This window comes from Vulgatibacter sp., from assembly GCF_041687135.1.
GTDB lineage: Bacteria > Myxococcota > Myxococcia > Myxococcales > Vulgatibacteraceae > JAWLCN01.
Map to the genome: position 1 here is coordinate 54,750 of NZ_JAWLCN010000005.1, position 55,835 is coordinate 110,584.

A 55,835-nucleotide genomic window follows, 5' to 3' on the forward strand; every position below is an offset into this window, starting at 1 on the left:
GCTGGTGCTCCTGCAGGAGGCGCGGCTGCTGCTCGAATATGCCGCCTACCGCGCGGCGCGCACCGGCGCGTTGTGGAATGGCGAGGTGGACCGGATGGCCGGGAGCGCCCGCTTCGTCCTCGGGCCCACCGTCTGTCCCAGCCGCTTTCCCGGCATCCCCTGCCCGCCTGCGGATCTGCCGGCGCTCCGTGCAGCAGCGGGTGCGGAGGCGCTGCGGCTCCTCTCGGCGGGGGGCGGCTTCCCGGGGCTCTCGGTGGAGGTGGTCGGGGCAGTTGGAGAAGGGGATTTCGACGCGGTGGGCGGCGGCGGCCTGCTCACCGTGGAGCTGCGCTACTGGCTCGAGCTGAAGATCCCCTTCGCCGACGCAGGGCTGTGGCGGGCGTGGCGCGCGGTGGGCGCGCGCAGGCTGCCGCCCGGTGTGCGCGTTGCCGTCGAGGCCGCCGCAGCAGGTGGCCGCTACTTCGTGCCGCTGGTGAGCCGGCACACGATGCGGATGCAGTCGAACTTCCACCGGCAGGAGGAGCCATGATCGGCGCGTTCCATCGCTTGCGGCGGGACGAGGACGGCCAGGCGCTGGCCCTGGGGGCGGTGCTCCTCCTCGTGCTCGCGGTGGCGCTCCTCGGCACCTCGAAGCTCGCCCTGCAGATCCACGATCGGATCGCGCTGCAGGATGGCGCCGACGCAGCGGCCTACTCCCTCGCGGTGGAGGAGGCGCGGGCGTTCAACTTCTACGCCTATACGAACCGGGCGCAGATCGCCCAATACGTCACCGTGCTCCAGCTCGTCTCGGTGGACGCGATGCTCCTCGGGATCCTCACCGGCCTGGGCAGCTTCGCCGCCATCGCAAAGACGGTGGGCGAGCTCTGCGCCGGCCCGAAATACGCCGCCTGCCAGGCGATACCGGTGATCGGCACCGCCCTCGCCCTCGTCTCGCGGGTGCTGCTTCTGGTCGAGCCGATCCTCGTCGCCGCTGGCCGGTCGATCGCCGCCTTCGATCTCTTCGTCGGCGAGGTGGCGGTGCCGCTCCTCGCCGCCTCCAACCTCTTCCTCTTCGCCCAGCAGCTCACCTTCCACGGCAGGGTGCTGGCGCGCCTCGCCGGTGACGAGGGGCTGCGGATCGCGCGGGTCGCGGCACCGGGAGCGAAGTGGGCGCTGCCGGTGCAGGCCCTCAACGTCGCCCGCTTCGAGGGGGCCCACCTCGGCGAGGCGATGGCGCTCTGGGGCAGCAGGGATCGGGAAGGCGCCGGTCTCGCCGATGGGCCTGCAGGCAGGCGCAACTGGGCGCGGCGGGGGATGAGCGAGCTCGTCCACGCCACCCGCCACGACTTCTGGGTCTACGACCGGAGTTTTCCCGAATCGCTGGGCAACCTGCTCCGGGGGAGCGAGGCCTTCGACGTGGTGGAGGAGCTGCTCCACTTCCTGCCCGCCGGCAAGCTGCGCGGCCACACCCGCCTGCTCTCGCTGGAGCGGCCCGATCCCCGCCGCAGCGAGGCGATCTACGAGGCGATGGAGCGGCCCGGCTACGGCAGCGCCCGCTACCCCACCGGGAGCGCCATCGGCGCCAATTTCTACATGGAGGCGGGCGGCTCGATCTTCGGTGGGGCGCTGGACGAGGTGGGGGCGGCGCTCGGCTTCGACGAGAAGCACCTCGGCTCGGTGACCAGCGCCAGCCCCGCCAGCGGCGGCGGCTGGGCCTGCACCTGGGACGTGAAGCGCCCCTACCAGCGACGCGGCGTGCGGCAGCTCCTCGAGGTCTTCGTGCCGCGCTTCAGCTGCGACGTCGCCAGGGGCAGCCACCCGTGGTGGGGGATCACGCCCTACATGGCCTTCGACGCAACGGATGCCGATTGCGCCACCTTCGCCGGCGAGTTCTGCCAGCCGGACGTCTGGGTGGCGCTCGAGGCGGAGGACGGCGGCGCGAAGGCGGTGGCGCGGGCTCTCGCCTACTACCACCGCCCCGGGAATTGGCAGGAGCCGCCCAATTTCTTCAACCCCTTCTGGCGGGCGAAGCTCGCGCCGGTGGAGCCGGGTCTCGGGCGCCTCGGCCCCGCGGGCAGCGCGCTCCGGGCCCTGGTCGAGGGGCGGTGATGCGTCTTCGGGACGAGGGCGGAAGCGCCGCGGTGGAGCTGGCGATCCTCACCCCCGTGATACTCGCGCTCCTCGGCTCGCTGATCTTCCTGGCCGATCTCGGCGTGGCCCGGATCCGGCAGCGCGCGGTGGTGCGGCTCGTCGTCTGGGAGGCGACGGCCCATGCCCTCTCGGACGAGCGCGAGCAGGGGCACGACGCGCGCTTCGAGGCGGCGCGGCAGGGAGCGGAGCAGGTTGCACGGGAGCGCTACCGGGGCGGCGTCTCCCGGGGCATGCTCGCCGGTGCGTCGCTGGGAAGCGTCCGGGTGGAGAAGGTGGCCCTCGACGCCCGCGAACGAATCAGGAGGCCCGCGATGCCGGCGGGTTTCGGATCGCTCCTCGAGCCGCTGGGCAGCCTGATCCAGCGGGTCGCCGGCCTGCAGCTGCCGCTGCTGCGGCGCTACGGTCTCTCGGTGGACGGCGTGGGCCTGGTGGTCGAGGCGGGAGTCGAGGTGGAGGGCAGCGGCCTCCTGCCCGGCCTCCCGGAGCGACTCTCCCTCGCGCCGGCGCGCCTCGAGCTGCAGGTCGATACCTGGGCGCTCGACGACGGCGCCGACGTTCCGCTCCCGGGCACGGGCAGTGCACTGGGCAGGCAGGTCGGAAGGATCGCCCTCTTCGGCATCGGCGAGAAGCTCACCGGTCCCGGAGCCGGCGATGCGCTCTCGTGGGTGCCCATCTCCCTCTCGGCCCCGGTGGTATCGATGAACTACGGCCCCCCGGCGCAGGATCGCAGCCCCGTCTCGTGCGGCGGAAAAGACGCGCTGGCCCGCACCGGCCGCTGGGAGAACGGTCCGCGGGTGGGCACCGGTCGCGACCGCGTCTCGCCGGTGCGCTGCTTCGACACCCTGCCCATCGACGCCAACGGCTTCGGCGTAGGTGGCGGCAGGAGTTCCGATCCGGTGTGGCGGCAGCTGGCGGCGCGGGGCCCCTTCGAGATGGGCTGCGACAGGCCCGGCGCAGCTTTTCCCGACGGCTGCGGCAACGGAGGTGCGGCATGGACCAGCGCATCGGCGCGGTGATCGCGGTGGCTGCAGCGCTGCTGGTGGTGGCGGTGGGCCCGCGCTCGACGGCGCACCCTCCAGCGCCCGCCTCGCTTCCCGATCCCGACGAGGCCGTGCCCGTCGAGCTTCGCGTCCACGGCAGGGCGGTGCGGGCCGCGACCTTCCTCACCCCCGATCCGGTGGAGACGGTGATCGCTGCCCACCGCGCCGCCTTCACCGCCGCGCCGGTCGATCTCGTCGAGCGGGAGCTGGTGGACGGGAGGCTCCTCTCGATCCTCGATGTCCCGGGTGGCAGGCATCTGGTCGTGCGGGTGCGGCGGTTCGGCGGACGCACCGAGGTGCTCCGGGGGGAGAGCGCCCTCGGGCTCGCCCCCGAGGCGCTGCCCGACTTCGAACTGCCGGAGGGCTTCGTCCTCACCGCTGCGGTGGAGGATCGAACCGGCGCAGCGGCAGCACGCACCGGTGTCGCCCTCGCGCCGATGGCAGCGGCGCCTGCGCGGGAAGCGCTGCGGCGCGGCCATCTCGGCGCCGGTTGGCGCGAGGCGACGAGCGACGACGAAGTGCTGCGCTTCGAGCGCGGGGCCGAGCGCCTCGAGGCGCGGGTGGTCGGCGGCCAGTCGACGGTGGTGGTGCAGCTCTTCCGGATCGACGGGGGTAGGTGATGCGCTGGCTCTTGCTGATCCTTCTTCTCGCAGCGCCGGGACGCGCCGGTGCAGCAGCGCCGCCTCCTTTCGCGGACGCCCTCCCCTGGGAGCGGCTCGCCGGCGCGCACCCCGGCGATTGGGCCGAGTACGTGGTCCATGTCGGCGGGCATCCGGTGGGACCGTGGCTCCGCCTGCTGGTGGTCGGGCCCGGCGCGGGCGGCACCTGGGTGGAGATCTGGATCTCCCAGCGGCCCGGCAGCGCCACCCAGGCCTACCGGCTCCTCCTCGGGGACCGGGGCGGCGTACGGCGCGTCGTGGCCCGGCTCCTCGGCGGCCAGAGCCGGGAGATGCCCCCGCCAGCGGCGGCTCCGACCAGAAAATCGAGCGCGCCGACCGAGTGGACGAGGCGGGGCGAAGAAGTGGTGCAGACCGAGGCAGGGAGCCTGCGGGCCGAGGCCACCGAGAGCTGGTCGGGGGGCGAGCGGATCGCGTGCGCCTGGTTCGCGCCGGAGGTTCCCGTTCTCGGCCTCGTCCGGCTCGACCTCGCCGGGGGCTCCGGGCTGGAGCTCCATCGTTGGGGTCGCGGCGGCAACGGGGTGGTCGAGGTGCCGGATCCCCCACCGCCCCGGGAGGCGCACGCAGACCGGCGGTGAACCGCGCGGCGCCCATGGCCCCGGCGGCCACCTGCCTGCTATCGTCCCGCCGATGGGGAAGTCGGGGGGCGTTGCCGCCCTGGTCCTGCTGGCGCTGCCGGCCTGGGCCGGCGCGGACGAGCCGGAAGAACGCGAGTCGGAATGGGAGATGCCTGCAGGCGAGGCCTGGTCGCAGGAGGGCTTCCGCGTCCAGATCCGCGTGGGCCGCGATCTGGTCAGCGGGCTGGACGGTGCGCCCAACAGCTCGGGAATCGCCATCGCGGTGGAGCCGGGGATCCGGCTGAGCGAAGACTTCTCCCTCTCCGCCACCCTGCGCTACTCGGTCCTCGCCGACACGGGCTTCGAGGGGCTGCGCTGGACGACCACCGCCGATGCCACCTGGCATCCCTGGGGCGGCTTCTTCCTCGCGGCTGGCGTCGGCTACGCGGGGCTGATCGGCAACCGCGGCGGCTTCGACGAGTCCCTGCAGCGGCGCTGCGACGGTAGCGGCGCGGTGCTCCTCGCCCGCACCGGCTGGCTCTTTGCCCTGGGCGAGCTCTTCTCGATGGGGCCGGTGGTGCAGCTCGACGAGCAGTGGACCCGCTGCCCGGCGGAGGATTGGGCCATCGCCGACGAGGTCCCCGCCGGCGAAGAGGTCCCCGGCATCGAGGAACGTGAGGGCGAAGCCTTCACCTGGCGCCACCGCACCCTCCATTTCGCGTGGTCGTTCGCATGGCGCTGAAGCACAGGGTCCATGCGCTCGCCGTGATCGGCGTCCTCCTCGCCGGCGGCGTTGCATCCGCCTCCGTGCCGCAGCGGCGCATGGTGCCGGTGGCGGGGGACGAGCCGCCCGCCTCGACGCAGCAGCAGCCGGCGGAGGCGCAGCCCACCACCGACGAGCTCGAGCTGCCGAAGCCGGTCGGTCCGATGGAGGTCCCCTACCCGGTGGACGCGCCGGCGCTCGAGGCGCCGGTGGAGGTGGAGGTCCAGCTCCTCATCGACGAGCAGGGTGCGGTGCAGCAGGTCACGCTGCTGCGGAGCGCCGGCGCCCCCTGGGACGAGGCGGTGCTCGCTGCCTGCAAGGCGTTCCGCTTCGAGCCTGCGCGCTGGAAGGGCGTTCCCGCAGCGGTGGAGATCCCCTTCGTGCAGCGCTTCGAGCCGGCGGTGCAGGAGGCGCCAGCGGACGACGAGGCCGAAGCGCTCCTCGACGCCTCCCTGGGCGGCGAGGTGATCGAGATGGGCACGCGCAACATCGTGCCCGCCGCCACGGTGATCGCCACGGTGGAGGGCGAGCGCTTCACGGTGGAGGCGGACGAGGCGGGCCGCTTCAGCCTGCCGCTCCGTGCCGGCGCCGCGGAGGTGGAGGTGCAGGTCCCGGGCTACAAGCGCTTTCTGGTGAAGGAGACGATCGCCCCGGGGCAGGCGCTGCAGGTCCGCTACCTGGTCGAACGGGTGAGCTACAACCCCTTCGAGCAGCTGGTGATCGGCAAGGCGCTGCGGCAGGAGGTGACCCGCACCACCCTGCGCGACCGCGAGATCCGCAGGGTGCCGGGGACCTTCGGCGATCCCTTCCGCGTGATCGGCACCATGCCGGGCGTCGGGCAGATGTTCTCGCTCCTCGACTACCCGATCATCCGCGGCGCCTCGCCGGGCAGCAGCGGCATCCTCCTCGACGGCGACCGGATCCCGCAGCTCTTCCACTTCCTCGCGGGCCCGGCGGTGATCCACCCGGAGTTCATCGACAGCGTCGACTTCTACCCGGGCGCCTTCCCGATCGCTTACGGCGGCTACACCGGCGGCATCGTCGACGGCATCACCCGCTCCGGCCTCCCCGACGAGCGGCGGATCGAGCTCAGCGCCGATCTGCTCAACACCTCGGCCTTCGTCCGGCAGCCGATCCTCGGCGCCACCGGCACCATCGCCGGCCGCTACGGCTATCCCGCGATGCTGCTCAGCGCCTTCAGCGAGGATACCTACGCCGGCTATTGGGACTACCAGGGCCGCCTCGACGGCAGGGCCGGCGACGGCCGCTGGACCGTCTTCGCCTTCGGCTCCTTCGACGAGGTGGGCGAGGTCCGCGACGGCGAGGAGCAGATCGGGCTCCAGTCGATCTTCCACCGCCTGAGCCTGCGCTGGATCGACGGCGACGACGCCGCCTTCGATCGCTACCAGCTCACCTTCGGGCTCGATCAGGTGCGCACCGGCGACGAGGAGGAGGTCGACGAGGGCCGCGCGTCGGAGCCGCCGCAATTCGCCACCTGGATGATCCACCCGCGGGCGAGCTGGCGACGTCCTCTGGTGAAGGACCTCGCGGTCCACGGCGGCGTCGACTTCAGCTGGCGGCGCTCGGAGATCCCGGGGCTCGCCACCTCCGAGGACGACGAGATCTACATCCCGCCCACCTGGCAGGCGCAGGCCGGCGCCTTCGTCGAGACGCCGTGGTGGATCACCGAGGACTTCCTCCTCACGCCGGGCGTACGCTTCGACGTCTGGGAGAACGCCGACGTGCGCCGCGCCTCGGTCGACCCCCGCCTCAACTGGCGCTGGCGCCTGCAGCAGGAGGAGACCCACCAGCTCTGGCTCAAGGGCGGCGTGGGCATCTTCCACCAGCCGCCGCGGCCGCCGGTGCCGGTCCCGGTGCTCGGGGATCTGCTCCTCACCGCCGGCATGCCCGCAGCGCTGCAGACCACGCTCGGCACCGAGCTCGACCTAGCCTCCGGCTACTTCGTCGATCTCCAGACCTACTTCAACTACATGGATCCCATCTACCTGGACCTCGAGATCAACGGCAGCGTTCTCGAGGAGGTGGACGGCAGCGACACCAGAAACGATTACGACGTCCTCGACCCCTTCACCGGCCGCTCCTACGGCGCGGAGATCCTCCTGCGCAAGCGCGACCAGGGGAACCTCTTCGGCTGGGTCTCGTACACGCTCTCGCGGAGCGAACGGCTGGCCCGCGACGGCTGGAAGGCCTTCGACTTCGACCGCACCCACATGCTGCAGCTGGTGGCGGGCCTGAAGCTCCCGCGTGACTGGGAGATCGGCGCGCGCTTCCAGGCGATCAGCGGCAGGCCGGTGAGCCCCTACGGCGCCTCGATCGAGCGCGCCGACGCGTTCACGCGCTTCGATCTGCGCATCGACAAGCGCGCGGTCTATCGCTCGTGGATGCTCGATTTCTACGTCGAGCTGATCAACACGATGATCAGCCGGGAGCAGGTCGGCGAGAACTCGCGCGACTCGGTGCCCTACATCTTCCCGACGGTGGGCTTCCGGGCGGTGCTCTGACGCGCGGGCATCAGGGCGCTGCTGCAGGGAGCGCCTGCTGCGCCACCGGCAGCGAGACCCGGGCCACGGTGCCACCCTCCGCAGGCGCGCTGATCCCGACCTCGCCGCCGTGGGCGGTGACGATGGTGTGGACGATCGCCAACCCGAGGCCGGTGCCCTGTGGCTTGGTGGTGAAGAAGGGCTCGAAGAGCCGGGCGAGCACGTCCCGGGGGATCCCCGGCCCGTCGTCCCGGAAGGTCAGCACCGCCCTGCCGTCCTCGACGACGAGGTGGACGTCGACCTGGGTGGTCGCCGCCTCGAGGCCGTTCTTGAGCAGGTTGACGAAGACCTGGTGGAGCGCGTCCGCGTCGCCGAGGACCGCCACCCCCGGCTCGATCGAGGAGGCGAGCTTCTTGCCGCCCTGCAAGGCCGACTGCCCGTCGAATTCCACCACCCTGCCGACGAGGGCGGAGAGATCGATCGGGTAGCGGGTGTACTCGCGGGGCCGCGCGAAGGCGAGGAAGTCGCCGAGCAGGGAGTTGAGCCGGGAGAGCTCCGCCCGCACCAACTCGAGGGGCTGCTCGAGATTGCTCCGCTCGTGCTCCGGCAATTTGCCGATCCGCCGCGAGAGCAGGGAGAGCTGCAGCCCCGCGGCGTTGAGCGGGTTGCGGATCTCGTGCGCGAGGCCGGCGGCGAGGGTGCCCACCGCCGCCAGCTTCTCCGAGGTGCGCGCCTTGCGCTCGAGTTCCCGCTGTCGCGTCACGTCCAGCCCCATCCCGTAGATGAGGTCCTCGCCACCCGAGGCCTGCCTCGTCCAACGCATCTGCACGCGGCGTACCGCGCCGGTGCGGGTGACGATGTCGACCTCGAGCTCGGGGTTGAAGCCGTCGAAGGCGGCGCGCACCCGCGCACGCCGTGCGTCCCGCTGCGACTGCGGCGCAAAGACTTCGAAATAATCCCTGCCGACGAGCTCTTCGCGGGGCCAGCCCGAGAGCTCCTCCGCCTGGCGGTTGGCGAAGCGGATCTTGTAGTCGCGGCCCAGGGCCACGATCATCGCCTGCACCGCCTCGACGATGTCGCGGTGCCGTCGCTCCGACTCCTCGAGCTCGGCGCGCAGCGATTCGGAGAGGCGCCGCAGCTGCACGCGCTCCAGCGCCCGGCGGGTGGTGAGGATCAGCTCCTCCACGCCGACCGGCTTGGTGAGGTAGGCGAACGCGCCGCCCCGGAGCGCCTCGATCGCGGACTGCAGGTCGGCGTTGCCGGTGGAGACGATCACCTCGGACGAGGGGACCATCTCCTTGAGCTGCGGGAGCAAAGCCGTTCCCAGCGCGTCGGGAAGGCGCACGTCGAGGAGCGCGAGATCGAAGGGCTCCCGCGCGGCGAGCAGCGCTTCCCTGCCGTTCGCGGCGAAGGCAACCTCGTGGCCCTCGTCGACGAAGATCTCGGCGAGGTTCTCCGCCAGCTCCTCGTTGTCCTCGACGAGGAGGATCTTCACTTCGCGGGCCTCAGGGTCGCGATCAATCTCGCGATGTCGAGGGGCTTCTCGAAGAAGTGGAGGTTCCCGCAGCCCTTCATCGCCGAAGCCGGCAGCGCGCGCAGGAAGCCGGAGAAGATCACCGCCGTGCACTCGGTGCCGCGGCAGAGCTCGTCCACCAGCTCGAGGCCGTCGCCGTCCGGGAGCCTGCAGTCCACCAGCAGCACCGAGAGGTCCTGCAGGCTGCTGCCGAGGCGCCGGGCTTCGGCGCAGGAATGTGCAGCGCGCACGGAGAAGCCGCGCTCGGTGAGGATCTCCACCAGGTTCTGGGCGAGGTCGACGTCGTCCTCGATCACCAGGGCCTTCTCCCCCTCGACCACCGAGCCCAGCTTGCGGAGCAGCCGGGTCACGTCGAGGGGTTTGGGCATCACGGCGATCACGCCCTCGTCCACCGCGGCGCGGATGCGGTCGTCCTGGGCGTAGGCGGTCATCGCGATCGCCGGCAGCGCCGGATCGCGCTTCTTGAGCGCCTTGTAGAGCTCGATGCCGTCCATGCCGGGCATCTTGATGTCGAGCAGGGCCACGGCGTACGCGCCGGGTACGAGCTTCTCGAGCGCGACGAAGGGGTCCTCGAAGACGTCGACGGCGAAGCCTGCGTCTTCGAGGATCTCGGCGACGTTCTCGGCCAGATCGCGGTTGTCGTCGACGACGAGGATGCGGTGGGTCGCCATGTTCAGCCCTCCCAGCCCGGGACCAGCGGCAGGCGCACCGAGAAGGCGGCGCCGGGCAGCGGCCCGGCGGTGACGCGGATGGTGCCGCCGTTGCGATCGACGATGCGCTTGCACAGCGGCAGGCCGAGGCCGATCCCCTTGGATTTGGTGGTGACGAGCGGCTCGAAGAGCCGGGTGCGGATCGCCGGATCGATACCCGGGCCGCTGTCGCTCACGAGGAGCTCTACCTCGTCCTTCAGCAGCCTGCCGGTGACCCGGACCTCGCCACCTGTGCCCGCTGCGTCGTAGGCGTTGGCGAGCAGGTTCACGAAGACCTGCCGGAGCTGGTCGGGGTCCACCGCCACCGCCGGGAGGTCCTCGCCGATCTCCACGGAGAGCCGGATGCCGTCCCGCGGCGGAACGACCTCGCGGGCGGACTCGACGAGGGCTGCCGGTGCCACGTTCTGCCGGACCACCGGCCGATCCCGCACGATGTCGAGCATGTCGCTGATGATCCGGTTGGAGACCCGGACCTGCCCCTCGATCTTGTCGAAATGGCGGGTCACCCGCTCGTCCCCTGCGCCGACCCTGCCGCGGAGGAGGAAGAGCGACGACTCGATCACGCCGAGCGGGTTGCGGAGCTCGTGGCCGATGGAGGCGACGAGCTGGCCGAAGGTGGCGAGGCGCTCGGATTGCTGCATCCGGAGCAGGTAATCCTCGCGGTAGGTGTGGAGCATGATCGCCAGCTCCATGTCGAGGAGCTTGTCGACCGCGTGGAGCTCGATCCGCGCCTGCTGCAGGTCCGGCGCGGTGTCGAGGATCACGTCGGTGAGGTGGCCGCGGATCACGTTCACGGCGGTGAACATGTACTGCTGGGGCAGATCGATCTGGACGTGGCGCCTGCCGATGCGGGCGCGCAGGTCGTAGTACTCGTAGTCCCAGGGACCGGTGAAGAGCCCGTCCATCCAGCCGCGCAACGTGCCCTTGAGGCGCTCCACCTGCGGCATGCCGCCGGTGATCGCGCTCCGCGCGCCCGAGTGGCCGAGGATGTGATCGTAGAAATCGTCGATGATCGGCCGCACGTGCGGCAGCACCCGCTCGCGCAGGCCGCGCAGGAGCGCTTCGTCGGTCTCCGAAAAGCCTACGTACCGCTTGATCTCGTCGAACAGATGCTCACCGTGCTGCGTCAATCCCGTCTCCCGGCCGAAGGCCCCCGCAAGCAATCCGGCTCGCCCGGACGCTACCAGAGCGACCCCAGAGCTGCACGCTGGAAGACAGTTCGACGACCGCTAGGCCCGGTCCTCCTCGAGGTACCTTCGGGCTAGTTGAACGAAATCGGCCTCGGTGAGGATTCCCACCAGCCGGCGCTGATCGTCGACCACCGGGAGGCAGCCGAGCTTCCTGTCGAGGATGAGCTTGCAGGCTCCGAGCGCGGTCTCGTCCGGACCGACGGTGACCACCTCCCGCGCCATGCACTCCCGCACCGGGATCGCCCGCTTGATCGACGCCTCCTCGGAACGGGAGAGCCCCGCCAGCGAGGAGACGCTGGCCCGGAGCATGTCGCGGTGGCTCACCAGCCCCACGAGCGTTCCGCCCCGGACCACCGGCAGGTGCCGGATCCGTCCGAGGCGCATCACGTCGTCGGCGAGCAGCAGGCTCTCGTCCACATCGAGCGTGACCACGTCCCGCGTCATCAGATCCCGCACCCGCGTCACCATGGCGACCTCCCGGCTCCCCACCCCTGGAAGCCCGACCACGGCTATCGCAAGGTCCGTGCCCGGGCGCCAATGGGCCCGCCGGCGCGATCAGCCGGGGCTCGAGACGCAAATGCTGCGCGACGCGCAAGCGCCGGTGCAGGAGGTGCGCCCGCCTCTCCCTGCAAACCACCGGAGAGGCGGGAAAGCGGCAGTGGCACGACTCGCGCAGTACCTCCATCCGCGCCACCCGGCGCAGAAGCGGAGGGACCGATGATCCAGCACATTCTCGTTGCCGTGGACGGCTCCGACGGCTCGAAGCGGGCCGTCGGCCTCGCCAGGGAGCTCGCGACGGCGCTCCAGGCCCGCGTCACGCTGCTCCACGTGATCGAGCCACCGGCCAGCTTTCCCATCGAGGCCTACGGCCTGAACCGCAACCAGGTCTACGACGTGCAGCTCCAGGGCGCCCGGGCGCTCCTCGCCGCGATCGCCGCCGAGATGCCCGGCCGTGTCGATCAGGTGGTCGATTCCGGCTCGCCGGCGGAGACGATCTGCGCCCAGTCCGAGGAGCGGGACGCGGACCTCGTGCTCCTGGGATCGCGGGGCATGGGCACGATGGGCCGCTGGCTCCTCGGGTCGGTGAGCGACCGCGTCGTCCACCTGAGCAAGCGGCCCGTCACGGTGGTCCGCTAGGAGGCTGCCATGCGACGCGCGATCCTGCCGGCTCTCTCGCTCCTCCTCCTCCTCGGCGCTGCGCCGCAGGTGCCGGAGAAGCAGCAGCACGATGCGCCGCGGATGCGCCAGCCGGCGCACCTGCCTGCAGGGGCGCGGATGCTCCTGCTCGAGCGCATGGGCAACCACCGCGTCGACATGACCCGTCTCAACTTCGCGGTGCTCTTCCTCGAACACGAGACGGCGGAGCGGCTCGCCCGCCGCATCGCCGCGGAGCCCCGCCTCGCGGAGCCGGTGGGCGACGGGGGCGCCGAACTCAACAGCCTCGTGCCGCCGCGCTTCTTCGAGCTGCAGGACGAGCTGAAGGAGCGCGCGCTCCAGCTGGCGGACGCTGCAGCCCGGGGAAACGACGGCGCGATCGCCAAGGCCTACGGCTCGCTCACCGAGACCTGCGTGCGCTGCCACGCTGCCTATCTCGACGAGCGGCCCTGAACGAAACGGGGGAAAGAAGCCATGGACGCGAACCTGGTCATCGAAGAGAAGTCGCCGATCCGCGTCGCCGTGGTCGGCGGCGGCGTGGGCGGCACGCTGGTCGCCAACCTGATCGGCAGGCGCCTCGGGGAGCGCGCCGCGGTGGAGCTGGTGACCGCCTCGCCCTGGCACGTCTACGAACCGGGGCTCCTCTACGTTCCCTTCGACGATCTCCAGCAGGTCGACGTGCAGCGGCCGATCCGGGATCTGCTCCGGCCCGAGGTCTCCCTGGTGGAGGAGCCGGCGGTGGCGATCGACGTCGCCGGGAAGCGGCTGCGGATGCGCAGCGGCCTCGATCTCTCCTGGGACTACCTCGTCCTCGCCACCGGCACCGAGTTCGCGGCGGAACGGCTGCCCGGATCGGCGCAAGGCGCCCACCATTTCTTCACCGTGGAGGCGGCGGAGAAGCTGCACGACGCGCTCTTCCGCTTCACCGGCGGACGGATCGTGGTCGCGGCAGCGGAGCTTCCCCACAAACATCCGCAGGCGTTGCTCGAGTTCGCCTTCCTGCTCTCCGACTATTGCGAGCGCAACGGCCTCGCCGGCCGCACGGAGATCGTCTTCTCCTCGCCTGCGGATCGCTGCTTCTGGGAGCCCGCCCTCGCGCGCATCGCCGAGAAGCGCTTCGAGGAGCGCGGGATCCGTTTCGAGCCGCGGCTCTCCCCTGCTGCGGTGCTGCCCGACGCGAAGCTCCTCGTCGCCCGCGGCGGCAGGGAGATCCCCTACGATCTGCTGGTGATGGCGCCGCCGCAGCGCGGCGTGGAGCTGGTGCGCCGCTCGGGCCTCGGCAACACCGACGGCTGGCTGCCCACCGATCCGGAGACGCTGCGCCTCCGCGGCGTGCGGGACGTCTGGGTGCTGGGCGATTGCTCGGATCTCGCCGTCTCCCGCGCGCCCAGTGCGGCGGATCACCAGGCGCGGGTGGTGGCGGAGGCGATCGCCGCCGACTACGAAGGCAGGTCGCCCCGGCGCAGCCTCGCGGTCTACGACGGCAGCGTGCAGTTCTTCGTGGAGATGGGCGACGGGCAGGCCGCCTTCCTCGACGCCGATTACGAGCACCCCGCGTCGGTGCAGGAACCGTCGAAGGCCATTGCGGCGGGCAGGCGTGCCTTCGATCGCGCCTATTGGCAGCTGATCCCGACAGGGCTGGCGTGAGGCGGTAGCCCTCCTGCCGAGCTTTCGGACGACGAGCGCCACCAGGACGGTGGCGCTCGCATTTTCGGCAGCAGGGCGGGCCGCTCCTTGCTGAATCCTTCGAGCCGGCGGTGGCTCCCATCAATCGACGGCTTGTATCTTGCCCACTCGGCCCCGCTGACGCGGGACCGAGCGGACAAGAGGCGCGCTTCGCGCGCAAATTGCTTTGCGTTGGAGCGCCCCACTGGGCGCTCAGCCCGAAGACCTCCGAGGAGCACGAGAACGATGGCGAAGAAGATCGTGGTGGTTGGCGGTGTGGCTGCAGGAGCGAGCGCGGCGGCGAAGGCACGCCGTGACGACGAGCACGCGGAGATCGTCGTGCTGGAGAAGGGGCCCTATGTCTCCTTCGCCAACTGCGGCCTGCCCTATTTCGTCAGCGGGGAGATCGAGGGCCGCGACGAGCTCCTCCTCCAGACGCCCGAGTCGCTGCGGAGCCGGATGGCGCTGGACGTGCGCGTCCACCACGAGGCGGTGGCGGTGCACGCGGATCGCCGCGAGGTGGAGGTGGTCGACCACGCCAGCGGCACCCGGCAGACCATCGGCTACGACGAGCTCGTCCTCGCCCCCGGCGCGCGGCCGATCGTGCCGCCGCTCCCGGGCGTGAAGAGCACGAACGTCCACCTCCTCCGCACCGTGCCCGACGCCGACGCGCTCCGCGCCGCCCTCGACGCAGGCGCCCGCCGCGCGGTGGTGATCGGCGGCGGCTTCATCGGCCTCGAGGCTGCCGAGGGGCTGCGCCACCGTGGCCTCGAGGTGACGCTGGTGGAGAAGGCGCCGCAGGTGCTGCCTCCCGTGGATCCGGAGATGGCCGCGCCCGTCGCCGACGAGCTCGTCCGCCTCGGCATCGATCTGCGCCTCGGCGTCGGCGCCACCCGCTTCGTCACCGCGGGCGATCGCGCCATCGCGGCGGAACTCGAGGACGGCAGCCTGATCGAAGCGGACCTCTTCCTGCTCTCGATCGGCGTGCGCCCCAACGTGGAGCTCGCCGTCGCGGCGGGCTGCGCGCTCGGCCCCACCGGCGCGATCGCCGTGGACGAGCGGATGGCCACGAGCGTGCCAGGCATCTGGGCAGCAGGCGATGCGGTGGAGATGCGCCACCTGGTCGGCGATGCGCCGGTCTGGATCGCGCTGGCTGGCCCCGCGAACCGGCAGGGCCGCGTGGCCGGCGCCAACACGGTGGGCGGCGACTTGCGCTTCCGCGGCGCCCTCGGCACCGCGATCGTGCGGGTGGGCAGGCTCACCGCCGCGAGCACGGGCCTGAGCGAAAAGGCCTGCGCCCGCGGCGGAATCGAGTGCCGCGTCACCTGGAACCGGCACGGGCACCACGCCGGCTACTTCCCCGGTGCGCAGCCGCTCACCCTGAAGCTGGTCAGCGACAAGAAGACCGGCCGCCTCCTCGGCGCGCAGGCCGTCGGCGCCGAGGGCGTCGACAAGCGGATCGACGTGGTGGCCACCGCGCTCCACGGCGGCCTCTCGGTCGCCGACCTGGAGGATCTCGACCTCGCCTACGCCCCGCCCTTCGGCGCTGCGCGCGATCCGATCCACCAGGCGGCGATGACCCACCACAACCTGCAGAAGGGCGTGCTCTCGGGCCTCACGCCATCCGAGGCGCTCGAACGGCTCCACGCGCTCCAGGTGGTCGACGTCCGCAACCCCGGCGAGCGTGCCGGCGGCATGCTCGCCGGCGCCATCGGCATCCCGCTCACCGAGCTGCGCGAGCGGATCGGCGAGCTCGAGCCGGCGAAGGAGACGCTGGTCTACTGCGCCGGCGGCCAGCGCAGCGCGTTCGCCGCCCGCGTCCTCCGGCAGCGGGGCTTCGCGCAGGTGCACACGCTGGTCGGCGGCTGGGCGGCATACGGCATGTTCGAAGCGGCGCGGATGCACGCGGCGCCGCGAGCGCCTGCTGCAGCGGCGAGCTGATAGACACGCAGGCGCACGACGATGAGAAGGCCCCGTCGGCAGCAGCTGGCGGGGCCTTTCTCTCGCGCTCCGGCTCAGCGGCGGTCGCCCTTCCGCTCCTCGGTGCCCGACTCGCCGGCTCCGGCGGGCCTGGGCCGGACCTGCGCCTGCTCCTCCGCGTGGCGGTGCACCCGGCGTGTCGCGCGCGCTTCGTCCTTCGCCGGCATGGGCCCGCCGACGGTCGGCTCCGGCTTCCTCTCGTCACCCATCGATTCCTCCCGTTCGAAGCTCTGCCCACGAACGGTAGGCACGACAGCCGGCAGGAACGACGAAGCCGCCGAAGCGGAACCGCCGGCGGCTTCGTCGCAAGGCGGGCGCCCGCGCTACGGGTGCTCGTCGCGCGTGTCGGCGGACCGAACCCCGTACTCCTTGAGCCGGTACTGGATGGTGCGGACGCTGATCCCGAGGATCTCCGCCGCGCGGCTGGTGGAGCCGTCGACCACCTCGAGGGTGCGCAGGATCGCTTCCTTCTCGATCTCTGCCAGGGTGGCGCCGGGGATGAGCTGCCGGGCGCCGTCGCGGCGCACCTCCGCCACCGCGGGCGGCAGGTGCGAGGGGAGGAGCTCGCCGTCCGGCGAGAGGACCACCGCGCGCTCGATCGCGTTCTCGAGCTCGCGGACGTTGCCCGGCCAGTCGTAGGCGAGCACCGCCTGGAAGGCCTCGCGGCTCATCCTGGCGCCGGGCTTCTCGTAGAGCGCGCCGTACTTCCGCACGAAATGATCGACGAGGGCCGGCAGGTCGGTCTTGCGTCGGCGCAGCGGCGGCATCTCGATCTGCACCACGTTGAGCCGGTAGTAGAGATCCTCGCGGAAGCGCCCCGCCTTCACCTCAGCGAGCAGATCCTTGTTGGTCGCGGCGACCACGCGCACGTCGACCTTGATCGTCTTCGTCCCGCCCACCCGATCGAACTCGCGGTTCTGGAGGAAGCGGAGGAGCTTCACCTGCACCGGCGCGGTGATCTCGCCGATCTCGTCGAGGAAGAGCGTGCCGCCGTCTGCCAGCTCGAAGCGCCCTTCCTTCCGGGCGATGGCGCCGGTGAAGGATCCCTTCTCGTGGCCGAAGAGCTCGCTCTCGAGGAGCGTCTCCGGCAGGGCCGCGCAATTGACCCGGATGAAGGGGCCGGCGGCGCGGCCGCTTCCCTCGTGGAGCGCCTCCGCCACCAGCTCCTTGCCGGTGCCGCTCTCGCCGAGGACGAGCACGGTGGCCCGCGAAGGCGCGGCGCGCTGCACCAGCTCGAAGACCTGTCGCATCGGCTCCGAAGCGCCGATGATCTTGGAGAGGCCCGCGGTGTCGCGGACGCGCTCGCGCAGGATCTCCACGTCGCGCTGCAGCTTGCGGCGCTCGAGGGCGCGGGTGAGCGAGACCACCACCGCGTCCATGTCGAGCGGCTTCTGCAGGTAGTTCTCGGCGCCCATCTTCATCGCCGCCACCGCGTCCTTCACGGTGCCGTGGGCGGTCATCATCACGAACGACGCGTCGACGCCGTCGCCGCGGGCGCGCTGGAGCAGGGTGAGGCCGTCCATGCGCGGCATGCGCACGTCCGCCAGGACGACGTCCGGCGCGAAGCCGGGGAGCAGGCGCAGGGCCTCTTCGCCGTCGGCGGCCTCCTGTACGTCGAAGCCCTCCTCGGCGAGGAGCTCGCGCAGCGCGGAGCGGGCGTTGGGCTCGTCGTCCACGACGAGGACGCGGGCTCCCTTCTTTTCAGCGGTCACGTTTCCTCCGTCCATCCCGGGCTGCCGTAGCAAGGAGCGGGCCGGATGCCCAATGCTGGCTGCAGGGGCATCGTAGGGGAGAACGGCGGAACGGCGACGCAATATTTGCGACTGAGGCCCGGGCAGACGAAAAGCCTGCACCGGGCGCGGAGTTTGCGCGATGAGGATCTCCACCGAGCGCTGGGTGCTGGCGGCGACCATCCTCGGCTCGAGCATGGTCTTCATCGACGGGACCGTGGTGAACGTGGCCCTGCCGGCGATCCAGCAGGCCTTCGACGCCACCGTCGGCGATCTGCAGTGGGTGGTGGAGAGCTACGCCCTGCTGCTCGCGGCGCTCATCCTCGTGGGCGGCGCGCTGGGAGACAAGGTCGGCAGGCGCAGGATCTTCGTGGCGGGGCTCGTCCTCTTCGCCGGCGCCTCGCTCTGGTGCGGCCTCTCTCCCTCCGTGGAGCAGCTCATCCTCGCCCGCGCCGTGCAGGGGATCGGCGGCGCGCTCCTCGCCCCGGCGAGCCTCGCGATCATCGCCGCCGAATTCCCCGACGAGGAGGCACGCGGCAAGGCGATCGGAACCTGGTCGGGCTTTACCGCGATCACCACGGCGATCGGCCCCCTCCTCGGCGGCTGGCTCGTCGACAACGCCTCCTGGCGCTGGGCCTTCCTGATCAACCTGCCGATCGCGCTGGTGGTGGGCTGGATCACGCTGCGCCACGTGCCCGAGAGCCGCGACCGCAGGGCCGGCGCGGTGGACTGGCCCGGCGGCACCCTCGCAGCCCTGGCGCTCGGCGCCCTGGTCTACGGCCTCGTCACCGCAGGCGAGCGGGGCTTCGCGCGGCCCGAGGTGGTGGTGGCGCTGCTGGCTGCGGGGATCGCCGGCGCCGCCTTCGTGTGGCGCGAGAAGTCGGCCCACGCGCCGATGGTCCCCTTCGGCCTCTTCCGCTCCCGCAACTTCAGCGGCGCCAACGCCCTCACCCTGCTCCTCTACGGCGCGCTCTACGGGATCCTCTTCTTCTTTCCCCTCGTCTTCATCCAGGTCCACGGCTACAGCGCCACCGCCGCCGGCGCTGCCATCGTCCCCTTCGCCGCGCTGCTCTTCCTGCTCTCGCGCTGGGCAGGCGGCCTCGTCGGCAAGGTGGGACCGCGGCTGCCGCTGGTGGTGGGTCCGTCGATCACCGGCGTCGGCTTCTTCCTCTTCTCCCTGCCCGGCCTCGGCGGCAGCTACTGGACCACCTTCTTTCCGGCGGTGCTGCTCGTCGGGATCGGGATGGGCGTCACCGTGGCGCCCCTCACCACCACGGTGATGACCTCGGTGGAGGAGCGGCACGCGGGCCTCGCCTCGGGGATCAACAACGCGGTGTCCCGGGTGGCGGCGGTGCTCGCCATCGCGGTGCTCGGCGCGATCGCCGCGGCCTCCTTCGGGCCCGCGCTGCAGGAGCGGATCGCGCCGCTCGATCTGCCGCCCGCGGCGGCGGCGCAGATCCGGGCGCAGGAGAACCGCCTCGCCGAGATCGAGGTGCCGCAGACGCTGCAACCGGCGACGCAGGCGCAGGTGGAGGAGGCGATCGATCGATCCTTCGTCGGCGCGTTCCGGATCGTCTGCTGGATCTGCGCGGGGCTCGCCTTCGGCAGCGCCGCCTTCGCCGGCCTGATCCTCGAGAAGCGGCGGCGCCGTGGGCGCGAGAACCTGCTGGCCACCTGCCGCTCCGCCGAGGCGCTGGCGGTCCATCCCGCAGCGCCGAAGCGCCATCCCGCCTACGCGGGGAAGCTCTCCCGGACCGAGCATTGAGGCTGGTGGGCTTCACACCCACACCCGTTGTGAACGACCCGATTGAAGAAAGCTCGCTTGCCCGGCGTCCGAGCAGGCATGAGCAAGCGAATCGTCATCGGCATCGCAGCAATCGGCGCGCTTCTCCTCCAGGGTTGCGCCGTGGGGGCCACCGTCACGCGGCCCCGCCTTCCCACCATCGTCATCGGCGAGGCGGAGCCCCTGCCGCCGCCGGCCCCCATGCCGCCGCCGCCCCCGCCGCAGCGGCGTCCCCTGCCGCCTCCGCCGCCGCCGCAGCCCTTGAGCCGCGGCGAGGCGGTGGCCATCGGGCAGCAGTGGTGCCACGCCAACGGCCTCGGCTGCTGGCTCGACGAGGCCAAGTTCAAGCGCGGCCACGGCATCTGGCGCCTCGAGTTCGACGCCAGCACCCCGGGCCACCCGGGCCACGGCCACGGGCGCGGCAAGGGCCACCACAAGAAGAAGGGCCGCGGCCACTGGAAGCACGACCATGGGCGCGACTTCGAGGTGCGCATGGACGTCGACGCCTGGTCGGGACAGCTCCTCGCCGTGCGCACCGACGACTGAACCGGCTCGACAACGCCTGGAGGCCCCGCTGGAAACGGCGGGGCCTCTTTGCGTTAGGAGCCGATCAGTGGCAGCTCGCCCCGCTCGCCGCCTGTTCACGCGTCGTTTCGACGGTGTTTACGGCGTCCGAACGGTCGCGTAGCTTCCGGTGCCGGAGGTGCCACCAATTGGCGCTACCGAAGCAGGAGCCACCGATGAATCGACAGCCGCTCGCCCTCTGTCTGGCGCTTGTTCTTGCCTCGTGTGCTGAGTCACCGGACCGGGTATCCGGTACCGGTGGTGCAGGCGGCGCCGGAGCGACGGGCGGCTCGGGCGGCGCGGGAGGATCGGGAGGATCGGGAGGAGCGATTCGCCCCGCCGAACTCGTCTGGACGGAAACGCCTAGTCCCGGCGGCCTGCCCTCCGACCAACTCGTGGCAGGGCTCGGTGGCGACCTCCTCGTTGCCGCACCGCATGCCCTGCTCCGGTCGACCGACGGCGGGTTGTCGTTTCACCGGGTCTTCGATGGGCGGGTCGATACCAACTACGGCCCACTTCTCATTGCGGGAAGCAGCAGTCTCATCGCTGTCAGCAAGGGAAGGCCCTACGTATCCTCGACCGGCGAGAGTTGGGAGCCTGCCGCTGCACCGGACTGCTCATTCGGGAGCCTCAGCGTCGGCGGCACCGACGCCTATGCCGTTTGCGAAACGATGGAGAGGGAGCGCCTCTTCGTCAGCAGCGACGACGGCGGCGCTTCGTGGCAGGACATGGGCACGTTACAGGAGCCCATGAGGGCTCTTGCTGGCATCGGGAACCTTGTCGTCCGCGTCGACGAGCGCGGGTCGGTGTTTCGATCCACCGACCGCGGGCAGTCCTGGTCCAGGCTCGATCCTGGGACCTCACCCAGCGTGAGTTCTCTGCACGTGTCCGGCGGCAAATTCCTCGCCTTTAGCAGCATGCTCGGAGGCTCCCTCAGCTCATCGACCGATGGAATCACCTGGGTGACCGAGTCCCTGCCGAGCCTGGAGGGGCGCTGCGAGGGGTACGTCCGGTTCTCCCCGGGCACCGGGGCATGGGCCTTCGCGAATTCTGCGGGATACTTCGTTCGTCCCCACGGATCGGAGAGTTGGCAGCAGGTCGCCGGTGACGACGACTGCTACAACCAGGGACGTCTTGCCGTAACGGAGCGCGCGCTCTTCGTCGCACACGCAGAGACGTTGTGGAGCTGCGCAGACGACTGTGGCCGCTTCGCCCGGGTGGAGACAGGATCGCATCTCCAAATCGCGGCGCTCTACGCGGTCGACGACGTCTCGGTCCTGCAGACGGAGGGCGCGCGGGTCTTCCGCATGGCGACCGGAAGCGGCGAATGGACCGAGATAGCTGGCGCAAGAGGACTTGTCGGATTTGGCGGCACACAGGGGACGTGGCTGGCCTTCAACCCATACGCAGGAGCGGCAACAGCTGTCCGACGCTCTGATGACCTGGGTGATACCTGGTCCCCGTCGGCGACGGGGTTGCCAGGCGAAGTGACAGTCGGGGTGCTGGTCGCCGCGGTGGATTGGGCTGCGGCCCTGGCCGGAGGCGGGCTCTACCTATCGAGCGATCAGGGAAACACCTGGCAGCTCTCCGAACTCGAGCTGCCGGCAGGCAGTTTGGTGCAGCTGGCGAGCGGGCCCGAGGGCCAGCTCGTCGTTTCGACAGCGTCGTCCGTTCTGCTCAGTTCTGACGGCGGGACGTCCTGGTCCACGAGGGAACGCCCTGCACCCGGCAGACTACTCCCCGGCGCTAGTGGCTCCTACTACCTCGCAGGCGAGAGTGGCCTGTTCGTCTCCGCGGACAACCTGCGGACATGGGAGAAGCTCCATGCAGCGAGCTCGTCCTTCGTGACGTTGGTCGAGCTGGAACAGTCCCATCTCGTTGCCTTCGAACGCGATGACGGCATGGACACCGGGCGGATCCTCTTGAGCGATGATGGGGGTCGCACCTGGCGCGCAAGTGAGTTGCCGGCCGGTGCACTGCCAACCGCACTGACCGGCGTGGACGGCGGCGTGCGTGTGGCTACAGCCGGCGCCGGGCTCTGGACGGGCAGCCTGGCGCGGCCCTGAGCAAACCGGTTTGCGAGGCCGTCGAAGCCTGCAGGGCCTCCTCGAACCACACCGATCAGTGGCAGCTCGCCCCGTTCTGCAGCTGCACCGTGCGCCAGACGATCCCGGCGGCGGCGACCAGGGGCACGCCGCGCTGCAGGGCCACCGCCGCAAAACGCGGCATCTTGCGCCACAGGGAGGCGCCAGCCTGCGCGCCGAGGAGCGCAGGGGCCGAGCCCAGCGCAAAGCCTGCGGTGACCAGGGCGCCGCCAGCGCCCGATCCAGCGAGGAGCGCCGCTGCGAGGATGCCGTAGAGCAGGCCACAGGGCAGAAGAGGCGTCAGCGCACCGATTGCACCGGACCTCCACGTCGGCGAAAGCTTTGCGCTCGCCCTTCCGAGCTTCGAGGAGAGCCTTCGGAGCCCCGGGATCGCCGGGAGCTTCTTGCCGAGGTCGAGGGCGGTAGCCACCAGCACCACCGCCATCACCCAGGGCAGCCACGGCCGCACCTGCAGCGTGAGGGTCGAGGCCACCGTGCCCCCCAGCGCCCCGAGCAATCCGCCCACGATCGTATAGGCGGCGAGCCTGCCGCCCTGGTAGGCGCCGATCGCCTTCCAGCGCTGCTCGGCGCCCCGCGTGGCCAGCCCCGCGCAGGCCAGCGGCCCGCACATGAGGAAGCAGTGGAGCGAGGAGGCGAGCCCCACGATGGCCGCGGCGAAAAAGCCGACCACCGCGGTGGGGTTGTCGATTGCCGCGAGGATTTCCGGGGATAGGAGCTGCATGGGAGGCGGTCTCAGCAATCGGCATGCCGTTCGCAATGCGGACCGGCATGACCACGACCTCCGCCCCCACCGCCGATTGCCTCCACTGCGGCAGCGCCATCCCAGCGGGATCGTCGCTCGGCGACTTCTGCTGCACCGGCTGCCAGGCGGTCTACGGCCTGCTCCGCGAGGAGGGGCTCACCCGCTACTACGACATCGCGCGGGGCGAGCAGGCGCCCGTCGCCGACAAGAGCGGCGACCGCAGCTACGCGTGGCTCGAGCCGCTGCAGGCCAGGAGCGAGGAGGGCGGCGCCGCCGTCTGCAGCCTCGAGCTCGACGTGCAGGGCGTCCACTGCGCCGCCTGCGTCTGGCTGATGAACGAGCTCTTCAAGCGGCAGGAGGGCGGCGCCGCCTTCACCGTCAACCCGGCGCTGGGCAAGGTGAAGCTCTCCTGGAAGCGCGGCGGCTTCGACCTGCGCCGCTTCCTCTCCGACGTGGAGCGCTTCGGCTACCTCTTCGGCCCCAGCCGCAAGCAGGCCGATCGCGCCTCCCGCGGGCTGCTCCTGCGCCTCGGCCTCTCCGCCGCGCTCGCCATGAACGTGATGATCTTCTCGGTGAGCTTCTACGTGGGGCTCGCGCCGGAGGAGGAGCAGATCTTCCGGCTCTTCAGCCAGATCTCCCTCTGGCTCTCCACCGGCGTGGTCTTCATCGGCGGCTGGCCCTTCCTCAAGTCGGCCTGGCACGCGCTGAAGCGCGGCGTGCTGCACCTCGATTTGCCCATCGCGGTGGGCATCCTCCTCGCCTACGGAACCTCGCTCTGGCAGGCACGCGGCGGCCGCGGCGATCTCGCCTATTTCGACACGCTCAACGTCTTCGTCACCCTGATGCTCACCGGCCGCTGGGTGCAGCAGCGCATCCTCGATCGCAACCGCCGCTTCCTCCTCGAGGACGACGGCGCCGACGGGATCACCGTGCGCCGGCGCAGGGGTGAGCTGCTCGAGGCGATCCCCGCGCCGAAGGTGGCCAAGGGTGATCACCTCGTGATCGCGCCGGGCGATCTCGTGCCCGTGGACGCGCAGCTCCTCGACGCGGGGGCTGCCTTCTCCACCGACTGGATCACCGGCGAGGCGGAGGTGCGGGAGCTTTCGCAGGGCGAGACCGTGCCTGCAGGCGCCTTCAACGCAGGCCGCCAGGCGGTTGCCGTCCTCGCCGCCACCGACTTCACCGACTCGCCGCTCCCCTCGCTGCTCCGCTCCACCGTGCCCGAGGAGGGCGGGAAGGTCTGGGCCCACGCCCGCTTCTGGGATCGCCTCGCGCGCGTCTACGTGGCGGTGGTGCTGGCGCTGGCAGCGCTGGGCCTCGGGATCTGGTGGCCCGTCGATCCCGAGATGGCGCTGCAGGTCACGGTGGCGCTCCTCGTGGTCACCTGCCCCTGCGCCATCGGCATCGCCATCCCGCTCGCCTACGAGATCGCCCAGGCGCGGCTGCGACGCGGCGGCTTCTTCGTCCGCAAGCCCGAGCTCCTCGACAAGCTCCCCCGGGTCCGCAAGGTGCTCTTCGACAAGACCGGCACCCTCACCCTCGGGCGGCTGCAGCTCGAGGATCCGCGGCAGGTGCGGGAGCTCCCCGCCTCCCTGCGCGACGCCGCCTACGACATGGCAGCGCGCTCCAACCATCCGATCTCCCGTGCCCTCGCGGCGGAGCTGGTGAAGGCGGGCGCGCGCTTCGACGCCGACGCGCAGGTGGAGGAGGTGCCGGGCAAGGGGCTGCTGCTCAACCGCGACGGCAGCAGCTACCGCCTCGGCAAGGCGGCGTGGGCAGCGCCCGATCACCGCGAGCCGCAGGCCACCGTGCTGGCCGTCGACGGAAATGCCGCGGCAATTTTCCGCACCGCCGAGTCGGTGCGCGCCGACGCGCGGCGGGAGATCGCCGCGCTCCAGGAGAGCGGCCTCGAGGTCTGGCTCGTCTCCGGCGACGCCGACGCAAAGGTTGCGTCGATGGCCTCCCAGCTCGGCGTCGACGCAAAGCGTGCGCTCTCCGGGCAGCGCCCCGAGGAGAAAGCCGCCGTCGTCGCGCAGATCGATCGCGAAGACACCCTCTTCCTGGGCGACGGCGTGAACGACAGCCTCGCTTTCGAGCGCGCGCTTTGCGCGGGCACCCCTGCGGTGGATCGCCCCGTCCTGCCCGGAAAGGCCGATTTCTTCCTGATCGGCGAAGGCATTGCGGGGATCCGTGAGGCCATCGAACTGGCGGCGAAGCTGCGCCGGGTGGTGCGCCGGAACCTCGCCGTGGCGTTGGCCTACAACGTGCTAGCGGTCGTGACGTCACTCGCAGGTTGGATGACGCCGCTGCGTGCAGCGGTGTTCATGCCCCTCAGTTCGCTGACCGTGATCCTCGTCACCATCGCCAGCCTCCAGGCGGCGAAGCGGCGCGCGGTGAAACGGCAGCAGGTCGCGGTGGAGGTAGCAGCGTGAACGTCGTGGTCCTGCAGGTCTTCGTGAGCCTGATGCTGGTCGTCGGGTCCCTCGTGCTCCTCGCCTACAGCGTGAAGCACGCCGATCACGAACACGCCGATCGGCTCGCCATCCTGCCCATCGAAGACGACGAGGCGCCCCCGCGCGAGCGCGGCGACGCCTGACGGAAATCGAGACATCCCCCTCCTGACCGAGGATCGGAAAACGTGGAACAGAGACGGATCATCTACAACGACGGCGTCGTCCGGCAGTTCATGTGGGCGAGCGTGTTCTGGGGCATCATCGGCATGACCGTCGGTGCGCTGGTCGCGACCCAGCTCGCCTTCTGGCAGGCCAACTTCGACACCTCCTGGCTCACCTTCTCGCGGCTGCGCCCGCTGCACACCAACGCGGTGATCTTCGCGTTCGTCGGCAACATGATGTTCGCCGGCATCTACTACTCGCTGCAGCGGCTGGTGAAGCAGCGCCTCGCCTCGAACCTGCTCTCCAGCATCCACTTCTGGGGCTGGCAGCTGATCATCGTCGCCGCCGCGATCACCCTGCCCCTCGGCATCACCCAGTCCAAGGAATACGCGGAGCTGGAGTGGCCGATCGACATCGCGATCACGCTGATCTGGGTGGTCTTCGCGGTGAACTTCTTCTGGACGCTGGCGAAGCGCAACGAGAAGAACCTCTACGTCGCGATCTGGTTCTACATCGCCACGATCATCACCGTGGCGGTGCTCCACATCGTCAACAACCTCGTGCTGCCGCTGGGCGTGCTGAAGAGCTACTCGATCTTCGCCGGCGTGCAGGACGCGCTGGTGCAGTGGTGGTACGGCCACAACGCCGTCGCCTTCTTCCTGACCACGCCGATCCTCGGCATCATGTACTACTTCCTGCCGAAGGCGGCGGAGCGCCCGGTCTACAGCTACCGCCTCTCCATCGTGCATTTCTGGTCGCTGGTCTTCCTCTACATCTGGGCCGGCCCGCACCACCTGCTCTACACGTCGCTGCCCGACTGGGCGCAGTCCCTCGGCATGATCTTCTCGCTCATGCTCTGGGCGCCGTCGTGGGGCGGCATGCTCAACGGCCTGCTCACCCTGCGCGGCGCGTGGGACAAGCTCCGCACCGACGCGGTGATCAAATTCTTCATCGCCGGCGTGACCTTCTACGGCATGGCAACCTTCGAGGGCCCGCTCCTCTCGATCAAGAGCGTCTCCGCCCTCGGCCACTACACCGACTGGATCATCGGCCACGTGCACGGCGGCGCCCTGGGCTGGAACGGCTTCATGGCAGCCGGCATGTTCTACTGGCTCACCCCGCGCCTCTTCGGCCGCACCGAGCTCTACTCGAAGAAGGCCGCCGAGATTCACTTCTGGGTCGGGACCGTCGGCATCCTCATGTACATGGGCGCGATGTGGGCCTCGGGGATCAGCCAGGGCCTGATGTGGCGTGCCTTCAACGAGGACGGCACCCTCCTCTACCCCGACTTCGTCGAGACGCTCCTCGCGATCCGGCCGCTCTACATCGTGCGCCTGGTCGGCGGCACCCTCTACCTCCTCGGCTTCGTGCTGATGGCGTGGAACCTCGTCAAGACCGCGCGCCTGGGCAAGGCCGTCGACGGCGAGACCACCGTGGTCGTCGAGGAGAAGGTCGTGCACGCCGGCGAGCCGGTCGGCACCTGGGGCCTCGTCGCCTCGAAGCCGATGGCCTTCGCCGTCGCGATCCTCGCCCTCGGCCTCGCCTTCTTCGTCCTCGACACCATCGGGGCGATGGTGATGCTCGTCATCATCGTGGCGCTCTCCCTCGCAGCGGTGTTGATGCTCCGCCGCAAGCCCGGCGCCCCCGGCTGGCACAACCTCCTCGAGGGCAACTCGCTCCTCTTCACCGTGCTCACCCTGCTGGCGATCCTCGTCGGCGGTGTCGCCGAGCTGGTGCCCACGATCTTCGTGAGCAAGGCCGTGCCCCACACCGGTGCGCCGCAGCAGCCCTACACCGCCCTCGAGCTCAGCGGCCGCGACGTCTACGTGGCCGAGGGTTGCTACAACTGCCACTCGCAGCAGGTGCGCCCCTTCCGCTCGGAGAAGCTGCGCTACGGCGATCCCTCCCGGGCCGAGGAGTCGATGTACGACTTCCCGTTCCAGTGGGGCTCGAAGCGCACCGGCCCGGACCTCGCCCGCCTCGGCGGCAAATACCCGAACCTCTGGCACTACACGCACATGATGGATCCGCGGGCCACCAGCCCCGGCTCCAACATGCCCTCGTACAAATGGCTCTCGGACATCAAGGTCGAGGTCCGCGAGACGAGCGAGAAGCTCGCGCTGATGCAGAAGCTCGGCGTGCCCTACTCCAACGAGGAGATCGACAAGGCCCCCGCCGCCTACCAGGCGCAGGCCGAGGGGATCGTCGCCGACCTGAAGGCGGGCGGCGTCGACGTGGCCTGGGATTCGAAGATGGTCGCGCTGATCGGCTACCTGCAGCGCCTCGGCAAGAACCCGGCGCCGGCGGCGCCCGACGCAGCGCCGGTGGCGCAGGCGGAGGCGCGCTGATGTACCAGGAGTTCTACCGGGACAGCGCGCTCCTCCACCTGCCGCTCTTCACCCTGATCTTCTTCGTCGCCTTCTTCGTCGCGGTGGTGGCGTGGGTCTTCGTGATGAACCGCAAGGACCGCTTCGAGCGCATGGCGCAGCTGCCGCTTTCCGAAGGACGCATCGGGAGTACGAACGATGAGTGAGATCAAGACGCCAGCACAGGCGAGCGAAGCCGGCGTGGATCTGGACACCGGCCACGAGTACGACGGCATCCGCGAGTTCGACAACAAGCTGCCGAATTGGTGGCTCGCCACCCTCTTCCTCACCGTCTTCTTCGGCGTGGGCTACTGGCTCTACTACCACACGCTGGCGGTGGGGCCGGGGCAGGTCGCCGCCTACGAGATGGAGATGGCCGAGGCCGCCACCATCGCCGCGGAGAAGGCGAAGGCCCGCGGCGCGATCACCGACGAGGTGCTCGTGGCCATGGCCGGCGACGCCAAGGTGATCGAGTCGGGCAAGGCGCTCTACGGCCAGTACTGCGCCGCGTGCCACGGCCCGGAGGCGGGCGGCCTCATCGGCCCCAACCTCACCGACGCCTACTGGCTCAACGGCAAGGGCGCGCCCACCGAGATCCGCCAGGTCGTCGCGGTGGGCGTCGCGGCGAAGGGCATGCCGGGCTGGGAGCAGATGCTCGGCGCGGAGAAGGTCGAGCAGATCACCGCCTTCGTCTACTCGCTCAAGGGGAAGAACGTCCCGGGCAAGGAGCCGCAGGGCGAGCTCGCGGCGAAGTAGCGCTTCGTCTGCGCGAAGGGGCGCGGCCAGATCCGGTGCGAGTTTGTGAAACAGACTCCGGGCGTGGCCGCGCTCTTGCAATTGCAGTGAACGCAAAGCGTTCACGAAAGCGCCGGGCTTGTCCGGCTGCAGCAGGAGCAAGCGGGTATGGCACGGGAAACAGGGCCGAACCTCGATCGCCTCTCCTCGATCAAGGAGGACGGTTCCCGGAACTTCATCCAGCCGGCAGACGTGAAGGGCCGCTTCGTCACCTGGCGGCGGATCGTCTACGCGACGCTCATCGCGATCTACGTCCTGCTCCCCTTCGTGAAGATCGGCGGACACCCGGCGGTCTTCCTCGACATCGAGGCCCGCCGCTTCTTCCTCTTCGGCGCCACCTTCAACGCACAGGACGCGTGGCTGCTCTTCTTCCTCCTCGCCAGCGTCGGCTTCGGCCTGCTCTTCTTCACCGCGTGGCTGGGCCGCGTCTGGTGCGGCTGGGCCTGCCCGCAGACGGTCTTCCTCGAGGGTGTCTACCGCCGGGTGGAGCGCTGGATCGAGGGGCCCCGCGAGAAGCGGATCCGCGCCAACGCTGGGCCGATGACGGCGGGGCTCTTCGCGAAGAAGGCGCTCAAGCACGCGGCCTTCGTCGCGATCTCGCTCCTCCTCGCCCACGTCTTCGTCAGCTTCTTCGTCTCGCTCGAGGCGCTCTTCGCCATGGTGCAGCGGGATCCCCGCGAGCATTGGGTGGCCTTCCTCTGGGTCTTCACCGTGGCGGCGCTGCTCTACTTCAACTTCGCCTGGTTCCGGGAGCAGCTCTGCATCGTGATCTGCCCCTACGGCAGGCTGCAGTCGGTGATGCAGGACGGCCATTCGCTGGTGATCGGCTACGACGTGCGCCGCGGCGAGCCCCGGGCGCGGATCACCCGGGCGGATCGCGAGAAGAAGATCGCGCTGCCGCAGGTCACGGGCGAGGCGCTCGCGGCGCCTGCTGCGACCACGGGGCTGGCGGCTCTCGCGGCGGAAGCTGCCGCCTTCACCCTGCCTGCTGCGGCGCCGGCGGCTGGCGCGCCGCCGAAGGGTGATTGCATCGACTGCCGCCGCTGCGTGGTGGTCTGCCCCACCGGCATCGACATCCGCAACGGCCTGCAGCTCGAGTGCATCGGCTGCGCCCAGTGCATCGACGCCTGCGACGAGGTGATGGACAAGGTCGGACGGCCCCGCGGGCTGATCCGCTACGACTCGCATGCAGGGCTCGCCGGCGAGCCGAAGCGCGTGGTGCGCGGGCGGCTCTTCGCCTACGGCGGCGCGCTGGCGGTGGCGATCCTCGCCCTCGCCTTCGGCAGCACCGTGGGCCGCAAGCCCTTCGAGGCGAACCTGCTCCGGGTGCGCGGCGCGCCCTACGTCCTCGAGGCGGGCAACATCCGCAACCAATACGAGCTCCACCTGGTGAACAAGAACGCGGCGGAGACCGAGTTCCGCATCAAGGTCGAGGTGCCGGCCGGTGCCCACGTCGTCCTGCCCCGCGAGACGGTGAAGCTGGGATCGCTCCAGAGCTTCCGGCTTCCGATCTTCGTCACGATGGAGGAGGCGGCCTTCACCGCGCCCTTCGAGGTCGAAGTCGAGGTGACGGACGGTGCCTCCACGCGGCATAAGGAAGTCGAGGCCCGCTTCCTCGGGCCGCTGACGAGGCGGAACGGTACATGAACGAGTACGTGAAGAAGCGGCCGTGGATCTGGATCATCGTCCTGCTGGGCCTCTTCATCCTCCTCGACGCGATCTTCCTCTACGTGGCGAGCAGCACGCAGGGCGGCGACCTGAAGCCGGCGCCGCAGGAGCAGGCGAAGCCCGCGCCGGCCCCCTGAATCGCGTCCCCTCCGCGTCGGCGCGAAAGGGGCTCGAGCGGGATCAGGCGATCGATCCTTCCCCAATGCTGCCGAAGCTCCGCAGCTTGTCGGGGTTGAGGACGGACTGGATCCGGGCGATGCGATCGCCGCTCGGCGCGAGCGAGAGCACCGTCACCGCGATCACGCCGGCCTCGTCCCGCAGGGTGAAGGCGAGCTCGCCGTTCACCCAACCGATGGCGTACGACAGGCCCGCCGCCCGCTCCGCGACGCCTGCGAGGAAGCGAGCGACGCGCTCGGTACCGACGAGCACGTTGCGGGCAGCGGTGACCTTGCCGCCACCGTCACCGACGAGCTCCACGTCCTCGCTGAGCAGGCGCTTGAGCCCGTCCACGTCACCGGAGCGCGAGGCCTGCAGGAACTCCAGCACCAGCGCCTTGTGTGATTCGCGGGCCGGGGTGAACCGGGGGCGACCCGCGGCGACGCGCTCCTTCGCCCGGTGGAGCAGCTGGCGGCAGGCAGCCTCGCTGCGGCCGAGGCTCGCGGCGATCTCGGCGAAGTCGGCGTCGAAGGCCTCGCGGAGCAGGAAGACCGCCCGCTCGAGGGGCGAGAGCCGCTCGAGCACGAGGAGGAAGGCGATCGAGACCGACTCCGCCGTGGAGAGCCGGTCGCCGGGCTCGATCGCGTCCGGGAGATCCGGCGTGGGGATCGGCTCCGGCAGGCAGGGGCCGACGTAGACCTCGCGGCGGCGCGCAGCGGAGCCGGCGCGATCGAGGCAGAGCCTGGTGAGCACCGTGGTGAGCCAGGCCGCTGGCGAGTCGGGCGTGGCCCCGGTCCGGTGCAGGGTGGCGAAGGCCTCCTGCACCACGTCTTCCGCATCGGCAGCGCTGCCGAGCATGCGGTAGGCCAGCGCGAAGAGCCGCGGCCTCTCTTCCTCGTACGTCTTCATCGCGGCAGCAGCCTTTCACGCAGCGGAGCGCCATGCTGCAGCGGGGGTCGCGGCCAGCGATAGAGTCCCGGCAGCCGCTGCTCCCACTCCAGCGCGCCCACGGAGAGGCGGCAGACCCGCTCCTTGATCCACGCGCCGGTCCTGCCCCGGAAGAAGCGGGGCAGCGCCCGATCCCACGGATCGACGGTCTGGACGAGCCCCTGCCTCCGCCCCAGGGAGAGGCATTGGACGAGGAAGCGGAAGCGGAACGCGTCGGCCTCCTTGCCCCGCAGCCGCGCGACGATCGAGTCGGCGGCGTGGGCGCCCATCGGCATCGCGGTGACGCAGCCCATGCGCAGGTGCGCGCTCCCCTCGACCCGGGCCACGTCACCCGCAGCGAAGCTCCGCGGATCGGATCGGCTGCGGAGCGAGGCGTCGACGAGGATCTGGCCGGAGGGCGCCGCCGCCAGATCGGCGTCGTAGGCGATCGGGTGGGGAACGAAGCCGCCGCACCAGACCGCCCTGCCGGCGATCGTCTCGCCGTCCGCGAGGTGGACGGCGTCCCGCTCGATCACGGCGACCCGCGTCTCCTCGCGCAGCCGCACGCCCAGGGCGCGGAGGACGCCCACCGCGTACGCCCTGGCTGCGGGCGCGTGGTCGGGGAGCACCGGGCCCGCGGTGACCAGCCGCACCACGTGGCCGCGCTCCGCCAGCTCCGCCGCCGTCTCGACCGCGGTCAGACCGCCGCCGACGACGACCAGCGGGGCGAGGTTGCCGCTGGCGACGTGGGCCGCCATCCGCTCCGCCGCTTCCTCGTCGCAGGGCGAGAGGGCGTGTTCGGCTGCGCCGGCGATGCGCTCCCAGTCGGTGCGGCTGCCCGTCGCCACCAGCGCCAGGTCGAAGGGCACGGAGCCGCCGTCCAGGCGGACGGTGCCGGCGCTGCGGTCGATCCCCTCGACCCGCCCGACGCGAATCGTCACGCCGGCCCTGCCGAGGAGTCGCTGGAGCGGGATCCTGCGGGGTGCCGAGCCAGCCACCCGCTCGTGCAGGCGGATGCGCTCGGTGAAATGGGGCCGGTCGCTGATCAGCTCGACCCTGGTCCCGGCAGGCGCTCTGCCGGCGATCCGCTGTGCAGCGAGAATCCCTGCGTACCCGCCGCCGAGCACCACGACCCTGTCCTGTTTCATCACGGCCTCCTTCACGACTGTGACGAAGCAGCGCCGCGCCTTGTGACATGGGGCGCTATTCGCCTTCCCAGTAGTCCAGGCCGAGCTCCTCGCGGGAGACGAAGCGGAGGTGGCGTGGCTCGCCATCGGGCCCGGCGGGGCCCTGGGCGAGAAAGCCGAATTTGCCGGTGTCGGGGTACTCGACCAGCTCGGCCTGCGCCTCCGAGCTCACCGCGAAGATCTTGAGCTCGGCCTGCGAGGTGTTGACGATCTGGTGCGCCGTCTCCTTGCCCCCCGGCGGGCAGGCGAGCACGTCGCCCTGGCGCAGGGGGTAGCGCTCGCTGCCGATGCGCACCTCGCCCTCCCCCTCGAGCACGAGGAAGAGCTCCTCCTTCACCCAATGGTTGTGGAAGGGGAACGCCGCCTTGCCCGGGGCGATGACGGTGAGGTTGTAGCCGAGCTTTTTTGCCCCGAGGCGGGGCGCGATGCGGGCCATCTTCGCCCCGTAGCGCTCCGGTCCGGGGAAGGGGGGCGACTCGAGCTCCAGCTGGTCGAGATTGAGGATCGGTCGGTTCACGGCGGCTCCTTTCAGTTGGCACGCAGCAAGGTATAGCCGGGGATCGCGGCGAGATCGGTTCCTCCAACGCCGTCCCGCCCCGGCAGCCCCTCCCTGAATCCTTCCGGCAGCTGGATCGTCTGAAGGGCTGGAGGACGCAGTCATGGGTCCCAGGCGCATTCTGGTGGTGGAAGACGACGGCTCGATCACCGAGGTACTCGGCGATCTGCTCCGGAGCGAGGGCTACCGGGTCGAGACGGCGGAGGATGGCCAGGCGGGCCTCTCCGCCATCCTGCGGCAGCCACCCGACCTCCTCCTGCTCGACGTGATGATGCCGCGGATGTCCGGCCCCGAGCTGCTCGTGCAGCTCCGGGCGTTGGGACTGGACCGCTTCCCGGTGGTGCTGATGAGCGCGGCGCCGCCGCCGGATCACGTGGCACTCGGCGCCGCCGCCTTCGTGGCCAAACCCTTCGACCTCGACGAAGTGGTCGCCCTGGTCGAGCGCCTCGCCGGCCCCGCCCTCGCCAGCGCCTGTTGAACGTGCCTGCAGCCCCCGTCCCGCGACGAAAACGCCCGCCACGGCAAGGGCCGGGCGGGCGTCGTTCGTGCGGCAGCGTCGCCGTCAGAGCGTGTCGTAGAAGACCGTGGCCTCGAGGCGCGCGCCGCTGAAGGGCGGGAAGTCGCGGCAGACGCCGCCGACGCATTTGATGCCGCCGCGCTGCGAACCCACGACCGCACGGACGTCGGCCCAGTCGACGGCCTCCCAGGTGACGATCCCGGCGAGGAAGTTCTGCTGCACGTCGGGGCGCAGTGTGTCGTAGCCGATCTCCACCATCACCGAGCCGAGGTGCGCCCGGTCGAGGCCGATGAAGGTGCTGCCCCGGATGTAGTCGCGGCCACCCTCGTTCCCGACCACCGCCACGTCCGCCGTGTACCGCGATTCGTGGTTGATGGTGAGGTGGGTCGCCCACCCGCCGCCGATCGACTGCACCCAGTCGGTCTCGCCGTGGACCATGCGCTTGAACGGCTCGCTCGCCGCCTCTTCGGTCTCCTGCCGGTAGCCGCCGCTGGCGTACCAGCGGGACGCGCCGAACCCGTACGTGTGTTCGAAGCCGCCGTACGCGTGGATCGCGTCGACAGGCTCGGCGTCGAGCTTGCCGTACTGGCGGAACATGCCGCTCGTGTAGAGAACGAGGCTGCCGTCGAGGAACGAGCGCGAGAGCTTCACCCTGCCGCCGCGTACGTTCTCGTTGTCGAGAACCTCCTGGTCGATGCGCTCCAGGGTCGGCGGCTGGTTGTAGGTGTTGCGCCGGTTCAGCACGTTGTCTTTGCTGCCCATCACCTGGAACTGGTCGAGGTACAGCCCTTCGAGGAGCAACGACGCGAACTGGAGATCGACGTCCGCGGAGGCGTAGGTAGCGACCCCCTGCTCCTCGAGGGTGTCGATCCGGTACTGTTCGAACGCGCCCTCGACGTAGAGCGTGAGCCAATCGGCGACCGGCGTCTCCACGTAGGCACCGCCGAGCGCGGTCTCGCCGTCGGCGACGTCGTCCCCCTGCGCGCCGTATGGATTGAGGGCCTTCAGGTAGAGGCCATGGACCGACAGGGTCGAGCGGCCGAGGAAGAGCGACCCGCTGGCGCCGGCGATGACGTCGTTGGGATCCTCGAGGTAGCGCATCGTCGGCCCGTCGAGGTTGGCGATGTTGGTGCGGCCGGCGAAGACGATGCCGCCGTACTCGTCGCCGTTCCAGGCGAGCGAGCCGCCCCGGAGCGCCTGGTTGGTGCCGATCTCGTCCACCTTGCGCAGCGCGAGCGCGATGCCGCGGCCGAGCTGCAGGTGGGCGTCCCCAGCGGTGAGGGTGCCGCGCTCCTCGGCGCCGAGGGTGTGGACCAGGGTGATGCGCTCGAGGCGCGCCTCGTCCTGGTACTCGGTGGGCGCGCCCTCGATGTTGTTGGTCTTGCGGTAGTCCAGGTCAGGAAACGCCGAGAAGTAGATCGAGTCGACCTGGGCGGTGACCGACGTCCTGTCGATCGAGCCGTTCAGGTAGAGCCGGTTGACGCCGAGCCCGAACTCGTCGTCCGCCTCGTTCCCGTTGTCGTTCTGCCCCCGGTACTCGAAGGCCGTGGAATTGGTGAGCCGGAGGCTCTGCGCCGAGGCGAGCCCCGGCAGCAGGGTGAGAAGACCGACGACGACTGCCTGTTTCATTTACCGGTGGCGACTTCCTGCTTCTCCGCGAGGAGCGCGACCACTTCCTTCTCGAGGGTCTCTTCTGCGCCGCTGCTGAAGCCGGTGTGCTGCACGGCGCGCCGTCCCTTGCGATCGATGATCTGCAGGAAGGGCACCGACATGCGCGGGTTGAACTTGCTGAGGACCTTGCTGTCCGCGTCGAGCGGCACCTTCATGGTGAGCTTGCGGTCGGCGACGAAGCGGCGGACTTCGGCCACCGTCTTCGGATCGTCGATGTTGACCGCGAGCACCTCGAGGCCGTCCTTGCCGTACTTCTCGAGGAGCTTCTGCAGCACCGGCAGCTCCTGCTTGCAGGGCGCACACCAGGTGGCCCAGAAGCTGAGGATCACCACCTTGCCCTGCATCTCGGAGAGCTTGAGCCGCTCGCCGCCCAGGGTACGCAGCGAGAAGTCGGCGGCCTGCGGGCGATCCTGCGCCACCGCGCTGGTAGCGAAGCCGAGGACGAGGACGAGCGGAAGGAGTCGAGCCAGGAGGTTCCGAATCTTCATCGCGGCAGGTTCCCTTCGATCATCGCGCGGACGAGCTGCTCGTCGAAGCCGGTCGAGATCTGGAGGATCTCCATGGTGTCGACGTCGACGATCATGTTCATCGGCGTGAGCTGGCGGTCGTAGTAGGCACCGAACTGAAAATCGGCGTCGAGGACCACCGGGAAGGGGAGCTGGTACTGCTCCTGCCAGCCCTGCACGTGGGCGAGGGTCGCCTTCTCGAAATCGTTGTCCTCGAACATCGCAGCAACAATGACGAGGCCGCGGCCCGCATATTCGCTGTGGAGCTGCTTGAGCTTCGGCTGCTCCTCGCGGCACGCGGTGCACCAGCCGGCGGTGGTGGTGACGAGCAGCACGCGGTTCTTCTCGTCCGCCTGCACGTCGCGGAGCGAGAAGGGGCTGCCGTCGGCCTTCTGGAACTCCAGGTTGGCGATGACCGAGCCCTCGGTCTTGCCGTAGGGGCCCGCCGGATACTGGGAGCGGTCGCCGGGGGCGCCGGAGCCGTCTTCGGTGCTGCCGCAGCCGACCAGCGCCACGGCGAGGGCCAGAACAGAGAGAATGCGCTTCATCTGGTTCATTCCTTCGAGCGGTAGGCGAGCCAGGTCATGCAGGGCATGCCGGCGCCAGGTGCGGTTTCGATCGTCGCGCCGTCGGTGGAGACCGTTCCCTCACCGAACTTCGCCCAGACTGCCTCGGGAACCTTGGTGCCGTCGAGCAGGTGGCACTCGAGGCCGCCGAGGACGAAGAGCTCCACCGTCGAGCCGGCGGGCAGGTCGGTGGCGTTCGGGATCTCGAGGGCGTAGCCAGGCGCGCTGATCGAGCCCTCGGGATAGAAGGCGTAGAGCCCATCGAAAGTGTTGGCCTCGCCGCACAAGCCCACCGCCTCGCGGGGGATCCGCCTGGCGGCGAACTTCTCGTAGGGGTCGAGCACCCCGCTGTAATAGAGCGAGGGCGTCACCTCCATTACGAGCCCGTCGTCGAAGACGACGTCGCGCGCCGTCTCCTCGTCGCCCAGGGGCGGGAGATCCTCCACCGGGGTGAGGAAGGGGAGGACGGTGGGGTCGCGGAGCATCGCGACCGGGTCCACGCCCTTGTCCACCTCACAGTAGGAGGTGGCCCGGGGGATCTTCGACTTGAGCACGCGCCTGGCGATGTTCTCGAAGCACTGCAGCTCGTCGGGGACGTCGATGGTGTAGACACCGTCGGCGCCGGTCTCGGAGGGCTGCAGGCAGACGTACGTGCCCGAGGAGGCGTAGACGCAGAGCTGCGCCTTGGCCCCCTCGATCGGCTCGCCGCCAGGGGCCGCGACCCAGCCGCGGACCTTGTCGACGAAGCCGTACTCGGACGTGCAGCTCGCCGGGCGCTCGGCGCCGGTGAGCTGCTCGTCCAGGGCAGCAGGCACTTCGGGGGTCCAGCCGGTGTCCACCTCGTTGGTGGGCACCTCCCAGCCGGCACCGCCGCCGACACCACCGGTGCCGCCTGCGCCGCCGGTTCCCCCGCTGCCGCCTGCGCCGCCAGTGGCGCCGGTTCCCCCGGCGCCACCTGCTCCGCCGCCGCCGTCACTCCCGGAACAGCCAACAGCAAAAAGGAGAGCCGCGATGACGAAGCCGTTTCTCATCAGTTACCCGCAGTCAGGGTGATGGTGTAGGGCGCGCTGGCGTGCTGGAAACCCTGCACGGCGATGAGCGCCGGACCCGAGTGCTCGAAGACCTCGGGGGAGGTGGAGCCGGACGAGCCGATGACCTGGCCGTTCCGCTGCGCGGGCTGGTTGCGGGCCTCGTCCCAGACGAAGACGTCGAGGTCGCCCACCGACTGCTCGAAGTCGAGCTGGAGCGTCCAGGCGCCGTCGAGGTCGACCCGGTAGAAGTCCGGCGCGTCGGTGCAGATGCCGCCGGTCTGCGAACCGGTGGCGAGGGTGGCGGCGCCGGCAGGCGTGTCGTTGCCCGGCTCGCTCCCCTCGTCGTCACCGTCCCCGCAGCGGTTGGTGAAGGTCGGCTCACCCGGGTTAGTCCAGTCGGCCTCGGGATCCGCGGCGATCGCCTGCAGGGGCAGGTAGGTGTCGGCGCGGTTCTGGTCGGCGATGATCCGCATGTCGCGGGTGCGCACCACGAAGACCGTGGGGAAGGCGCGGACGATCGAGGAGCTGCCGAAGAACTCCGAGGCGGGCTCGGTGCCGTCGCCGACCACGCGCATGGTGTCGGCATCGCCGGCGGTGATCGCCGGGTTGTTCTCGGTGATGCGCTCGACGTGGCTGTAGGCGAAGGCGAGGTCCGCCGGATCACCCTGCACGTCCTGCGCCTCGATGATCACGATCTCCATTCCCAGCGCGTTGAGCTGTGCCACCTCGTTCTCGAGGCGCTGTGCGTAGAGGGTGCAGGGGGTGCACCAGCCAGCGCTGATTACGAAGGCGAGGGTCTTCGTCTCCTTCCAGTCGAGGTCGCACGCGACGTTCGCCAGGTTGAACTCGAAGTCGGTGCCGTCGGGCCACTTCGCCGGCCAGGCCAGCGGCGGCATGACCCGGTTGATCTGGAGCTCCGGCGAGAAGCGCGGGTACACGCAGGTGGTGCGCACCGACTCGATGGAGGCGTGGAGGTCGCCGAGGTGGGCCTCGAACTTCACGTCGCCGCCGGCGAGCACGGTCACCAGGCCGGTCGCGTCGACCGTGGCGATCTGCTCGTTGGAGCTCGTGAACATCACGCCCTCGGTGATCGCCTGGGGCTCACGGCCCTCCATGCTGCCCATGGCGCGCAGCTGCACGGGCGTGCCGACCACGAAGTCGCCGTCGGCAACGAGCGCCAGCGAGGTGGGGACGAAGGGGGCTTCCTGGCCAGGAGCCTCGTCCTTCTCGCTGCCGCAGCCGGCGCCGAGAAGCAGGGCCGCCGAGCAGGCGGCTACAATCGAAATGCGGGACATCGTTCTTCCTCCCGGGGAGATCACGGACCGGTAACGGTAAGCGTATAAGAGCCCGAAGCGACGCCGTCGAAGCTATCGACGAAGACGTAGACCGTCTGGCCCGCCTCGAGGAGGAGGCTGACGCGGCTGGCGGTGTCGCTCAACGCGGTGTCGTCGTTGCAGGCGAGCTCGTAGGCGGGCAGCTGGCAGAAGGCGCGCACGGCGATGAGCGAGTCCACGTCGGGGCCGAGGGAGCTGGTCGCCATGTTGTAGCGACCGGCGGTGGGCGCGGTGAACTCGAAGACGTCGCTGGGGCCGCCGCCGCCGCAGGTGAAGCTGCCGTGCGGATCCGACTCGGCGTTGTCGCCGGCGTAGGTCCACTTGTTGGTGCCGTCGGCATACTGCGCGAGGTCGATGGCGCCGTACTCGGCGGGGCACGCCGGCCCGTCGTCCTGGCACGTCTCCGCCTGGAAGGCGTCGTCGGACCAGCAGATCATGCCCTCGGGGCAGATGCCGATGGCGCCGTAGGGGTCGCAGACGCCGCCGGCCTCGACAGCGGGCGAGTCGGTGAGGGTCAGCGTCATGACGGAGGAGACGCGGCCGGTGGCGTCCATCGCCTCGACCTCGACCGTGGTCATCTCCGCGAACTTCTCGTCGTAGCAGCCGAGGAGCTGCTGGATCGCTGCGTCGTAGCACGCGTTGGCGCAGGCCTGCGTCTGGCAGCCCTGGACACAGGTGTTGTACGACTGCTGCGCCGGCCCGAGGCAGGGGCCGTCGAAGCGGGCCGCCGAGACCATCACGCCGCGGAACGAGGTGCCGTCGTGGCCGATCTGGTGGAGCGGCATCGCGGTGCGGCCGGTGCTACCGACACTGAGCGAGGCGCCGCTGGCGTTCTTGGGCAGCACCCGGACGAAGGCGGTGTCGGACTCGGGGTCGGTACCCTCGATGATCACACCCCAGATGCCTTCCTCGCGGTTGACGTAGGCGCTGGCGGTGCCGAGGGTCGGCGCGGTGGCGATCGAGCAGGTGTACTCGGTGGCGTCGCCGCGCATCACGCAGGCGTCGTCCGGGCCGCAGACGTTGAGGGCGAGGTTGGGATCGCAGCGCACGCCGCGCTCGATCGGCAGCGGGTTGCCGGTGTTCGCGCCGGCGACCTCGGACTCGAGGTCGTGCTCGTCGATCACCGTCATCTCGATCTTGCCGACGGGGGGCGCCTGCTCACCGAAGAAGAACGAACCCTCGACGGTGAAGTCCTCGCCGTCCTGGGTGACGGTGAAGATCGGCGCCTCGTCGAAGCGGCCACCGAAGGGCTTCGACCAGAAGGCGTTGCCGCTGCGGTCGTAGGCCTGCAGGGTGAACCCGACCAGCGGGGCGTCGGGGGCCTTGCCGGAGAAGCGCACGCCGGAGGTGCCGACGTTGGCGTTGAAGAAGGCGGCGAACTCCTCGATCACCGGCGCCGAAGCCTCGATGCGGCTCGCGGTCAGGGTGAAGGCCTCTGCGTTGCGGACGCCGACGGAGTCGACGACCACGAAGACCTCCTCGCCGGCGGCGAGGTTGAAGGAGATCTGGCTCTGCTTCACCGAGCCGCGATCGTTGTTGCAGGCCAGCTCGGAGAAGCCGTCCTTGCAGTCGCGCAGGGCGTAGAGAATGGTGTCGATCGAGCTGCCGGCGGTGGTGAAGTTGTAGAATCCAGCCTCACCTGCGGTGAAGTGGACCACCACGTCGTTGCCGAACGAGGTCTCGGGCGCGCAGCTGCCGCCGGGCCAGTTGTCCGCGTTGTCGAGAGTTCCCTCGAGCACCGCGGGGGAGGCGGTACCGTCGAGCTCGAGGACGCGCACGCCATCGCAGTCGACCGTGGAGCCGCCACCGCTGCCGCCGGCGCCGCCGGAGCCACCCGCTCCACCGCTGCCACCGGTGCCACCGTTGCTGTCGTTACCGCTGCAACCGGCAAGCATCGCGGCGAGCAGGAAGCCAATTGTCACGGGACCGCTGCGCATCTGTCCTCCAAATCCAGGCACGGAAGCGCGCAGGTTAGCCGAGGGTGCGCGGCTATGGGAAGCCACCTCCTGCGAAAAGCCCCGGCCGTTTCGGCCCCCTCCCCCGGCACCTCCCCCCATAAGAGGTATGGAGATGTGACAAGTCCCGGATTCCACGCAGGAATCCGGGACTTGCGGGCACCCCCCTTAAGTGCATCGGGGCCTTTTCGGCCCCGATCTCGACTTGGTTCTTTTTTCCGAACCGCCGGCTCAGGCAGTGGCGGCGGCGTTCGAGCGGGCGCGGCAGCGACGGCGCGGGGGCGCCACCATCGCCTGCCGGGCCGTCTCCTCGTCCACCAGATCGGCGAAGGAGGCGGCGAGCTTCTTGCGGGCGCGGGTCTCGAGCTGGCGGGCACGCTCGCGGGTCACGCCGAGGCGGGCGCCGAGCTCCTCGAGGGGCACCGCCTCGTCGGGGTCGAAGCGGCTGAGGAAGATCATCCGCTCCCGCTCGTCGAGGGTGGCGAGAGCCTTCGGCAGGCGCTCGCGGAGGAGGCGGGCCCGCTCGTTGTCGATCGCCGCGTCGTCCGGGCCGGGGAGGCACGAGGCGAAGCGCTCGTGGCCATCGTCGCTGCTCCCCTCGAGGGCCTCGTCGTGGAGGCCGCGGGCCGACTCCACCTCGCGCACCACTTCGGGGCGGACCTTGAGGCGGGAGGCGACCTTCTCCTCGTCGCCCTCCTCCTCCTCCTGGCCGGCGAGGCCCAGCGCCCTGCGGGCGTGGCCGGCGCCGAAGAAGACCCGGCGCTTCTCGTGGGTGGTGAAGCGGGCCACCACGCTCCAGGAGCGGAGGAGGTAGCGGTGGACGTAGGCACGGATCCAGTGGCGGGCGTAGGTGGAGAGCTCGACGCCGCGGTCCGGGTCGTACGTATCGAGGGCGCGGAGGAAGCCGAGCTGCGCTTCCTGCACCAGGTCCTCGTAGCCCAGGCGGGAGGGATAGCGCTTGGCGAAGGCGTGGATGAGCGGCTGGTGGAGGTCGAGGAGCGCGTCGCGTGCGGCGGTGTCGCGCTGGTCCCGCCAGCGGAGCGCGAGGCCGCGGATCCGGTCGGCGCGGGTCAGCGATTCGACCGCGCGGGGGCGAACGGGCTCTGCTGCGAAGAAGTCGGTGAGCTGGCGGGCGACGGCGACCATTGCATCCTCCGGGGCGTGTTGCCGGGAGGTAGAGCGAAGACCGTGCCATCCATTGAGATCGGGCCCGGGCCTGCGCCAGAGGCCGTTTCCGGGGAGCTGCACGCTCGATCGGCGTTTCGCGGCGGCGCGGCGCCTGCCGCAGGCTTTGCGCCCGTCCCGCGGTGGAGCGCAAAAGCCGCAGGCCGGCCCCACGATCGGAGTAGGGGCGGACGTGATGAGCGCAAGAGCCGCGATGCATAGCCTTCAGGGCATGCGCATCGCCGTCTTCGATACCCACCGCTTCGACCGCGAGGTCCTCGAGGCGGTCAATGCCCGCCACGGCCACGAGCTCACCTTCTTCGAGGCCCGCCTCGGATCCGCCACCGCCAGCCTGGCCGGCGGCTTTCCCGCGGTCTGCGTCTTCGTCAACGACCGCCTCGACGAGGCGACGCTGCGGACGCTCCACGAGGGCGGCACCCGGCTCGTCGCCCTGCGCTCGGCGGGCTTCAACAACGTCGACCTCCGGGTGGCGGAGGGGCTGGGCATGCGGGTCGTCCGGGTCCCGGAGTACTCCCCCTACGCGGTGGCGGAGCACGCCTTCGCCATGCTGCTCGCCCTCGTCCGCAAGATCCCCCGGGCGGCGGTCCGGGTCCGGGACTCCAACTTCTCCCTCGAGGGGCTGGTCGGCTGGGATCTCCACGGCAAGACCATGGGCCTGGTGGGCGTCGGGCGGATCGGCCACGCGGCGGCGCGGATCGCCAGGGGCTTCGGGATGCGGGTGCTGGCCTACGACCTGCGGCCGGACGAGAAGCTGGCGGCGGAGGCGGGGGTGGAGTTCGTGGAGCTCGATCCGCTCTACCGCGAGAGCGACGTGATCTCGCTGCACGTGCCGCTCACCCCGGCGACCTACCACCTGATCGACGCGGGGGCGCTCTCGAAGATGAAGCGGGGGGTGGTGCTGATCAACACCGGCCGCGGCGCGCTCATCGACTCGCGGGCGCTGATCGACAAGCTGAAGAGCGGCCAGGTCGGCGGCGCCTGCCTCGACGTCTACGAGGAGGAGGAGGGGATCTTCTTCCACGACCTCTCCGATCGCGTGCTCCTCGACGACGTGCTCGCCCGGCTGATCAGCTTCCCCAACGTGCTCATCACCTCGCACCAGGCCTTCCTCACCAGGGAGGCGCTGGAGAACATCGCCGAGACCACCCTGACCAACGTGGCCGCCTTCGAGCGGGGCGAGGCGCTGGTGAACGAGGTGAAGGCGGCGCAGGTGCTGCGCTGAAACCGCGGGTTCAGAAGAAGTAGTAGCCGAAGTTGACGTTGAGGCGGTGCTCCCAGGGGGCGCCGCTCCGTCCCGCGGCGAGGCCGAAGGCGGTCTCCGGTCCGACGAAGGGCATGTTCCTGCCGGCGATCCACTCGATCCAGGAGAGGACGGGCCCTGCGTCGACGCGGACGCCGAGGCTGCTCAAGGCGCTGTCGCTCGCGCCGGGCACGTGCTTCACGAGGAAGCTGGCGTCGTCGTAGAGGAGGAGGCGCTCCACCGGACCGAGCTCCACCGGCAGCTCGTACGCGACGCCGGCGACGAAGAGCGAGCCCTCCGCGGCGACGGCGTAGGGGATGCCGAAGGCGCCGAAGACCACGGTGTCGGAGCCGTCCGCCGGCGCGAAGCGGTAGCGCGCCGCCTCGAGCTTGAAGTCGAAGCGGTGGAGGCGGGCCTCGACGTGGACGGCTGCCGCCTGGTGGTCGCCGAAGGCGGTGCCGTCCCAGAGCTGGCCCCAGCGGGCGGAGATCCCCACCTCCGCGCCGATGGCCTCGTCGCCGAGGCGGAGCGCCGCCCTGCCGTGTACGGCGTTGGTCTCCTCCTCGAAGCGCTCGAAGTCGCCGACCCTGGCGGGCACCACGTCGTAGCCGAGGCGGGCGCTGCTCCGCAGCTCGCCGATCAGGCCGGGCTCGGCGTTCTTGAAGAGGCCGAGGTGGAAGGTGAAGCGGCCGGGCCGCCAGGTGGCGAGGGCGCCCACGTCGTGATCGTCCTCGAGCCCCACGTAGAAGGGCAGCGCGAAGAACCAGCTGTGGGAGGCGTAGGGGAGCAGGCCGAAGGAGACGGGCACCAGCCCCACCTGCAGCAGGAGCTCGTCGCTCGGCTGCCAGCCGATCCAGCCGTGGCGCAGCGCCTGGAAGCCCACCGCGAGGCGGTATTGGGCGGAGAAGGAGAAGCGGTCGATCGAGGCGTCGCCCTGGAGGATCACGCTCTCGAAGAAGATGTCGCCGCCCCGCTCGCGGCTTCCCTCGAGCCAGCCCGCCCAGACGTAGTTGAAGCGCAGGGCGCCGCCGATCCGGAGCGCCGGCTCCTCCGTCGAAGCTGGCGCCGGGATCTCGCACCGCCCCTGCGCCGTCGCCGCGGCGGGGAGGAGCACGGCGGCGATCGGGACGAGCCAGCGCATCACGGCACGCTCGGCGGCGCGGCCCCCGATCGCAACACCCGCAGCGGGGCCCGCCCGCCGGATCAGGGACAGCCTGCGGGGCTCATCCCTGCGATCCAATCGGTGATCAGCTCGATCGCCTCGTCGTGCGGGATCTGGGTGGGCAGCTCCGGCATCTTGATCTCCGGATCGGCGGAGGCCATCCGGAAGACCATCACCGATTGCTCGGGGTGGCCGGGGACGATGTCGAAGGGCCTGCCGCCGGTGGCCTCGCCGGCGGAGAAGGGCCGCCTGCAGATGCCGAGGTCCACCGGATTGGTGGTGGCGGTGGAGAGCCAGAGCCCCGTCTCCCAGGCGGCGCCGTTCTCGTGGTGGCAGTGGGCGCAGTTGGCCTCGAGGTAGGCGCGGGCGCGCTGCTCGAGGGGCGCGTCTCCGAAGGGATCGACGAGGCGCTCGCGCTGCGCAGGCGGCGCCTGGGCGAAGAGGCCCAGCGCCGCGAAGTGGTCGATCTGGTTGACCGGCCCGCTGCCGAAATCGAAGTCGCGATCGAGCTGCGCGGTGCGCACGCCGAGGAGCTCGCTCGCCTCGTGCTCGCCGTGGCAGCCGTGGCATTGGTTGGTGTTGGGGACGCGGTAGGTGAGCGATCGGGTGCCGCCGTCGAAGTGCTTCCACTCGATCGGCAGCCGCACGCCGGCGATGGCGCGCTTCGCCTCGGTCTGCGCCTCGTTCCAGACGTAGGTGTGCGGCCGCCAGTGGTTCCGCTCGCGGACGAGCAGGCGGGTCTCGAGGAGCCGCTCGCCTGCGGCGGGGTCGCGCTGGTCGTGGGGCATGGAGAAGGTCTTCACCACCACCGTGCCCTCGGGAAATTGCCAGGGGCCGTCGGCTCGGTAGTCGATCCGGCCGCCTTCGGGCAGGCGGATGAAGCGGTATTTCGCCGTGTAGTCGGAGTAGAGCGGCGCGATCACCTCGTAGGGATGGACGTCATCCGCCGGCAGCTGCTGCGCCCCGTCGGCGAAGAGGCCCCACTCCGCCAGGGTCTCGGGGACGTCTGCCTGCCCCTGCCTCTTTTCGCCACCGCCGCCGCCGCTGCAGGCTGCGACGAGTGCACCGATCGCGATCCAGACGAGCCTCGTCACGTTCACCTCGGGATCTGGTAGCCGTCGAGGGGCACCCGCAGCCCGCTCGGCACCTCGAGCGGCCGCTTCGGCTCGCGGCTCTTGTCCATCAGCCCCTTGCGCAGGAAGGTGGCGATCGCCGCCACCTCCTCCTCTCCGAGCGCGGCGCCGCGGGCCTCCGCGGCGATCGCCTCCTCGAGGGTGCGCGCCGAGCCGTCGTGGAAGTAGGGGGCGGTCTCGCGGACGTTGCGCAGGGTGGGCACGCGGAAGCGGCCTCGATCGGCCGGGTCGCCGGTGATCGCGAAGCGCCCTTCGTCCGCGGAGGCGATCGCCGTGGGCTCGTAGCGATCGCTCTCGAAGAGCGGCGGCACGTGGCATTCGGCGCAGCCCTTCTCCGCGAAGAGAAACATGCCCCGCACCGCCTCGGCGGAGAGGGCGCCCTCGTCGCCGGCGACGTAGCGATCGTAGGGCGCGTCGTCGGAGACGAGGGTGCGCTCGAAGGCGGCGATCGCCTCGAGCAGCCGCTGCACCACGATCGGTTCCTCGTCCTCGGGCCAGGCTGCGGCGAAGAGCGCGCGGTACGCAGGGATCTCCCGGAGGTCGGCGGCGATCGCCTCCGGGTCCCGCCCCATCTCGATCGGATCGGCGAGCGGAAAGAGCACCTGCTCCTCGAGGGAGGCGGCCCTGCCGTCGGCGAAGAGCGTGGCGCGGAAGGCGGCGTTCCAGATCGTCTGCGCGTTGCGCGGGGTGGCGTTGGGCCCGGTGCGGCCGGTGCCGGCGGGGCCCACGCCGCCGATGCCGATCGAGCGGGGCAGGCCGTCGGAGAGACCCCAGATCTGCCCGTGGCAGGTGACGCACGCCACCTGCCTGTCGCTGGAGAGGATCGGGTCGTGGAAGAGGAGCCTGCCGAGCTCCACCTTCTCCGGCGTGGTGGGATTCTCGGGCGGCGCCTCCACCGCGGGAAAGGGCGCCGCCGCCCAGGGCAGCCGCGGCGCCTCCGCGTCGGGCGCGCAGCCGGCGAGGAGCAGCGCGGTGAGCAGCGCTCTCAGAGCGAGACCGGCGGCAGCGGATCGAGCGTGCACGAGAAGCTCGAGAGGCTGGTCTGCTTGTTCTCGCCGATGCGGAGGTTGAAAAAGGTGGTCGCGCCGTTGTCGGCGACGCAGAGCGCGTTGGTCTCGTCGTCCGGATCGTCCCAGCCGTCGAAGATCACGTCGGCGCCGGTGGTCCGGAAGGCGGTGAGCGGCGCGTGGGCGGCGCTGCCGTTGTTCTCGAAGGTGTTGTCGTGGATCCAGGTGGCCGACGAGTATTTGTCGAAGTCGGGATCCTCCGCTCCGCCGGCGCCCAGCTGCTCCACGGTCTGGTAGCTCACCACGAAGACGCCGGCGCTGTCGTTGCCCGTGACCTCGTTGTTCTTCAGCTCGGTCTGGTCGGCGGCGAGGATCATCAGGCCGGTGCCGGGCGGCACCATCGCCACGATGTTGCCTGCGGGGGCGAAGTTCTCGCGGTTGTTGTCCGCCACCACGTTGTCGCGGACCAGCACCCGCTCGCCCATGCCCGCCGGCAGGTTGGGCAGGTTGAAGACGAGGATGCCGCCGGTGTTGTCGAAGGCCTCGTTCTCGTAGACCTCGGCGCCGGTGCTGTTCTCGATCTCGATGCCGGCGACGTTGCCGTGGGCGACGTTGCGGCGCACCACGATGCTCCGGGACTGGCCGACGTAGATGCCCGCGTCCGAGGCGCCGGTCACCTCGCAATCCTCGACCAGCACGTTGGTGCAGCCCACCGGGTAGATGGCGTAGGCGCCGTTCTCGGTGACCGAGCCCGCGTCCCAGGAGACGCGGAGCTTGCGGAAGGTGACCCCGTCCACGTTGGAGACGCGGATGCCGTCGCCCGGCGTGTTCTTGATCACGAGGTTCTCGACGGCGAAGTCGTCGCCGGTGACGTTGATCCCGTTGGCGCCGGCCTCCTGCCCGGCGAAGTCGAGGATCGCGCCGTCGCCGACGCCGCGCAGGGTGATCCCCGGCACGGTGAGCGAGAGCTCGTCGGTGAAGGTGTAGGTCCCGTCGGAGAAGCAGAGGGTGCTGCCCGAGGCCGCCTGGATGAAGGCCTCCTGCACCGCGGTCTGGTCGTCGGCGGAGGGCGCGAGCGTGGTGGTGCAGGTCTCGGCAGGCTGCCGATCCTCGGCGGTGTCGTCGCCGCAGGCTGCAGCCAGGAGGCCGAGGGCCGCAACGGAGAGGCGGATGGCGCGGGACATGGGTACCCCCCGGTGCTGCAGGTATCGGGGGATTGGAGCAGAGTCGGAGCCGTTGACGCAAGAATCAGCCCCGAAGCCCCCCGTGCTCCCAGAGGCGCAGGGTCGCGTAGGAGCGCCACGGGCGCCAGCGCTCCGCCCGGGACAGGGCCTCCTTCGGCTTCATCCCGCCGAGCGCCTTGCGAATGCCGAGATCGGCAGCGGGGAAGGCATTGGCCCAGGAGAGCGCACGCATCGCCACGTAGTGCGTCGTCCACTCGCCGAAGCCGGGGAGCGCGCGGAGCTGCTCCAGGGTCGAATCGATCGGGACGCCAGGCTCGAGGCGCAGGCCGCCGTCGACGGCGCTGGCGAGCTCCACGATGGCGTGGGCCCGCGCCCCGGGCATGCCGAGGCGCGCCACCTCCCCGGCCCCTGCGGCGGCGACGATCGCCGGCGTGGGGAAGATCCGCCGCAGCCCGGCGAAAGGCGTCCCGGTCTCCGTGCCGAAGCGCTCCGCGAGGCGGCCGGCGAGCACGGTGGCCCCCTTCACCGTCACCTGCTGGCCGAGGATCGCGCGCACCGCCGCCTCGAAGCCGTCGACGGCGCCGGGCACCCGCAGGCCGGGGAGGCGCTCCACCGATGGCCGCAGCGCTTCGTCCGTGGCGAGGTGCGCGTCGATCCCCAGGGGATCGGCGTCGAGATCGAAGAGTCGGCGCAGCCGGGCGGCGAGGGGAACGAGGCGATCGGCGAGGGAGGGATCGACCGTCGCTACCAGCGCCGCGCCCTGCCCGTCCGGCCGCACCTCGACCCAGCCGCTGCGTCCGTCGAGCGAGACGATGCGGCGCCAGCTGCCTGCCTCCACCTCCTCCACGCCGGGGATCGCCCGCCGCGCCAGAAAGGCGAGCAGTGCCTCCCAGGGGAAGGGCTGCAGGTGGTCGAGGCGGAGCTGCAACGGTGCGGGCGATGCGATCACGGAGGGAGGATAACGCCGCCGGGCGCAACCCACCCTCCGGATCCTGGCATCAAATCGTGCGGGAGAAGATCGGCAGCTTCTTGCCCGGCGCCGGCGGCTTGCCCAGGTACGCGTCGAACTCCATCGCCACGTTGCGGACGAAGGTGCGGCCCGCGGGCGTCACGTCGAGGGTGGTGGCGGTGCGCTCCACCAGGCCGTCCTTCTCCATCTCGTCGAGCTTCGCCATCGAGGGGGCGAGAAGCGCCGCCGCATCGACGCCGTGCTTGGCGCCAAGGGCGGAGAGGTCGAGGTGGAAGTTGCACATGATCGAGTTGATCGCGTCGCGGCGGAGCAGGTCGTCGGGGGAGAGCCAGGCGCCGCGCTCGGTGGCGAAGCGGCCGTTGCGGATCGCGTCGTAGTACTGGCCCAGCGGCCGCACGTTCTGGGCGTAGGCGCCCTGCACGTCGGCGATGGCGGTGGCGCCCACGGCGACGATGTCGGCGGCGGGCTTGACCGTATAGCCCTGGAAGTTGCGGGAGAGGCGGCGCTCCCGCTGGGCGACGGCGAGCTCGTCGTCCACCCTGGCGAAGTGGTCCATGCCGATGGAGACGTAGCCCGAGGCGTGGAGCCGGTCCCGGGCGTGGGCGAAGAGCGCGTACTTCTCCTCGCCCTGCGGCAGCCACGAGACGTCGATCTTCTTCTGGTGGGGGCGCTGCTGCGGCACGTGGGCGTAGGAGAAGATCGCCACGCGGTCGGGGCCGATCCGGATCACCTCGTCGATGGTCTTCGCGAAGGTCTCGAGCCGCTGGTGGGGCAGGCCGTAGATCAGGTCGAAGTTGATCCCGCGGTAGCCGAGCTTGCGGGCGTAGTCCACCAGCGCCTCGGTCTCGCCCACGGACTGGAGCCGGTTCACCGCCCGCTGCACCTCGGGGGTGAAGTCCTGCACGCCCATCGAGATCCGATTGAAGCCCATGCCGCGCAGCAGCGCGAGCTGCTCACGGGAGGTGACCACCGGGTCGACCTCGATGGCGATCTCGGCGTCGCGCTGCACCGAGAAGCGCTCGGTGATCTTGTCCCAGAGCCGGACGAGCAGCGCCTCGTCCAGCGCGGTGGGGGTGCCGCCGCCGTAGTGGATCTGGAGGAGCTGGTTGCGGCCGCCGAGCCTGTCGGCCACCAGATCGATCTCCTGCCGGACCACCTCGACGTACTCGGCGTGCTTCTGCCCGTTCATCGAGATGACCACGTTGCAGCCGCAGTAGGTGCACATCTCCTTGCAGAAGGGCAGGTGCGCGTAGAGGGAGAGAGGCAGGTGGTCGCCTGCGGCGCCGGCCTCGTCGAGCTTGCTGGCGAGGTTCTCGCCGCGGAAGGCTTCGGTCCAGGCGGGGACCGTGGGGTAGCTCGTATAGCGGGGACCGGGGCGATCGTATTTGGCGATGAGGCTCATGCCCGGTCCCAACAGCAAGAGCCGTTCCATAATGTGACAGGGGCGCGAAAAAGCTGCCGGCGGCGCAAAAGCCGGCGACCCGCCCGCAGGCTTTGCGTCGAAAGTGGAGCCCGCGCATGCATTGCGCCCTCCCCCTCCGCCCTGCAGGGGCTACGATGCCCGGGTGGACACCACGCAGCCCCAGCCCCGTGCAGACGCCAGCCGCAGGCAGCGCGTCGCCCTCGTCTCCCTCGCAGGCGGCAGCCTGATCTTCCTGGCCAAGCTCGCCGGCTGGTACCTCACCGGCTCGAGCGCCGTGCTCTCCGACGCCCTCGAGTCGACGGTGAACGTGGTGGCGGCGACCTTCGCCGTCTTCGCCCTGCGCTTCGCCGCGCAGCCGGCGGATCGGGATCACCCCTACGGCCACGGCAAGATCGAGTTCGTCTCGGCAGCCTTCGAGGGCGGGCTGATCTCCTTCGCCGCGGTGATGATCCTCTACACCGCGGGGCAACAGCTGATCGTGGGGCCGGAGCTCCGGCGCCTCGATCTCGGCCTGCTCATCGCCGCCGGCGCAGGCGCGGCCAACCTCCTCCTCGGCGCGTACGTGCTCCGCGAGGGCAGACAGCTGGGCTCCGCCACCCTGGTTGCGGACGGCAAACACATCCTCTCCGACGTCTGGACCACCGCCGGCGTGATCCTGGGCCTCTTGCTGGTCCGGCTCACCGGGCTGGTCTGGCTCGATCCGATCGCCGCGCTGGCGGTGGGCGGCCTCCTCGCCTGGACCGGCGTGCGGCTCGTGCGCGAGTCGGTGGGAGCCCTGCTCGACCAGGAGGATCCCGAGCTCCTCCAGCGGCTGGTGCAGGCCTTCAACGAGAGCCCGGTGCAGGGGCTGGGCGGCGTGCACCGCCTCCGGGCGATCCGCTCCGGGGACGTGGTCCACGTCGACGCCCACCTCTTCGTGCCGGAGCATTGGTCGGTGCGCCAGGCCCACGAGGCGGTCACCGAGCTCGAGCGGCAGGTGAAGGAGCGGAGCGGGCTCGTGGGCGAGCTCGCCCTCCACCTCGACCCCTGCCACGACCGGGTCTGCTCCGGCTGTGATCTGCCCGCCTGCGGGATCCGCCGGGAGGGCTTCCGGGAGCGGCTCGAGGTGACGCTGGAGGATGCAGTGGGGCCCGCGTCGCGGCTGCCCCACCACCGGCTCTATTAGGCGAGCGCCGCGAGGAGCACGGCGAAGAGCAGGGTCCAGCCCGTCTCCTCGAGGCCGACCCGCTTCGCCGGCTGCGGCCCCTCGTGGCGGAGCAGCACCCTGCCGATCTTCACCAGCGCCGGGAGGAAGGCGAAGGCGATGCGCGGGGACGCAAGGCCTGCGCCGACCACCGCCCCTGCCGCAAGCATTGCGCCCGCCTGCGCGAGCACGCTGGCGGCAGCGAAGCGGGCGCGCTTCTCAGCGGGCCGCACCCGGAGGCGGACGAAGGGGACGGTGGCGGCGAGGTGGGCGCCGACGAGGAGCCACAAGGCGATCGCCCTGCCCGGCGCCGCGCCCTGGACCAGGGCGACCAGCGCCGCGGCGCCTCCGATGCCGAAGAAGCCGACCGCCTCCCAGACGAGGGCCCGGTGGGCCCTGCCCGCCCGGGCGGCGCCATGGGCGAAGAGCGCCGCCATCGCTGCCACGAGGGCGACGGGCGCGCCGCCATGGGGGATTCGATCGCCCAGCGCGGCGAGGAGGATGCCTCCCGCGCCCACGAAGGCGGTGAGCCAGAAGGTGGCGCGCTCGGGGCGCAGGCCGATGGCGAAATGCTCCGCCGAGGCCTTCGCCGCGAAGAAGGCGAGCGCCGCGGCGCCGGCGACGATCGAGTGCAGATCCGGCGTGCCGCCGGCGAGGAGGCCCACCAGGCACGCGGTCCCCAGGCCGATCCAGGCGCCGTGTTCCCGGGGAAGGGGCGGGGCGGTGACGAGGGGGCGGTGGGTGGTGAGCTCGGCCTGGGACATCTTTTCCTCCGGTTCGTCCGCGGGCCGGGTTGCGTGAAGCGTGCCAGAGGTCTACGCGATCCCCATGCGTACCGATCCCTTCGTCGATCCCCTCCAGTTCCTCACCGCCTGCCACGGCAGGATCCGGATGCGGCTCTTCACCTTCCTCCGCGCGGCGGCCCGCCTGCGGGGAGCCGGCGCCATCGAGCGGCACGAGCTCGAGGCGGCGCTCCTCTTCTTCCGATCGAGCGGCGAGGGGCACACCATCGACGAGGAGCAGTCGCTCTTCCCCAGGCTCCGGGCCCGGCTCCTCGAGGCGGGCGAGCAGGAGGCGGTGGGGATCCTCGACGGGATGGTGCGCGAGCACCGCGCGCACGACGCTGCCTTCGAGGCGATGGTCCGGGCGATGGCGGCGATCGACCCCACCCTGGGCAGCGGCGACGGGCTCCCCGATCCGGAGGCGGCGGGGGTCCCGTGCGGCACGCCCGAGGCGCTGGCGCTGGCGGACGCGCTCGAGGCGCTGGTGGCGGCCTACGAGGAGCACATCCCGGTGGAGGACGACGTGCTCTACCCGCTGGCGGCGCGGGTGATGCCGGCGGAGGAGCTGGCGCAGGTGGCGGCGGAGATGCGCGGCAGGCGCAGGCTGGGGCGCAAGCTGCTCGGCTGATCGGCCTGCTGGCTGCGCCGAATACGAGAACGGGCGCCCTTCCCGTGCGGAGGGGCGCCCGTTCTGCATCCGGGGCCCGCCGGATCGCGGCGGGCCCGGGCCTGGTGCGTGGTTACGGACTCGGAACCAGCGTCACCTCGAGGGCGTAGTCGCCGGTGCCGGTCACGGTGGAGGCCGTACCGTACTGATCGAGCACGAGGTAGACCGTCTGGTTCGCGGTCAGGTCGTACTGGATCGTGTCGGTGCTGCCGCTGCCGCTGCAGATCAGCTCCATGCCCGTGCCGGAGAGCGGGCAGCTGTCCCAGATGTAGAGCGTGGCGTTGAACGAGGTGCCGATGCTCTCCCGGAACTGGTAGCGACCAGCCTGCGGGGCGGTGAAGGCGTAGACCACCTCCGGCCGCGCCGAAGCCTCGCAGGAGCCCGCGTAGTCCGCGGACATGCCCATCGTCGAACCGGTGTGGGTCCAGAGCAGCGCGTTCGCGGTATCGGTGTCGATGGCGTTCAGGTCGAACGGATAGGAGCAGTCGTCGCCCTGCGCCACGCAGGTCGAGCTGCAGCCGTCACCGTCGATCAGGTTGCCGTCGTCGCACGACTCGCCGGCCTGGACGACGCCGTTGCCGCAGGCGACCTCCGCGATGGTCAGGGTGAAGGGACCCTCGACCGGTGCAGGCCTTGCGATCTCGTTGGCAGCGGCGGTGGCGTCGACGGTGATCGTCACCGTCTCGCCTGCGGCGAGCGTGCGGGTGTGGCTCTCCCGCTTGCCGGCCGACTGGGCGCTGACGCAGGTCTGGCTGGTGGTGCTCCCGCACGCCCCTGCCTCGACGAGCATCAGACCGTTGTGGTCCGGCGTGTCGAGGTAGAAGGTGTATTCACCTGCGGTGGGCGCGGTGAACTGCGCCACCGCGTCGCGGAGGCGGCCCGTCGCGGTGTTGGTCGAGGTGGTGCAGGCGGTGGCGGTGACGTCGTTGTCGAACCACCGCTGGTCGGCGCTCCAGGTCCAGACGCCCGTCCGAACCTCGGCGGCGCTCATCGGGAAGGCGTCGGCGCAGCTGTCGCCTTCCATCGCGCAGCTGTCGCAGCCGTCGCCAGCGACCAGGTTGCCGTCGTCACACGTCTCCCCGGCGACGTAGTCCACCACGGTGTCACCGCAGATGGCCGCGGTGCAGACCGGGAGCGTTGCGCCCTGGCAGGACGAGCCGGCGACGCAGCGGTTGGTCGCGTACGTAGGGTCGCAAGCCTCGCCCAGGCCGAGGACCGGGATGCCGGTGCCGCGGACGAGGAAGTCCGTGTGGTAGAGGTACGAGCTGGTCGCGAACTGATCGGCGATCAGGTAGACGGTCTCGTTCGCGTCGAGGTCGTAGTCGAGCCACACCGTACGCGGGTTGGTGTCCTGGATACACGCCTGCTCGGTGGCCACGTCCACGCAATCGGTGCGGACCGAGAGCGCCATCGTGGCAGAGGCACGAGCGGCGACCACCTCGAAGCGCCAGCGGGCGGCGACCGGCGAGGTGAAGGCGATCACCGCGTCGTTGCCCTTGGTCTCGCGGCAGGTGGCCTCGTACTCCCCGGTGAACTGCTCGGTGGTGAGGTTGTTCCACTCGAAGGTGAGCTGGCCCGCAGCGGGCTGGACGACCCAGGGCGCGTTGCAGGTGTTGCCCTCGAACTCGCAAGCGAAGCAGCCGTCGCCGGCGATGGCGTTGCCGTCGTCGCACTCTTCGTAACCCGCGTCGACGATCTGGTCGCCGCAGACCACCGCGCGGCAGAGCTGGCCGTCCGGCGTGTCGCAGACGTAGCCGGTCTCGACCTGCTGGCAATCGGCGGAGCAGCCGTCGCCGGCGATCGCGTTGCCGTCGTCGCAGACCTCGGTGCCCTCCTTCACGCTGTCGCCGCAAACGCTCACGGTGCAGGGCTGGCCGGGGGTGCGGCAGACGTAGCCGGTCTCGAGCTGGCAGCTGTCGGAGCAGCCGTCGCCGGCGATGGCGTCGCCGTCGTCGCAGGTCTCACCCTCGCCGAGGAAGCTGTCGCCGCAGACGTTGTCCACCGAGACGGTGAGGGTGTAGGGGCCGTACCCGTCGCGATCGCTGAACTGGGTGGCGATCAGGGTGAGGGTCTCGTTGGGGTTGATAACGATCCCGGCGAGCTTCGTCTCGTAGCTGGTGTTGCCGGCGCCGTTGCTGGCGAAGCAGCCCACCGCCGGATTGCTCGGATCGAAGGGCCCACGGTAGAGGACGAAGTAGCCGTCACCGGTGCTGGACCAGGTGGCCTGCATGGTGATCGCCTTCGCCTCGGCGTGCGGGTTGTGGATCTCGTAGAGGTCGTAGTGGGTGATGTTGCCGAAGTCCTGGCAGGCGTTGCTCCACCAGCGGGCGCGACGGTGGGTCGGGTCGGTGGTGTCGAGCGAGCCCTGGCGGATCTCGGGGGTGAATACGTCACCGATCACGATCGGCTCCACGACGCAGGTGGCGCCGCAGCCGTCACCGCCGACGGTGTTGCCGTCGTCGCAGCTCTCGCCCGGATCGACGATGCCGTTGCCGCACTCGATCTCGCAGGTGAGGCCGCAGCCGTCGCCGCGCTCGAGGTTGCCGTCGTCGCAGGCCTCGCCGGTGTCGAGGACGCCGTCGCCGCAGGTGGCTGCAACGCAGCCGGGGCGGCAGACGTCGGCAGCGCCGCCGGCGTTGGTGCCGTCGTCGCACTCCTCGCCAGGGTCGGTCACGCCGTCGCCGCAGAAGGCGACGTGGCAGTCGGTGCGGCAGGCGCCCGGCGTCTCGTCGCTGTTGGCGGCCCCGTCGTCACACTCCTCGACCCCGATGCGGATGATGCCGTCGCCGCAGGTGGCGGCGACGCAGCCGGCGAGGCAGCCGTCGTTCTGGTTCTCGTTGCCGTCGTCGCAGGCCTCGCCCGAATCCTTCACCGCGTCGCCGCAGGTGGGCAGGGTGCAGGTGGTGCGGCAGGCGTCGGGGGTGCCGTTGCTGTTGGCGGCGCCGTCGTCGCAAGCCTCCCCCTCGTCGATCACGCCGTCGCCGCAGGTGGCCAGCGCGCAGTTGGTGCGGCAGGCGCCCGGCTCGGTGTCGCTGTTGGCGGCGCCGTCGTCGCAGGTCTCGTTGGGATCGATGGTGCCGTCGCCGCAGGAGGCCATCTCGCAGGTGGTGCGGCAGGCGCCGGGCGTGGTGTCGCTGTTGGCGGCGCCGTCGTCGCAGTCCTCGACGCCGACCTGGATGAAGCCGTCGCCGCAGGAGGGCGCCTCGCAGCTGTTCAGGCAGGC

50 protein-coding genes (2 of these 50 cut by a window edge) are annotated in these 55,835 nt (G+C 70.7%); 25 read left to right on the top strand and 25 right to left on the bottom strand.

The window, feature by feature from the left end; genetic code table 11:
* The 7 genes in view from ACESMR_RS13950 to ACESMR_RS13980 are tightly spaced (at most 52 nt apart) and all read left to right on the top strand, a layout consistent with a single transcriptional unit that may run on beyond the window.
* Window positions 1-529, top strand: the 3' portion of a protein-coding gene (locus tag ACESMR_RS13950) for a TadE/TadG family type IV pilus assembly protein (protein WP_373047704.1). 92 nt of this gene lie to the left of the window's left edge; 529 of the gene's 621 nt are visible here — the last part of the coding sequence; the start codon falls outside the window, past its left edge; the stop codon is at window positions 527-529.
* The gene (locus ACESMR_RS13955) at window positions 526-2,088 is read left to right on the top strand and encodes a hypothetical protein (RefSeq protein WP_373047705.1); all 1,563 of its coding nucleotides are present in this window, start codon (window positions 526-528) and stop codon (window positions 2,086-2,088) included. Before ACESMR_RS13950 ends, ACESMR_RS13955 begins: the two co-directional genes overlap by 4 nt.
* A complete protein-coding gene (locus tag ACESMR_RS13960) occupies window positions 2,088-3,146 on the top strand; it encodes a TadE/TadG family type IV pilus assembly protein (RefSeq protein ID WP_373047706.1) in 1,059 nt (352 codons plus the stop codon). Before ACESMR_RS13955 ends, ACESMR_RS13960 begins: the two co-directional genes overlap by 1 nt.
* Window positions 3,122-3,790 carry a hypothetical protein gene (locus tag ACESMR_RS13965; protein ID WP_373047707.1) on the top strand — a complete coding sequence of 223 codons (669 nt, stop codon included), beginning with the start codon at window positions 3,122-3,124 and terminating at the stop codon, window positions 3,788-3,790. Before ACESMR_RS13960 ends, ACESMR_RS13965 begins: the two co-directional genes overlap by 25 nt.
* Window positions 3,790-4,425, top strand: a complete 636-nt coding sequence (locus ACESMR_RS13970) for a hypothetical protein (protein ID WP_373047708.1) — start codon at window positions 3,790-3,792, stop codon at window positions 4,423-4,425. The genes ACESMR_RS13965 and ACESMR_RS13970 overlap by 1 nt, the downstream gene beginning before the upstream one ends.
* 52 nt (window positions 4,426-4,477) lie before the next feature.
* A complete protein-coding gene (locus ACESMR_RS13975; RefSeq protein ID WP_373047709.1) occupies window positions 4,478-5,146 on the top strand; it encodes a hypothetical protein in 669 nt (222 codons plus the stop codon).
* The gene (locus ACESMR_RS13980) at window positions 5,137-7,689 is read left to right on the top strand and encodes a TonB family protein (RefSeq protein WP_373047710.1); all 2,553 of its coding nucleotides are present in this window, start codon (window positions 5,137-5,139) and stop codon (window positions 7,687-7,689) included. The genes ACESMR_RS13975 and ACESMR_RS13980 overlap by 10 nt, the downstream gene beginning before the upstream one ends.
* Before the next feature lie 10 nt (window positions 7,690-7,699).
* Here ACESMR_RS13980 and ACESMR_RS13985 read toward each other — a convergent pair whose 3' ends face one another.
* The 4 genes from ACESMR_RS13985 to ACESMR_RS14000 all read right to left on the bottom strand — a co-directional run bounded on the left by ACESMR_RS13985 (window position 7,700) and on the right by ACESMR_RS14000 (window position 11,570).
* Complete coding sequence (locus ACESMR_RS13985) at window positions 7,700-9,163, bottom strand: ATP-binding protein (RefSeq protein ID WP_373047711.1); 1,464 nt, start codon at window positions 9,161-9,163, stop codon at window positions 7,700-7,702.
* Window positions 9,160-9,873, bottom strand: a complete 714-nt coding sequence (locus tag ACESMR_RS13990) for a response regulator (RefSeq protein ID WP_373047712.1) — start codon at window positions 9,871-9,873, stop codon at window positions 9,160-9,162. The genes ACESMR_RS13985 and ACESMR_RS13990 overlap by 4 nt, the downstream gene beginning before the upstream one ends.
* Before the next feature lie 2 nt (window positions 9,874-9,875).
* A complete protein-coding gene (locus ACESMR_RS13995) occupies window positions 9,876-11,042 on the bottom strand; it encodes a protoglobin domain-containing protein (RefSeq protein ID WP_373047713.1) in 1,167 nt (388 codons plus the stop codon).
* 99 nt (window positions 11,043-11,141) lie between these two features.
* Complete coding sequence (locus ACESMR_RS14000; RefSeq protein ID WP_373047714.1) at window positions 11,142-11,570, bottom strand: CBS domain-containing protein; 429 nt, start codon at window positions 11,568-11,570, stop codon at window positions 11,142-11,144.
* A gap of 249 nt (window positions 11,571-11,819) precedes the next feature.
* Here ACESMR_RS14000 and ACESMR_RS14005 point away from each other — a divergent pair, with 249 nt between their 5' ends.
* From ACESMR_RS14005 to ACESMR_RS14020, 4 genes are all read left to right on the top strand, one after another.
* On the top strand, window positions 11,820-12,239 hold the full coding sequence (locus ACESMR_RS14005) for a universal stress protein (RefSeq protein ID WP_373047715.1): 420 nt from the start codon (window positions 11,820-11,822) through the stop codon (window positions 12,237-12,239).
* 9 nt (window positions 12,240-12,248) lie between these two features.
* Window positions 12,249-12,710 (top strand): cytochrome c, encoded by a 462-nt coding sequence (locus ACESMR_RS14010; protein WP_373047716.1) that lies wholly within the window; start codon window positions 12,249-12,251, stop codon window positions 12,708-12,710.
* A gap of 21 nt (window positions 12,711-12,731) precedes the next feature.
* Window positions 12,732-13,904: an NAD(P)/FAD-dependent oxidoreductase gene (locus tag ACESMR_RS14015; protein WP_373047717.1), complete on the top strand. Its 1,173-nt coding sequence runs from the start codon at window positions 12,732-12,734 to the stop codon at window positions 13,902-13,904.
* Between the two features lie 264 nt (window positions 13,905-14,168).
* Window positions 14,169-15,863: an FAD-dependent oxidoreductase gene (locus ACESMR_RS14020; protein WP_373047718.1), complete on the top strand. Its 1,695-nt coding sequence runs from the start codon at window positions 14,169-14,171 to the stop codon at window positions 15,861-15,863.
* A 74-nt stretch (window positions 15,864-15,937) separates the two neighbouring features.
* Here ACESMR_RS14020 and ACESMR_RS14025 read toward each other — a convergent pair whose 3' ends face one another.
* Both ACESMR_RS14025 and ACESMR_RS14030 read right to left on the bottom strand, forming a co-directional pair.
* Entirely contained in the window at window positions 15,938-16,111 is a 174-nt protein-coding gene (locus ACESMR_RS14025; protein WP_373047719.1) for a hypothetical protein, read from the bottom strand.
* Window positions 16,112-16,225: 114 nt separating this feature from the next.
* A complete protein-coding gene (locus ACESMR_RS14030) occupies window positions 16,226-17,629 on the bottom strand; it encodes a sigma-54-dependent transcriptional regulator (protein WP_373047720.1) in 1,404 nt (467 codons plus the stop codon).
* 145 nt (window positions 17,630-17,774) lie between these two features.
* Here ACESMR_RS14030 and ACESMR_RS14035 point away from each other — a divergent pair, with 145 nt between their 5' ends.
* The 3 genes from ACESMR_RS14035 to ACESMR_RS14045 all read left to right on the top strand — a co-directional run bounded on the left by ACESMR_RS14035 (window position 17,775) and on the right by ACESMR_RS14045 (window position 22,045).
* Window positions 17,775-19,397 carry an MFS transporter gene (locus tag ACESMR_RS14035; RefSeq protein ID WP_373047721.1) on the top strand — a complete coding sequence of 541 codons (1,623 nt, stop codon included), beginning with the start codon at window positions 17,775-17,777 and terminating at the stop codon, window positions 19,395-19,397.
* Window positions 19,398-19,475: 78 nt separating this feature from the next.
* Entirely contained in the window at window positions 19,476-19,961 is a 486-nt protein-coding gene (locus tag ACESMR_RS14040) for a hypothetical protein (RefSeq protein WP_373047722.1), read from the top strand.
* A 194-nt stretch (window positions 19,962-20,155) separates the two neighbouring features.
* Window positions 20,156-22,045: a hypothetical protein gene (locus ACESMR_RS14045; RefSeq protein WP_373047723.1), complete on the top strand. Its 1,890-nt coding sequence runs from the start codon at window positions 20,156-20,158 to the stop codon at window positions 22,043-22,045.
* Window positions 22,046-22,100: 55 nt separating this feature from the next.
* Here the strand turns inward: ACESMR_RS14045 and ACESMR_RS14050 are convergent, their stop codons facing one another.
* Window positions 22,101-22,805: a sulfite exporter TauE/SafE family protein gene (locus ACESMR_RS14050; protein WP_373047724.1), complete on the bottom strand. Its 705-nt coding sequence runs from the start codon at window positions 22,803-22,805 to the stop codon at window positions 22,101-22,103.
* Between the two features lie 47 nt (window positions 22,806-22,852).
* Between ACESMR_RS14050 and ACESMR_RS14055 the strand changes: the two genes are divergently transcribed.
* The 7 genes from ACESMR_RS14055 to ACESMR_RS14085 all read left to right on the top strand — a co-directional run bounded on the left by ACESMR_RS14055 (window position 22,853) and on the right by ACESMR_RS14085 (window position 30,407).
* Complete coding sequence (locus ACESMR_RS14055; RefSeq protein ID WP_373047725.1) at window positions 22,853-25,258, top strand: heavy metal translocating P-type ATPase; 2,406 nt, start codon at window positions 22,853-22,855, stop codon at window positions 25,256-25,258.
* Entirely contained in the window at window positions 25,255-25,422 is a 168-nt protein-coding gene (locus ACESMR_RS14060; RefSeq protein WP_373047726.1) for a cytochrome oxidase, read from the top strand. Before ACESMR_RS14055 ends, ACESMR_RS14060 begins: the two co-directional genes overlap by 4 nt.
* Window positions 25,423-25,464: 42 nt before the next feature.
* A complete protein-coding gene (ccoN, locus tag ACESMR_RS14065; protein WP_373047727.1) occupies window positions 25,465-27,789 on the top strand; it encodes a cytochrome-c oxidase, cbb3-type subunit I in 2,325 nt (774 codons plus the stop codon).
* A complete protein-coding gene (locus ACESMR_RS14070) occupies window positions 27,789-27,974 on the top strand; it encodes a CcoQ/FixQ family Cbb3-type cytochrome c oxidase assembly chaperone (protein WP_373047728.1) in 186 nt (61 codons plus the stop codon). Before ccoN ends, ACESMR_RS14070 begins: the two co-directional genes overlap by 1 nt.
* Window positions 27,967-28,563 (top strand): cbb3-type cytochrome c oxidase N-terminal domain-containing protein, encoded by a 597-nt coding sequence (locus ACESMR_RS14075; RefSeq protein ID WP_373047729.1) that lies wholly within the window; start codon window positions 27,967-27,969, stop codon window positions 28,561-28,563. Before ACESMR_RS14070 ends, ACESMR_RS14075 begins: the two co-directional genes overlap by 8 nt.
* A gap of 147 nt (window positions 28,564-28,710) precedes the next feature.
* Window positions 28,711-30,249, top strand: a complete 1,539-nt coding sequence (locus tag ACESMR_RS14080; RefSeq protein WP_373047730.1) for a 4Fe-4S dicluster domain-containing protein — start codon at window positions 28,711-28,713, stop codon at window positions 30,247-30,249.
* A complete protein-coding gene (locus ACESMR_RS14085) occupies window positions 30,246-30,407 on the top strand; it encodes a hypothetical protein (RefSeq protein WP_373047731.1) in 162 nt (53 codons plus the stop codon). The genes ACESMR_RS14080 and ACESMR_RS14085 overlap by 4 nt, the downstream gene beginning before the upstream one ends.
* A 43-nt stretch (window positions 30,408-30,450) precedes the next feature.
* Here the strand turns inward: ACESMR_RS14085 and sigJ are convergent, their stop codons facing one another.
* From sigJ to ACESMR_RS14100, 3 genes are read right to left on the bottom strand one after another with little or no spacing between them, the layout of a single operon-like run.
* Window positions 30,451-31,335 carry an RNA polymerase sigma factor SigJ gene (sigJ, locus tag ACESMR_RS14090; RefSeq protein ID WP_373047732.1) on the bottom strand — a complete coding sequence of 295 codons (885 nt, stop codon included), beginning with the start codon at window positions 31,333-31,335 and terminating at the stop codon, window positions 30,451-30,453.
* Entirely contained in the window at window positions 31,332-32,501 is a 1,170-nt protein-coding gene (locus tag ACESMR_RS14095; protein ID WP_373047733.1) for an NAD(P)/FAD-dependent oxidoreductase, read from the bottom strand. The genes sigJ and ACESMR_RS14095 overlap by 4 nt, the downstream gene beginning before the upstream one ends.
* A gap of 55 nt (window positions 32,502-32,556) precedes the next feature.
* Window positions 32,557-33,057 (bottom strand): cupin domain-containing protein, encoded by a 501-nt coding sequence (locus tag ACESMR_RS14100; protein ID WP_373047734.1) that lies wholly within the window; start codon window positions 33,055-33,057, stop codon window positions 32,557-32,559.
* Window positions 33,058-33,199: 142 nt separating this feature from the next.
* Between ACESMR_RS14100 and ACESMR_RS14105 the strand changes: the two genes are divergently transcribed.
* Window positions 33,200-33,574 carry a response regulator transcription factor gene (locus ACESMR_RS14105; protein ID WP_373047735.1) on the top strand — a complete coding sequence of 125 codons (375 nt, stop codon included), beginning with the start codon at window positions 33,200-33,202 and terminating at the stop codon, window positions 33,572-33,574.
* An 84-nt stretch (window positions 33,575-33,658) separates the two neighbouring features.
* Here the strand turns inward: ACESMR_RS14105 and ACESMR_RS14110 are convergent, their stop codons facing one another.
* From ACESMR_RS14110 to ACESMR_RS14140, 7 genes are all read right to left on the bottom strand, one after another.
* Window positions 33,659-35,242, bottom strand: coding sequence for a hypothetical protein (locus ACESMR_RS14110; protein WP_373047736.1), 1,584 nt, complete (start codon window positions 35,240-35,242; stop codon window positions 33,659-33,661).
* A complete protein-coding gene (locus ACESMR_RS14115; protein WP_373047737.1) occupies window positions 35,239-35,772 on the bottom strand; it encodes a TlpA disulfide reductase family protein in 534 nt (177 codons plus the stop codon). The genes ACESMR_RS14110 and ACESMR_RS14115 overlap by 4 nt, the downstream gene beginning before the upstream one ends.
* On the bottom strand, window positions 35,769-36,338 hold the full coding sequence (locus tag ACESMR_RS14120; RefSeq protein WP_373047738.1) for a TlpA family protein disulfide reductase: 570 nt from the start codon (window positions 36,336-36,338) through the stop codon (window positions 35,769-35,771). The genes ACESMR_RS14115 and ACESMR_RS14120 overlap by 4 nt, the downstream gene beginning before the upstream one ends.
* 5 nt (window positions 36,339-36,343) lie before the next feature.
* Complete coding sequence (locus tag ACESMR_RS14125) at window positions 36,344-37,387, bottom strand: hypothetical protein (RefSeq protein ID WP_373047739.1); 1,044 nt, start codon at window positions 37,385-37,387, stop codon at window positions 36,344-36,346.
* The gene (locus tag ACESMR_RS14130; protein ID WP_373047740.1) at window positions 37,387-38,682 is read right to left on the bottom strand and encodes an Ig-like domain-containing protein; all 1,296 of its coding nucleotides are present in this window, start codon (window positions 38,680-38,682) and stop codon (window positions 37,387-37,389) included. Before ACESMR_RS14130 ends, ACESMR_RS14125 begins: the two co-directional genes overlap by 1 nt.
* A 20-nt stretch (window positions 38,683-38,702) precedes the next feature.
* Window positions 38,703-40,658 (bottom strand): hypothetical protein, encoded by a 1,956-nt coding sequence (locus ACESMR_RS14135; protein ID WP_373047741.1) that lies wholly within the window; start codon window positions 40,656-40,658, stop codon window positions 38,703-38,705.
* 249 nt (window positions 40,659-40,907) lie between these two features.
* Window positions 40,908-41,822, bottom strand: a complete 915-nt coding sequence (locus ACESMR_RS14140; RefSeq protein WP_373047742.1) for a sigma-70 family RNA polymerase sigma factor — start codon at window positions 41,820-41,822, stop codon at window positions 40,908-40,910.
* Between the two features lie 232 nt (window positions 41,823-42,054).
* Between ACESMR_RS14140 and ACESMR_RS14145 the strand changes: the two genes are divergently transcribed.
* Window positions 42,055-43,083, top strand: coding sequence for a 2-hydroxyacid dehydrogenase (locus tag ACESMR_RS14145; protein WP_373047743.1), 1,029 nt, complete (start codon window positions 42,055-42,057; stop codon window positions 43,081-43,083).
* Between the two features lie 10 nt (window positions 43,084-43,093).
* Here ACESMR_RS14145 and ACESMR_RS14150 read toward each other — a convergent pair whose 3' ends face one another.
* The 6 genes from ACESMR_RS14150 to hemN all read right to left on the bottom strand — a co-directional run bounded on the left by ACESMR_RS14150 (window position 43,094) and on the right by hemN (window position 49,959).
* The gene (locus ACESMR_RS14150; RefSeq protein ID WP_373047744.1) at window positions 43,094-44,242 is read right to left on the bottom strand and encodes a hypothetical protein; all 1,149 of its coding nucleotides are present in this window, start codon (window positions 44,240-44,242) and stop codon (window positions 43,094-43,096) included.
* A gap of 62 nt (window positions 44,243-44,304) precedes the next feature.
* Complete coding sequence (locus tag ACESMR_RS14155) at window positions 44,305-45,357, bottom strand: SO2930 family diheme c-type cytochrome (RefSeq protein WP_373047745.1); 1,053 nt, start codon at window positions 45,355-45,357, stop codon at window positions 44,305-44,307.
* Between the two features lie 2 nt (window positions 45,358-45,359).
* Entirely contained in the window at window positions 45,360-46,418 is a 1,059-nt protein-coding gene (locus tag ACESMR_RS14160) for a cytochrome-c peroxidase (RefSeq protein ID WP_373047746.1), read from the bottom strand.
* Window positions 46,382-47,587, bottom strand: a complete 1,206-nt coding sequence (locus ACESMR_RS14165) for a parallel beta-helix domain-containing protein (protein WP_373047747.1) — start codon at window positions 47,585-47,587, stop codon at window positions 46,382-46,384. The genes ACESMR_RS14160 and ACESMR_RS14165 overlap by 37 nt, the downstream gene beginning before the upstream one ends.
* A 64-nt stretch (window positions 47,588-47,651) precedes the next feature.
* A complete protein-coding gene (locus ACESMR_RS14170; protein WP_373047748.1) occupies window positions 47,652-48,536 on the bottom strand; it encodes a DNA-3-methyladenine glycosylase family protein in 885 nt (294 codons plus the stop codon).
* Window positions 48,537-48,585: 49 nt separating this feature from the next.
* On the bottom strand, window positions 48,586-49,959 hold the full coding sequence (gene hemN, locus ACESMR_RS14175; protein WP_373047749.1) for an oxygen-independent coproporphyrinogen III oxidase: 1,374 nt from the start codon (window positions 49,957-49,959) through the stop codon (window positions 48,586-48,588).
* 163 nt (window positions 49,960-50,122) lie between these two features.
* Here hemN and ACESMR_RS14180 point away from each other — a divergent pair, with 163 nt between their 5' ends.
* The gene (locus ACESMR_RS14180) at window positions 50,123-51,145 is read left to right on the top strand and encodes a cation diffusion facilitator family transporter (RefSeq protein ID WP_373047750.1); all 1,023 of its coding nucleotides are present in this window, start codon (window positions 50,123-50,125) and stop codon (window positions 51,143-51,145) included.
* On the opposite strand, the gene ACESMR_RS14185 is transcribed toward ACESMR_RS14180, so the two are convergent.
* On the bottom strand, window positions 51,142-51,927 hold the full coding sequence (locus tag ACESMR_RS14185) for a YwiC-like family protein (RefSeq protein ID WP_373047751.1): 786 nt from the start codon (window positions 51,925-51,927) through the stop codon (window positions 51,142-51,144). The genes ACESMR_RS14180 and ACESMR_RS14185 overlap by 4 nt on opposite strands.
* A gap of 64 nt (window positions 51,928-51,991) precedes the next feature.
* On the opposite strand from ACESMR_RS14185, the gene ACESMR_RS14190 reads away from it, so the two are divergent.
* Entirely contained in the window at window positions 51,992-52,573 is a 582-nt protein-coding gene (locus ACESMR_RS14190; RefSeq protein ID WP_373047752.1) for a hemerythrin domain-containing protein, read from the top strand.
* Window positions 52,574-52,685: 112 nt separating this feature from the next.
* Here the strand turns inward: ACESMR_RS14190 and ACESMR_RS14195 are convergent, their stop codons facing one another.
* A protein-coding gene (locus ACESMR_RS14195) for a DUF4215 domain-containing protein (protein ID WP_373047753.1) crosses the window boundary here: on the bottom strand, window positions 52,686-55,835 show its 3' portion. 621 nt of this gene lie beyond the right edge of the window; 3,150 of the gene's 3,771 nt are visible here — the last part of the coding sequence; its start codon lies off the right edge, out of view; it ends in the stop codon at window positions 52,686-52,688.

Bases quoted from the DNA above. Each gene is read 5' to 3' on its own strand.
- ACESMR_RS13955 (WP_373047705.1), top strand. From the start codon at position 526: ATGATCGGCGCGTTCCATCGCTTGCGGCGGGACGAGGACGGCCAGGCG.
- ACESMR_RS13960 (WP_373047706.1), top strand. From the start codon at position 2,088: ATGCGTCTTCGGGACGAGGGCGGAAGCGCCGCGGTGGAGCTGGCGATC.
- ACESMR_RS13965 (WP_373047707.1), top strand. From the start codon at position 3,122: ATGGACCAGCGCATCGGCGCGGTGATCGCGGTGGCTGCAGCGCTGCTG.
- ACESMR_RS13970 (WP_373047708.1), top strand. From the start codon at position 3,790: ATGCGCTGGCTCTTGCTGATCCTTCTTCTCGCAGCGCCGGGACGCGCC.
- ACESMR_RS13975 (WP_373047709.1), top strand. From the start codon at position 4,478: ATGGGGAAGTCGGGGGGCGTTGCCGCCCTGGTCCTGCTGGCGCTGCCG.
- ACESMR_RS13980 (WP_373047710.1), top strand. From the start codon at position 5,137: ATGGCGCTGAAGCACAGGGTCCATGCGCTCGCCGTGATCGGCGTCCTC.
- ACESMR_RS13990 (WP_373047712.1), bottom strand. From the start codon at position 9,873: ATGGCGACCCACCGCATCCTCGTCGTCGACGACAACCGCGATCTGGCC.
- ACESMR_RS14000 (WP_373047714.1), bottom strand. From the start codon at position 11,570: ATGGTGACGCGGGTGCGGGATCTGATGACGCGGGACGTGGTCACGCTC.
- ACESMR_RS14005 (WP_373047715.1), top strand. From the start codon at position 11,820: ATGATCCAGCACATTCTCGTTGCCGTGGACGGCTCCGACGGCTCGAAG.
- ACESMR_RS14010 (WP_373047716.1), top strand. From the start codon at position 12,249: ATGCGACGCGCGATCCTGCCGGCTCTCTCGCTCCTCCTCCTCCTCGGC.
- ACESMR_RS14015 (WP_373047717.1), top strand. From the start codon at position 12,732: ATGGACGCGAACCTGGTCATCGAAGAGAAGTCGCCGATCCGCGTCGCC.
- ACESMR_RS14020 (WP_373047718.1), top strand. From the start codon at position 14,169: ATGGCGAAGAAGATCGTGGTGGTTGGCGGTGTGGCTGCAGGAGCGAGC.
- ACESMR_RS14025 (WP_373047719.1), bottom strand. From the start codon at position 16,111: ATGGGTGACGAGAGGAAGCCGGAGCCGACCGTCGGCGGGCCCATGCCG.
- ACESMR_RS14030 (WP_373047720.1), bottom strand. From the start codon at position 17,629: ATGGACGGAGGAAACGTGACCGCTGAAAAGAAGGGAGCCCGCGTCCTC.
- ACESMR_RS14035 (WP_373047721.1), top strand. From the start codon at position 17,775: ATGAGGATCTCCACCGAGCGCTGGGTGCTGGCGGCGACCATCCTCGGC.
- ACESMR_RS14040 (WP_373047722.1), top strand. From the start codon at position 19,476: ATGAGCAAGCGAATCGTCATCGGCATCGCAGCAATCGGCGCGCTTCTC.
- ACESMR_RS14045 (WP_373047723.1), top strand. From the start codon at position 20,156: ATGAATCGACAGCCGCTCGCCCTCTGTCTGGCGCTTGTTCTTGCCTCG.
- ACESMR_RS14050 (WP_373047724.1), bottom strand. From the start codon at position 22,805: ATGCAGCTCCTATCCCCGGAAATCCTCGCGGCAATCGACAACCCCACC.
- ACESMR_RS14055 (WP_373047725.1), top strand. From the start codon at position 22,853: ATGACCACGACCTCCGCCCCCACCGCCGATTGCCTCCACTGCGGCAGC.
- ACESMR_RS14070 (WP_373047728.1), top strand. From the start codon at position 27,789: ATGTACCAGGAGTTCTACCGGGACAGCGCGCTCCTCCACCTGCCGCTC.
- ACESMR_RS14075 (WP_373047729.1), top strand. From the start codon at position 27,967: ATGAGTGAGATCAAGACGCCAGCACAGGCGAGCGAAGCCGGCGTGGAT.
- ACESMR_RS14080 (WP_373047730.1), top strand. From the start codon at position 28,711: ATGGCACGGGAAACAGGGCCGAACCTCGATCGCCTCTCCTCGATCAAG.
- ACESMR_RS14085 (WP_373047731.1), top strand. From the start codon at position 30,246: ATGAACGAGTACGTGAAGAAGCGGCCGTGGATCTGGATCATCGTCCTG.
- sigJ (WP_373047732.1), bottom strand. From the start codon at position 31,335: ATGAAGACGTACGAGGAAGAGAGGCCGCGGCTCTTCGCGCTGGCCTAC.
- ACESMR_RS14095 (WP_373047733.1), bottom strand. From the start codon at position 32,501: ATGAAACAGGACAGGGTCGTGGTGCTCGGCGGCGGGTACGCAGGGATT.
- ACESMR_RS14105 (WP_373047735.1), top strand. From the start codon at position 33,200: ATGGGTCCCAGGCGCATTCTGGTGGTGGAAGACGACGGCTCGATCACC.
- ACESMR_RS14110 (WP_373047736.1), bottom strand. From the start codon at position 35,242: ATGAAACAGGCAGTCGTCGTCGGTCTTCTCACCCTGCTGCCGGGGCTC.
- ACESMR_RS14115 (WP_373047737.1), bottom strand. From the start codon at position 35,772: ATGAAGATTCGGAACCTCCTGGCTCGACTCCTTCCGCTCGTCCTCGTC.
- ACESMR_RS14120 (WP_373047738.1), bottom strand. From the start codon at position 36,338: ATGAAGCGCATTCTCTCTGTTCTGGCCCTCGCCGTGGCGCTGGTCGGC.
- ACESMR_RS14125 (WP_373047739.1), bottom strand. From the start codon at position 37,387: ATGAGAAACGGCTTCGTCATCGCGGCTCTCCTTTTTGCTGTTGGCTGT.
- ACESMR_RS14130 (WP_373047740.1), bottom strand. From the start codon at position 38,682: ATGTCCCGCATTTCGATTGTAGCCGCCTGCTCGGCGGCCCTGCTTCTC.
- ACESMR_RS14135 (WP_373047741.1), bottom strand. From the start codon at position 40,658: ATGCGCAGCGGTCCCGTGACAATTGGCTTCCTGCTCGCCGCGATGCTT.
- ACESMR_RS14140 (WP_373047742.1), bottom strand. From the start codon at position 41,822: ATGGTCGCCGTCGCCCGCCAGCTCACCGACTTCTTCGCAGCAGAGCCC.
- ACESMR_RS14145 (WP_373047743.1), top strand. From the start codon at position 42,055: ATGCATAGCCTTCAGGGCATGCGCATCGCCGTCTTCGATACCCACCGC.
- ACESMR_RS14150 (WP_373047744.1), bottom strand. From the start codon at position 44,242: ATGCGCTGGCTCGTCCCGATCGCCGCCGTGCTCCTCCCCGCCGCGGCG.
- ACESMR_RS14165 (WP_373047747.1), bottom strand. From the start codon at position 47,587: ATGTCCCGCGCCATCCGCCTCTCCGTTGCGGCCCTCGGCCTCCTGGCT.
- hemN (WP_373047749.1), bottom strand. From the start codon at position 49,959: ATGAGCCTCATCGCCAAATACGATCGCCCCGGTCCCCGCTATACGAGC.
- ACESMR_RS14185 (WP_373047751.1), bottom strand. From the start codon at position 51,927: ATGTCCCAGGCCGAGCTCACCACCCACCGCCCCCTCGTCACCGCCCCG.
- ACESMR_RS14190 (WP_373047752.1), top strand. From the start codon at position 51,992: ATGCGTACCGATCCCTTCGTCGATCCCCTCCAGTTCCTCACCGCCTGC.